57 protein-coding genes and 1 tRNA gene (2 of these 58 running past the window's edge) are annotated in these 57,192 nt (G+C 56.4%); 36 read left to right on the forward strand and 22 right to left on the reverse strand.

Annotated features, from left to right (window positions below; genetic code table 11):
* The 5 genes in view from BM320_RS02115 to BM320_RS02135 are tightly spaced (at most 60 nt apart) and all read right to left on the reverse strand, a layout consistent with a single transcriptional unit that may run on beyond the window.
* Nucleotides 1-276, reverse strand: the start of a protein-coding gene (locus tag BM320_RS02115; protein ID WP_090195853.1) for an N-acyl homoserine lactonase family protein. The gene continues 522 nt to the left of window position 1, outside the view; 276 of the gene's 798 nt are visible here — the first part of the coding sequence; it begins with the start codon at nt 274-276; its stop codon lies off the left edge, out of view.
* Nucleotides 273-563, reverse strand: coding sequence for a putative quinol monooxygenase (locus tag BM320_RS02120; protein ID WP_090195855.1), 291 nt, complete (start codon nt 561-563; stop codon nt 273-275). Before BM320_RS02120 ends, BM320_RS02115 begins: the two co-directional genes overlap by 4 nt.
* Before the next feature lie 10 nt (nt 564-573).
* Entirely contained in the window at nt 574-1,857 is a 1,284-nt protein-coding gene (locus BM320_RS02125) for a TRAP transporter large permease (protein ID WP_090195858.1), read from the reverse strand.
* On the reverse strand, nt 1,854-2,363 hold the full coding sequence (locus BM320_RS02130; RefSeq protein WP_090195860.1) for a TRAP transporter small permease: 510 nt from the start codon (nt 2,361-2,363) through the stop codon (nt 1,854-1,856). The genes BM320_RS02125 and BM320_RS02130 overlap by 4 nt, the downstream gene beginning before the upstream one ends.
* A gap of 60 nt (nt 2,364-2,423) precedes the next feature.
* On the reverse strand, nt 2,424-3,434 hold the full coding sequence (locus BM320_RS02135) for a TRAP transporter substrate-binding protein (protein WP_242650934.1): 1,011 nt from the start codon (nt 3,432-3,434) through the stop codon (nt 2,424-2,426).
* A 127-nt stretch (nt 3,435-3,561) separates the two neighbouring features.
* Here BM320_RS02135 and BM320_RS02140 point away from each other — a divergent pair, with 127 nt between their 5' ends.
* Genes BM320_RS02140 through BM320_RS02150 form a run of 3 tightly spaced genes read left to right on the forward strand, consistent with a single transcriptional unit; the run spans nt 3,562 to nt 6,355 of the window.
* Nucleotides 3,562-4,653, forward strand: coding sequence for an isocitrate/isopropylmalate dehydrogenase family protein (locus tag BM320_RS02140; RefSeq protein WP_090195863.1), 1,092 nt, complete (start codon nt 3,562-3,564; stop codon nt 4,651-4,653).
* Complete coding sequence (locus tag BM320_RS02145) at nt 4,650-5,681, forward strand: Gfo/Idh/MocA family protein (protein ID WP_090195866.1); 1,032 nt, start codon at nt 4,650-4,652, stop codon at nt 5,679-5,681. Before BM320_RS02140 ends, BM320_RS02145 begins: the two co-directional genes overlap by 4 nt.
* Nucleotides 5,678-6,355, forward strand: a complete 678-nt coding sequence (locus BM320_RS02150) for a GntR family transcriptional regulator (protein WP_090195868.1) — start codon at nt 5,678-5,680, stop codon at nt 6,353-6,355. The genes BM320_RS02145 and BM320_RS02150 overlap by 4 nt, the downstream gene beginning before the upstream one ends.
* An 18-nt stretch (nt 6,356-6,373) precedes the next feature.
* Here the strand turns inward: BM320_RS02150 and BM320_RS02155 are convergent, their stop codons facing one another.
* On the reverse strand, nt 6,374-7,615 hold the full coding sequence (locus tag BM320_RS02155; RefSeq protein WP_090195871.1) for an L-rhamnose isomerase: 1,242 nt from the start codon (nt 7,613-7,615) through the stop codon (nt 6,374-6,376).
* A 26-nt stretch (nt 7,616-7,641) separates the two neighbouring features.
* Nucleotides 7,642-9,744: a bifunctional rhamnulose-1-phosphate aldolase/short-chain dehydrogenase gene (locus BM320_RS02160; protein WP_090195874.1), complete on the reverse strand. Its 2,103-nt coding sequence runs from the start codon at nt 9,742-9,744 to the stop codon at nt 7,642-7,644.
* Nucleotides 9,745-9,931: 187 nt separating this feature from the next.
* On the opposite strand from BM320_RS02160, the gene BM320_RS02165 reads away from it, so the two are divergent.
* From BM320_RS02165 to BM320_RS02195, 7 genes are all read left to right on the forward strand, one after another.
* Nucleotides 9,932-10,744 carry a DeoR/GlpR family DNA-binding transcription regulator gene (locus BM320_RS02165; RefSeq protein ID WP_090200261.1) on the forward strand — a complete coding sequence of 271 codons (813 nt, stop codon included), beginning with the start codon at nt 9,932-9,934 and terminating at the stop codon, nt 10,742-10,744.
* A gap of 25 nt (nt 10,745-10,769) precedes the next feature.
* Nucleotides 10,770-11,765 (forward strand): rhamnose ABC transporter substrate-binding protein, encoded by a 996-nt coding sequence (gene rhaS, locus BM320_RS02170; protein WP_090195876.1) that lies wholly within the window; start codon nt 10,770-10,772, stop codon nt 11,763-11,765.
* Nucleotides 11,766-11,843: 78 nt separating this feature from the next.
* Nucleotides 11,844-13,391 (forward strand): sugar ABC transporter ATP-binding protein, encoded by a 1,548-nt coding sequence (locus BM320_RS02175; RefSeq protein WP_090195880.1) that lies wholly within the window; start codon nt 11,844-11,846, stop codon nt 13,389-13,391.
* Entirely contained in the window at nt 13,388-14,368 is a 981-nt protein-coding gene (locus BM320_RS02180; protein ID WP_090195883.1) for an ABC transporter permease, read from the forward strand. The genes BM320_RS02175 and BM320_RS02180 overlap by 4 nt, the downstream gene beginning before the upstream one ends.
* On the forward strand, nt 14,365-15,366 hold the full coding sequence (locus BM320_RS02185) for an ABC transporter permease (RefSeq protein ID WP_090195886.1): 1,002 nt from the start codon (nt 14,365-14,367) through the stop codon (nt 15,364-15,366). The genes BM320_RS02180 and BM320_RS02185 overlap by 4 nt, the downstream gene beginning before the upstream one ends.
* Nucleotides 15,363-15,680: an L-rhamnose mutarotase gene (locus BM320_RS02190; protein ID WP_090195889.1), complete on the forward strand. Its 318-nt coding sequence runs from the start codon at nt 15,363-15,365 to the stop codon at nt 15,678-15,680. The genes BM320_RS02185 and BM320_RS02190 overlap by 4 nt, the downstream gene beginning before the upstream one ends.
* Complete coding sequence (locus BM320_RS02195) at nt 15,677-17,068, forward strand: FGGY-family carbohydrate kinase (protein ID WP_090195892.1); 1,392 nt, start codon at nt 15,677-15,679, stop codon at nt 17,066-17,068. Before BM320_RS02190 ends, BM320_RS02195 begins: the two co-directional genes overlap by 4 nt.
* A gap of 106 nt (nt 17,069-17,174) precedes the next feature.
* On the opposite strand, the gene BM320_RS02200 is transcribed toward BM320_RS02195, so the two are convergent.
* The 8 genes from BM320_RS02200 to BM320_RS02235 all read right to left on the reverse strand — a co-directional run bounded on the left by BM320_RS02200 (nt 17,175) and on the right by BM320_RS02235 (nt 25,770).
* On the reverse strand, nt 17,175-19,205 hold the full coding sequence (locus BM320_RS02200) for an OmpA family protein (RefSeq protein ID WP_090195895.1): 2,031 nt from the start codon (nt 19,203-19,205) through the stop codon (nt 17,175-17,177).
* A gap of 205 nt (nt 19,206-19,410) precedes the next feature.
* Nucleotides 19,411-19,836 (reverse strand): hypothetical protein, encoded by a 426-nt coding sequence (locus tag BM320_RS02205; protein WP_090195896.1) that lies wholly within the window; start codon nt 19,834-19,836, stop codon nt 19,411-19,413.
* A 172-nt stretch (nt 19,837-20,008) separates the two neighbouring features.
* Nucleotides 20,009-20,875, reverse strand: a complete 867-nt coding sequence (locus tag BM320_RS02210) for an alpha/beta fold hydrolase (protein ID WP_090195899.1) — start codon at nt 20,873-20,875, stop codon at nt 20,009-20,011.
* The gene (locus tag BM320_RS02215) at nt 20,862-22,034 is read right to left on the reverse strand and encodes a glycosyltransferase (protein WP_090195902.1); all 1,173 of its coding nucleotides are present in this window, start codon (nt 22,032-22,034) and stop codon (nt 20,862-20,864) included. The genes BM320_RS02210 and BM320_RS02215 overlap by 14 nt, the downstream gene beginning before the upstream one ends.
* 19 nt (nt 22,035-22,053) lie before the next feature.
* Entirely contained in the window at nt 22,054-23,355 is a 1,302-nt protein-coding gene (locus tag BM320_RS02220) for a cytochrome P450 (RefSeq protein ID WP_090195905.1), read from the reverse strand.
* Between the two features lie 77 nt (nt 23,356-23,432).
* Nucleotides 23,433-24,368 (reverse strand): Lpg1974 family pore-forming outer membrane protein, encoded by a 936-nt coding sequence (locus BM320_RS02225; protein WP_131802243.1) that lies wholly within the window; start codon nt 24,366-24,368, stop codon nt 23,433-23,435.
* Between the two features lie 88 nt (nt 24,369-24,456).
* A complete protein-coding gene (locus BM320_RS02230; protein ID WP_131802245.1) occupies nt 24,457-25,290 on the reverse strand; it encodes a sulfotransferase domain-containing protein in 834 nt (277 codons plus the stop codon).
* Nucleotides 25,291-25,311: 21 nt separating this feature from the next.
* The gene (locus tag BM320_RS02235; RefSeq protein ID WP_090195912.1) at nt 25,312-25,770 is read right to left on the reverse strand and encodes a hypothetical protein; all 459 of its coding nucleotides are present in this window, start codon (nt 25,768-25,770) and stop codon (nt 25,312-25,314) included.
* A 481-nt stretch (nt 25,771-26,251) separates the two neighbouring features.
* Between BM320_RS02235 and BM320_RS02240 the strand changes: the two genes are divergently transcribed.
* The 8 genes from BM320_RS02240 (at nt 26,252) to gvpU (ending at nt 32,792) form a co-directional block, all read left to right on the forward strand.
* Nucleotides 26,252-27,643: a tyrosine-type recombinase/integrase gene (locus tag BM320_RS02240; protein ID WP_090195915.1), complete on the forward strand. Its 1,392-nt coding sequence runs from the start codon at nt 26,252-26,254 to the stop codon at nt 27,641-27,643.
* A gap of 406 nt (nt 27,644-28,049) precedes the next feature.
* Nucleotides 28,050-28,475: a DUF3102 domain-containing protein gene (locus tag BM320_RS02250; RefSeq protein ID WP_090195920.1), complete on the forward strand. Its 426-nt coding sequence runs from the start codon at nt 28,050-28,052 to the stop codon at nt 28,473-28,475.
* A 565-nt stretch (nt 28,476-29,040) separates the two neighbouring features.
* A complete protein-coding gene (locus BM320_RS02255; RefSeq protein ID WP_090195923.1) occupies nt 29,041-29,334 on the forward strand; it encodes a hypothetical protein in 294 nt (97 codons plus the stop codon).
* Between the two features lie 2 nt (nt 29,335-29,336).
* Complete coding sequence (locus BM320_RS02260; RefSeq protein WP_090195925.1) at nt 29,337-29,756, forward strand: hypothetical protein; 420 nt, start codon at nt 29,337-29,339, stop codon at nt 29,754-29,756.
* Nucleotides 29,757-29,963: 207 nt separating this feature from the next.
* Nucleotides 29,964-30,884, forward strand: a complete 921-nt coding sequence (locus tag BM320_RS02265; RefSeq protein WP_090195928.1) for a hypothetical protein — start codon at nt 29,964-29,966, stop codon at nt 30,882-30,884.
* Nucleotides 30,881-31,075 carry a hypothetical protein gene (locus BM320_RS02270; protein WP_131802247.1) on the forward strand — a complete coding sequence of 65 codons (195 nt, stop codon included), beginning with the start codon at nt 30,881-30,883 and terminating at the stop codon, nt 31,073-31,075. Before BM320_RS02265 ends, BM320_RS02270 begins: the two co-directional genes overlap by 4 nt.
* 325 nt (nt 31,076-31,400) lie before the next feature.
* Nucleotides 31,401-32,060, forward strand: coding sequence for a recombinase family protein (locus BM320_RS02275; protein WP_090195933.1), 660 nt, complete (start codon nt 31,401-31,403; stop codon nt 32,058-32,060).
* Between the two features lie 273 nt (nt 32,061-32,333).
* Complete coding sequence (gene gvpU / locus BM320_RS02280) at nt 32,334-32,792, forward strand: gas vesicle accessory protein GvpU (protein WP_131802249.1); 459 nt, start codon at nt 32,334-32,336, stop codon at nt 32,790-32,792.
* Nucleotides 32,793-32,972: 180 nt separating this feature from the next.
* On the opposite strand, the gene BM320_RS02285 is transcribed toward gvpU, so the two are convergent.
* Nucleotides 32,973-33,062: transfer RNA gene (locus tag BM320_RS02285), tRNA-Ser, on the reverse strand.
* A 132-nt stretch (nt 33,063-33,194) separates the two neighbouring features.
* Between BM320_RS02285 and BM320_RS02290 the strand changes: the two genes are divergently transcribed.
* The 8 genes from BM320_RS02290 (at nt 33,195) to BM320_RS02325 (ending at nt 42,034) form a co-directional block, all read left to right on the forward strand.
* Entirely contained in the window at nt 33,195-33,755 is a 561-nt protein-coding gene (locus BM320_RS02290) for a GbsR/MarR family transcriptional regulator (RefSeq protein ID WP_090195938.1), read from the forward strand.
* A 38-nt stretch (nt 33,756-33,793) separates the two neighbouring features.
* On the forward strand, nt 33,794-34,462 hold the full coding sequence (locus tag BM320_RS02295; RefSeq protein ID WP_207496838.1) for a DUF4166 domain-containing protein: 669 nt from the start codon (nt 33,794-33,796) through the stop codon (nt 34,460-34,462).
* An 18-nt stretch (nt 34,463-34,480) separates the two neighbouring features.
* Nucleotides 34,481-35,377: a LysR family transcriptional regulator gene (locus tag BM320_RS02300; RefSeq protein ID WP_090195940.1), complete on the forward strand. Its 897-nt coding sequence runs from the start codon at nt 34,481-34,483 to the stop codon at nt 35,375-35,377.
* A gap of 82 nt (nt 35,378-35,459) precedes the next feature.
* Nucleotides 35,460-37,535, forward strand: coding sequence for a hydantoinase/oxoprolinase family protein (locus tag BM320_RS02305; protein WP_090200265.1), 2,076 nt, complete (start codon nt 35,460-35,462; stop codon nt 37,533-37,535).
* Nucleotides 37,532-39,217 (forward strand): hydantoinase B/oxoprolinase family protein, encoded by a 1,686-nt coding sequence (locus tag BM320_RS02310; RefSeq protein WP_090195943.1) that lies wholly within the window; start codon nt 37,532-37,534, stop codon nt 39,215-39,217. The genes BM320_RS02305 and BM320_RS02310 overlap by 4 nt, the downstream gene beginning before the upstream one ends.
* The gene (locus tag BM320_RS02315; RefSeq protein WP_090195946.1) at nt 39,214-40,416 is read left to right on the forward strand and encodes an NAD(P)/FAD-dependent oxidoreductase; all 1,203 of its coding nucleotides are present in this window, start codon (nt 39,214-39,216) and stop codon (nt 40,414-40,416) included. Before BM320_RS02310 ends, BM320_RS02315 begins: the two co-directional genes overlap by 4 nt.
* A complete protein-coding gene (locus BM320_RS02320) occupies nt 40,413-41,195 on the forward strand; it encodes an HpcH/HpaI aldolase family protein (RefSeq protein WP_090195948.1) in 783 nt (260 codons plus the stop codon). The genes BM320_RS02315 and BM320_RS02320 overlap by 4 nt, the downstream gene beginning before the upstream one ends.
* A 2-nt stretch (nt 41,196-41,197) precedes the next feature.
* Nucleotides 41,198-42,034 (forward strand): NAD-dependent epimerase/dehydratase family protein, encoded by an 837-nt coding sequence (locus BM320_RS02325; RefSeq protein ID WP_090195950.1) that lies wholly within the window; start codon nt 41,198-41,200, stop codon nt 42,032-42,034.
* A 42-nt stretch (nt 42,035-42,076) separates the two neighbouring features.
* Here BM320_RS02325 and BM320_RS16450 read toward each other — a convergent pair whose 3' ends face one another.
* The 3 genes from BM320_RS16450 to BM320_RS02340 form a co-directional block, all read right to left on the reverse strand.
* Entirely contained in the window at nt 42,077-42,241 is a 165-nt protein-coding gene (locus BM320_RS16450; protein WP_207496839.1) for a hypothetical protein, read from the reverse strand.
* 217 nt (nt 42,242-42,458) lie between these two features.
* On the reverse strand, nt 42,459-42,926 hold the full coding sequence (locus BM320_RS02335) for a DMT family transporter (RefSeq protein ID WP_090195955.1): 468 nt from the start codon (nt 42,924-42,926) through the stop codon (nt 42,459-42,461).
* Complete coding sequence (locus BM320_RS02340; protein WP_090200267.1) at nt 42,923-43,390, reverse strand: DMT family transporter; 468 nt, start codon at nt 43,388-43,390, stop codon at nt 42,923-42,925. The genes BM320_RS02335 and BM320_RS02340 overlap by 4 nt, the downstream gene beginning before the upstream one ends.
* Before the next feature lie 395 nt (nt 43,391-43,785).
* On the opposite strand from BM320_RS02340, the gene rpsD reads away from it, so the two are divergent.
* On the forward strand, nt 43,786-44,406 hold the full coding sequence (gene rpsD, locus BM320_RS02345; RefSeq protein ID WP_090195957.1) for a 30S ribosomal protein S4: 621 nt from the start codon (nt 43,786-43,788) through the stop codon (nt 44,404-44,406).
* A gap of 123 nt (nt 44,407-44,529) precedes the next feature.
* A complete protein-coding gene (locus tag BM320_RS02350) occupies nt 44,530-45,042 on the forward strand; it encodes a cell wall hydrolase (RefSeq protein ID WP_090200268.1) in 513 nt (170 codons plus the stop codon).
* Nucleotides 45,043-45,064: 22 nt separating this feature from the next.
* Here the strand turns inward: BM320_RS02350 and BM320_RS02355 are convergent, their stop codons facing one another.
* Complete coding sequence (locus BM320_RS02355; RefSeq protein WP_090195959.1) at nt 45,065-45,541, reverse strand: SRPBCC family protein; 477 nt, start codon at nt 45,539-45,541, stop codon at nt 45,065-45,067.
* Entirely contained in the window at nt 45,538-45,870 is a 333-nt protein-coding gene (locus BM320_RS02360; RefSeq protein WP_090195962.1) for an ArsR/SmtB family transcription factor, read from the reverse strand. The genes BM320_RS02355 and BM320_RS02360 overlap by 4 nt, the downstream gene beginning before the upstream one ends.
* Nucleotides 45,871-46,010: 140 nt before the next feature.
* Between BM320_RS02360 and BM320_RS02365 the strand changes: the two genes are divergently transcribed.
* The 4 genes from BM320_RS02365 (at nt 46,011) to BM320_RS02380 (ending at nt 50,289) form a co-directional block, all read left to right on the forward strand.
* Entirely contained in the window at nt 46,011-47,429 is a 1,419-nt protein-coding gene (locus BM320_RS02365) for a homospermidine synthase (RefSeq protein ID WP_090195965.1), read from the forward strand.
* Nucleotides 47,430-47,537: 108 nt separating this feature from the next.
* Complete coding sequence (gene hisC, locus BM320_RS02370; protein ID WP_090195968.1) at nt 47,538-48,626, forward strand: histidinol-phosphate transaminase; 1,089 nt, start codon at nt 47,538-47,540, stop codon at nt 48,624-48,626.
* Complete coding sequence (locus BM320_RS02375) at nt 48,623-49,546, forward strand: prephenate/arogenate dehydrogenase family protein (RefSeq protein ID WP_090195971.1); 924 nt, start codon at nt 48,623-48,625, stop codon at nt 49,544-49,546. The genes hisC and BM320_RS02375 overlap by 4 nt, the downstream gene beginning before the upstream one ends.
* Nucleotides 49,543-50,289, forward strand: a complete 747-nt coding sequence (locus BM320_RS02380) for an extensin-like domain-containing protein (protein ID WP_242650935.1) — start codon at nt 49,543-49,545, stop codon at nt 50,287-50,289. The genes BM320_RS02375 and BM320_RS02380 overlap by 4 nt, the downstream gene beginning before the upstream one ends.
* Here BM320_RS02380 and BM320_RS02385 read toward each other — a convergent pair.
* A complete protein-coding gene (locus tag BM320_RS02385) occupies nt 50,286-51,329 on the reverse strand; it encodes an aspartate-semialdehyde dehydrogenase (protein ID WP_090195973.1) in 1,044 nt (347 codons plus the stop codon). The genes BM320_RS02380 and BM320_RS02385 overlap by 4 nt on opposite strands.
* 498 nt (nt 51,330-51,827) lie before the next feature.
* Here BM320_RS02385 and BM320_RS02390 point away from each other — a divergent pair, with 498 nt between their 5' ends.
* From BM320_RS02390 to BM320_RS02405, 4 genes are all read left to right on the forward strand, one after another.
* Nucleotides 51,828-53,372, forward strand: coding sequence for a phosphate ABC transporter substrate-binding/OmpA family protein (locus tag BM320_RS02390; protein ID WP_165614973.1), 1,545 nt, complete (start codon nt 51,828-51,830; stop codon nt 53,370-53,372).
* Between the two features lie 264 nt (nt 53,373-53,636).
* Nucleotides 53,637-56,558 (forward strand): isoleucine--tRNA ligase, encoded by a 2,922-nt coding sequence (ileS, locus tag BM320_RS02395; protein ID WP_090195977.1) that lies wholly within the window; start codon nt 53,637-53,639, stop codon nt 56,556-56,558.
* Nucleotides 56,559-56,642: 84 nt separating this feature from the next.
* The gene (locus BM320_RS02400; protein WP_090195980.1) at nt 56,643-57,161 is read left to right on the forward strand and encodes a PadR family transcriptional regulator; all 519 of its coding nucleotides are present in this window, start codon (nt 56,643-56,645) and stop codon (nt 57,159-57,161) included.
* Nucleotides 57,158-57,192 carry the start of a CPBP family intramembrane glutamic endopeptidase gene (locus BM320_RS02405; RefSeq protein ID WP_090195984.1) on the forward strand. It continues 742 nt past the right edge of the window, so the window shows 35 of its 777 coding nt (coding positions 1-35); it begins with the start codon at nt 57,158-57,160; its stop codon lies off the right edge, out of view. The genes BM320_RS02400 and BM320_RS02405 overlap by 4 nt, the downstream gene beginning before the upstream one ends.

Below are 57,192 nucleotides of genomic sequence, written 5' to 3' on the forward strand. Positions count from 1 at the left end.
ATGCGTGACGATCACCCGCGTGATATCGTCAGGCGTGACACCCAGCGGGGCAAGTGCGGCACGCGGGTCCATACGGATCGGGCGGCCGCGCGCTGTGGCCTCGGCATCGTCATAACCAGTATCGACAAGGATCAGCTCTGATCCTTTGCGCAGCAGCCAGACAAAGTAATCCATCGCGTGCGGTGCATCGTGGTTATCGGCAAGGATAAAACTATCGGCCCGCGTGCGCGCATTGCGGTCGGCATATTTGACCGCGTGGACTTCCCAATTGCTCATTGCCAGACCTCTGCAAACGTGGCGACCTGTTTCGAGAGGACCATATCCGCAACCACGGCGTCAAAGGCTTTGAAATGCGCGCTGTGCAGATGGTCCTGAAACGCCTGCGCATCTTCGTAGACTTCATACAGGAACACTTCGCAAGGGCGGGCCGGATCAGTGCAGACATCAAACTGATGACAGCCGGGTTCAGCGCCAAGCGATTGCGCAGCGTTCTGGCGCATATGCGCCAGAAATTCGATTTCATGTGTAGGGGCGATTTGGAACTGAACGGTAACAACAAACATCTCCGGCTCCTTATCTGAAAGCATGCACAAGCGTCATGGAGATCGCGGGCACATAGGTGATCAAGGCCAAGGCGATGATCGCAGCAATATAAAGCGGCGCCATTGCACGCGCGATGCTCAGCACGCCAACCCCTGAAATCCGCGAAGCGACATAAAGGGTGGCGCCCACAGGCGGGGTGAACAGCCCGATGGCCACGTTACACACCATGATGACACCCAGATGCACCGGATCAACCCCAAAGCTAACCGCCGTTGGCAGAAACAGCGGCGCGGTCAGCAAGATCGCAGGCACCGGATCAAGCACAAGCCCAAGCACCAGCATCACGATGTTGACCAACAACAAGAACACCCAAGGCGAGCTGGACACAGATTGCACGAAGCCCACAAGGATTGTTGGCATTTGCTCAAGCGTGATCAGCCAGCCCAGCACAGATGTCGCCCCGATCACAACCATCACGATTGCGGATGTGACAAACGCATCTGTCATCAGTTTAGGCAGGTCGCGCAGATGGAAATCACGGTAAATCAACATGGTCACAACCAGCCCGTAAATCACGGCCAATGCAGCGGCCTCGGTCGGTGTGACAAATCCCGAGAAGATTCCGCCCAGGATCAGCACAGGCATCATCAACGCGGGCAGGGTGCTGAGGAACGATTTTGAAAGCGCTGCGGTGCTGGTGCGGTGCCCGCCTGCGTCGCAACCGGTTGATTTGCCAACACGGTAGCAGACGATCATGAACAGCAGGCCAAACAGCAGACCGGGCACGGTGCCTGCAAGGAACAGGTCCTTGACGGAAACACCGCCGACAAACCCGTAGATCAGCATCGGGATGGATGGCGGAATGATGATCCCGATGGTCCCAGCAGCCGCAACGAGACCGGCAGCAAAGGCGGGGGTATAGCCCCGTTTGGCCATGTTTTTGATCATCACCGACCCGATAGCGGCGCTATCGGCAATAGCAGAGCCTGAAATCCCGCCAAAAATCATCGACGCGCCCACAACCACCATGCCAAGCCCGCCGGGCATAAAGCCGAACAGTTCCTTGGAAAACGTGATGATACGCTGGCCAACGCCGCCGCGGCTCATCAATTCGCCAGCGACGATGAACAGCGGGATCGCGATAAAGTGGTTGGGTTCAACCCCGCCGATAAAGTTCAGGTAAAGTGCCTGCAACGGATAGCCCAGATCAAATACCATGATCGGCAGAACCGCCGATATCAGGATCGCCCAGACAAGCGGAAACCCAAGGAAAACGGTCGTCAGAAAGACGGCGACAACAAAGAGCAGGATCATTCGGATGCCTCTTGCGGTTTGGTGGTGCCACGCAGGACAAGCCATGAATTATAGATGTGGAAGCAAAGCGTCAGGATCATGCCCGCAGGCATCGACGCGTAAAGCAGCCCGACAGGCCAATAAAGTACCGTGGTTTTTTGCCGCCAAGTGTGTTCGGAAATGCCGATGCCTTTGATGATCAGGCTGACAAGCAGGATAATCACCACCGCGTTAATCACATGTTCAAGATAGGTCTTGATGCGCGGTGAAAACAGCGAATCCACAATCTCGGTCACGCGCATATGCGCGCCGCGCGCCATTGCGGCAGCACAGCCCAGAAATGTGCTCCAAAGCAGCAAGAATGCCGTGACTTCTAGCGACCATGCCAGATCAAATCCGGCAAAGCCGCGCAGGGTTGCATTGGCAAAGACAAGGATCAGGATGGATAGTCCGCCAAGCACAAGCAGACCGTCGATAAAATGGCTAAGGCCGCGCAAGAGCGGCGGATAGGAGGGGCGGAAATCCATGGTGTCCGGACCTTATAGAAAAGAAAAAAGGTGCCCGCTGTCGGGCACCTTGGGTGTTGTTTAGTTTGCAGGCATCGCGTCGCGGATCGCGGCGGCTTCGGCCAGAACCTTGTCGACTTCTTCGCCGTAAACGCCGCGCGCCTGGTCGTAAACCGATGCAACCGCATCGCGGAACGGGCCGATTTCTGGCGTGATAATGGTTGCGCCATCAGCGGCAAGCTGTTCAAGCTGCGCAGCCTCGGAGTTTTTCACCAATTCACGGCTAAAGGCTGATGAATCCGCCGCAGCACGCAACACCGCGTCTTTGTCTTCGTCCGAAAACGATTGCCATGTTTCTTCGGCAATGGTCAGCGGCAGCGGCGAATAGACGTGGCGGGTCAATGTCAGGTTCGGTGCGACTTCGGTGAATTTGAGTGAAACAATTGTATCAACAGGGTTTTCCTGTCCGTCAACGGTGCCCTGCTGGATCGCCAGATATACATCGGTCACTGGCATGACGACAGTCTGGAACCCGATGGCCTCCATGGTCCAGCGGATCATGTCGTTGGGGAATACGCGCATCTTTTTGCCAACAGCGTCAGCGGGCGAATGCAGTTCAAAGTTGGTGGTATAGCTGCGGAAACCTGCTTCCCATGTGGATAGAACGCGGAAACCTACCTCTGGCAACTTGTCGAATTCGCCCTGAAGCCATGCAGAGTTGTCGTAGAATTCCCAGCCCTGTTCATAGCTGTCGACCAAAAACGGCATCGCTGTCAGGTTCAATGACGGCAGGTGCGTCGCATATGAACCGGTTGCGGATACGGTGAAGTCAACGCCGCCCAGTTGCAATTGCTCAATTGCCTTGGGGTCGTTGCCCAGCTGACCAGCCGGATAAATGCGGACCTCATAGCGGCCTTCGGTATATTCGGCGACCTTATCAGCAAACACCTGTGCCGCCTGATCACGTGATCCGCCGGGGTTATCTGTATGGCTGAATTGCAGGATTTCTTGCGCCTGTGCGGCCCCTGCAACAACCAGCAATGCAGCAACCGCCGCCGACATCTTCATTGTTGTTTTGATCTTCATGTTCATAATTTCCTCCCAAAGAACTGAACGTTGATATTGCATTTGTTTACGTATGCATTAAATTATGCGTTGTCAACTTTCGAAAACTGACGCCCGAAATAAATTTCACTTAGAACGACAGGAACGCCGGCTCATGAAGACAAATTTTGAAATCGCAGTGTTTGAAGGCGATGGCATTGGGCCAGAAATTACAGCGCCAACCGTTGCAATCTTGCGGCAATTGGCTGCGCAATCTGATGGCTATGATCTGTCATTTACAGATGCGCCTGCAGGCGCCGCGCATTACGCGCAAACAGGCGAATCGCTGCCTGCGGCATCAATGGAAATCGCCCGCCGGTCAGATGCGATTCTGCTTTCGGCGATGGGTCTGCCTTCGGTGCGCTATGCGGATGGCACCGAAATTTCACCCCAGATTGATCTGCGCAAAGCGCTGACATTATTCGCGGGCGTGCGGCCCGTCACGGTGCGCGCCAACCAGCGCACCCCGCTTAAGATCCCCGAAGGCCGCGAGATTGATTTTGTCCTGATCCGCGAAAGCACCGAAGGGTTGTTCTATACCCAAGGGCGTGGCGAAGTGACCAAGGACGAGGCCCGCGAAACCCTGCTGATCACCCGCGATATTTCTGAAAAACTGTTCAAATTCGCCTTTGAACTGGCGCGCACACGCAAAGAAACCGGCCGTGGTCCGGGCAAGGTCACATGCGTGGACAAGGCCAACGTGTTCCGCGCCTTTGCATTTTTCCGCGAAATGTTTGATGCCGAGGCCGCAAAACACCCCGATCTGGCCGCGGATCACGCCTATGTCGATGCAACGGCGCTTTGGATGGTGCTCAAGCCTTGGGAATTTGACGTGATGGTCACCGAAAATATGTTTGGCGATATTCTGTCTGATCTGGGTGCAGGGCTGATGGGCGGGCTTGGGCTGGCGCCTTCGGCGGATATCGGGCTTGAACATGCCGTGTTCCAGCCGTGTCATGGGTCTGCGCCCGACATTGCGGGCCAGGGGCTTGCCAACCCGTTGGCAATGATCCTGTCTGCTGCGATGATGCTGGAATGGCTGGGGATCAAGCACGATAATGCGGCGATGCTGGCGGATGGCACCAAATTGCGCGAGGCGGTGGAAGCCGTTGTGAGCAAAGGTGAAATCCTGACCCGTGATTTGGGCGGCGATGCCGGTACAGCGCAATCAGCCGCAGCCGTGGCCGCAGCGTTGAACCTGTCATGACGGGCAAAAGCCACCTGCGCGTTGCTTGCGTCGGGGCTGGCTATTTCAGCCAGTTCCACTATGGCGGCTGGGCGCGGGACGCCCGTGTGACGCTAGTCGGATCATGCAATCGCGACATCGCAAAGGCACGCGAAACGGGCCTGCCTGCCTTTGATGATCTGGCGCGCATGCTGGATGAAACGCAGCCGGATTTGTTGGACATCATTCTGCCCCCCGTTGCCCATGCCACCGCGATCCGCACGGCGTTGGCGGCGGGGATCAAGACCATGATCTGCCAGAAACCATTCTGCCAATCGCTGGACGAGGCGCGCACGATCATTGCCGAGGCGGACGCCGCGGGCGCGCGTATAATCGTGCATGAAAACTTCCGGTTTCAACCGTGGTATCGCGCGATCAAGACCGCGCTGGATGCTGGCAGCATTGGCGCGGTGCAACAAGCAACTTTCCGGCTGCGCCCCGGTGACGGGCAGGGCCCGCGCGCCTATCTGGACCGCCAACCGTATTTTCAAGAGATGGAAAAATTCCTGATTCATGAAACGGCGGTGCATTGGGTCGACACGTTCCGCTATCTGTTTGGCAACCCCAGCGCCGTCTACGCCGATCTGCGCCGGATCAATCCGGTGATCGCGGGCGAGGATGCGGGGTTTGTCCTGTTTGACCACGCAGACGGGGTGCGGGCACTGTTTGACGGCAATCGCAACCTTGACCACGCGGCTGACAACCTGCGGCGCACCATGGGCGAGGCGCTGATCGAAGGGACCAAAGGCACGCTGACATTGCTTGGTGACGGATCGGTGCAGTTGCGGGCATTCGGCACGACCACACCCCGGCAAATCAGCCCGCCCGATACTTGGGACGGGTTTGGCGGTGATTGCGTTTTTGCGTTGCAAAGCCATGTGGTTGCGGGGGTCTTGGACGGTGCGCCGCTTGAAAACCTTGCGGCGGATTACATTGCTGTTATCCAGATCGAGGAGATGATATATCGTTCCGCCCGTGAAGGCCGCAAAATAAATCTGGAGATTCCGTGACCGAAACTACCGCGAAAACACTGTCGTCAACGCAGCGCGCCGTGCATGAATTGCGCGGGCTGATTTTTCGCGGAGAGCTTCCCGCAGGGTCCGATCACCTCGAGGCCGAGCTTGCCCAGCGGTTTGGCATGTCGCGCACACCCGTGCGCGAGGCCGCGCTGATTTTGGAAAGCCAAGGGCTGGTCGAGTTGCGCCCGCGCAAAGGTGTGCGTGTGCTGCCGGTTTCTTCGGATGATATGCGCGAAATCTACGATGTGCTGACAGAGCTGGAAAGCCTCGCGGCAGGGCAGGCGGCGCAGCAATCCTATGCCGCCAAAGACCTGCAACAGCTTGAGGCGGCGATCAATGACATGGACCGCGCAATTGCGTCAGACGACCTAGAGGCATGGGCCGATGCCGATGACCGGTTCCACACGGAACTGGTGCGGCTTGGCAATAATTCGCGGATTGAAACAATCGTCGCGATGATGCGCGATCAGGTGCGCCGCGCGCGTGCGCTCACGCTGTTCATGCGGCCGCTGCCAACGCAATCGAACGAAGACCACCGGCTGGTGTTTGAAGCGATCAAGAACGGCGATCCCGCCGCCGCCCATGATATCCACAAGATCCATCGCCAGAAAGCCAAGACAATGCTGCTCGCGTTGCTTGAAAAACACCGGCTCACCCTGATTTAGGCAGCCGGTGCTGCGGTACTACGACGTGCGGCCGGATACTTTGGCTTGGTAGCGATCAAGCTCTGACAAAAGAACCGGCCCCGTTGCCACATCCATCCGGTTGCAGAACTCGGCCCAGACCGCGCCAAATGGCAGGTCTTTGATTTCTTCGGTGACCATCAGGCGGGTTGTGTAGTCAAGCCGGTCCTCTGCCGATTTCAACCGGTCCCAAGGCGCCAATAGCGCGCGCAAAAGCGCCTTTTGCATGTTGCGCGTACCGATCACCCAAGCAGCGGTCCGGCTGATTGTCGCGTCAAAGAAATCAAGCCCGATATGCGTGCGATCCAATAGGTCCGCGCTGACCAGTTCCTGCGCCATTTGCAGGATTGAATCATCCAGAAGGATCACGTGGTCACTGTCCCAGCGCATCGGGCGGCTGACGTGGAGCAGGATTTCATCAACTGAAAGGGCGACAGAACTAAGTTTGTCTGCGACGTTTTCTGTCGGGTGGAAATGCCCCATATCAAGGCACAAAAGTGTGCCTTTGCGGATCGCGTAGCCCATATAGAATTCATGGCTGCCAACGGTGCAGGCTTCTACGCCAATGCCAAACAGCTTGCTTTCCACAGCGTCCAGCAACTGCGCCTTATCATGGGGCGTTTGCATGATCGCATTCAATGACTGCTCAAGCCGTTGGCGCGGTGCAAAGCGGTCGACGGGCGTGTCTTTATACCCGTCCGGAACCCAGATGTTATTCACACAAGCCGTCCCAAGCGCCGCCCCCATTTGCGCGGCAATATCGCGTGACCGTTTCCCGTGTTCGATCCAGAAATCGCGGATCGCCTGATCGGGGTGGCTTAGCGTCAGATTGTCGTCGGCCTTTGCGTGGGCAAAGAATGTCGGATTGAAATCCAGCCCCAGACCCTGATCGCGCGCCCAATCCACCCAAGGCGCAAAATGGCTGAATTCAATTTCGTCGCGGTCCGGATTCTGATCGGTGTCCAGATAGCAGGCATGCAGGTTCAGGCGGTGTTTGCCCGGAATCATCGCATAGGCAAATTCCAGATCGGCGCGCAGTTCGTCGGGCGTGCGCGCCCGTCCGGGATGGTTGCCCGTCGCCTGAATGCCGCCGCCGGAACTGCCTGTTTTGGATTCAAAACCGACCACATCATCACCTTGCCAGCAATGCATGGAAATCGGAATTTCCGCCAGCCTGCGCAGGGCGGTTTCCGTATCGACGCCCCAATCGGCAAAGGCGGCTTTTGCGCTTTCATAGCTCATGTTCGTTCCTCCCTTGGCATCCCCGCTTAACGCGTGAACGCCTCTTTGTTGCCTGCATCGACGTTGATGATGTTGCCAGTCGACTTTGCCGACAGATCGGAGGCAAGGAAATAGGCAGCTTCGGCGATATCCTCGGGCAGGACCGAACGTTTGAGCATCGAGCGTTCACGGTACATTTCTTCGAGCCCGTCTTTGTCGGTGCCATAGGTGCCAGCCCGCTGGTCAAGCCATTCGCCCTGCCAGATCTTTGACCCCTTCAGGACCGCATCCGGATTAACCACATTTACGCGCACGCCAATCGGCGCACCTTCAAGCGCCAGACACCGTGCGAGGTGGATTTCAGAGGCTTTGGCCGTGCAGTAGGCGGAAGCATTGGGTGACGCGGCAAGGCCATTCTTGGAAGCCACAAACACAACAGCCCCGCCCATGTCCTGTACCTTGAACAGCTTGAACGCTTCGCGGCTTACAAGGAAATAGCCGGTTGAAAGGATGGCCATATTTTTGTTCCACAGATCAAGCGTTGTTTCCGCGATCGGGGCGGAACTGGCGATGCCTGCATTGCTGACCAGAATATCGATGCCGCCAAATTCGGCCGCGATGGCGCTATAGGCTTCGGCTACGGCGACCTCGTCGGTGACGTTCATGTTGATCGTGCGCACGACATCGGCCGAGTATTTGCCGCTTAGCCCTTCAAATGTCTCGGCCAATGCCGCGTCGTCAATATCAGCCAACATCACGCAGGCACCTTCGCGCAGGTACCGGTCCGCAGTCGCTGCGCCGATCCCGCCAGCGCCACCCGTGACCAATGCCACGCGACCCGCCAAAGATTTCGGCGCAGGCATGCGTTGCAGCTTTGCCTCCTCGAGCAACCAATATTCGATATCAAATGCTTCTTGTTCGGGCAGGCCCTGATATTCGGACACCGCATCCGCACCGCGCATCACGTTGATTGCGTTGACATAGAATTCGCCGGAAATCCGCGCGGTTGCCTTGTCTTTGGCAAATGTGATCATACCGACACCAGGGACAAGGTAGACCACCGCATTGGGGTCGCGGATGGCGGGGCTGTCGTCACGCTTGCAGCGGTCATAATAGGCCTGATATCCGACACGGTAATCGGCAATTGCAGTGTCCAGTCCGGCAATAGTTGCATCGACATCAGGCTTGGCAGGGTCGAAATCGACGACCAGCGGACAGATTTTTGTGCGCAAGAAATGGTCGGGGCATGAGGTGCCAAGCGCCGCCAAACGTTCCATGTCTTTGGCATTCACAAATTCGAGCACCGCATCGCTGTCGGTGAAATGGCCAACCATATGCTGTTGACCCGAGACATAACCGCGGATTGCAGGCATCAAACGGGCGGCTGTGGCGCGGCGCTCCTGCGCCGAGAGGCTCTTGTGGATCGCGCCGCCGAAAGCAGCTTTGCCATCGGTTTCGGCTTTGAACCAATCCATCGCTTTCTGGATGATCTCAAGCGTCAGCTCATAGCAGTCCTTTGCGTCGTCTGCCCATGTGAACAAGCCGTGGCTTTCAAGCACAACGCCCTTGGCATCCGGGTTTTTGGCGCAGAAATCCGACAGCCAGAGCCCCAGTTCATATCCCGGCTTTTTCCACGGCAACCAGCCGATGCTGTCGCCGAAAATCTGCTGTGTCAGTGCTTTGCTGTCTTTGGCCGCCGCAATCGCAATAATCGCATCCGGGTGCATGTGGTCGACATGCTTTTTCGGCACATAGGCATGCAACGGCGTATCAATAGACGCCGCGCGCGGGTTCAGGTTGAATGTGCAATGGGGCAGGTGGCCTACCATTTCATCTTCAAATTCGACGCCTCTGTAGATGCCGCGCAGTGCATTCAGCTTGTCCATATAAAGCGTCGAAAACCCGTCCATCTTGATCGAACCGACATCGCCGCCAGAGCCCTTGACCCAAAGCACTTCAACCATGTCACCGGTCAGCGGGTCTTTTTCCATCACCTTGGCCGAAGTGTTGCCACCACCGTAGTTGGTGATTCGCTTGTCCGAACCCAGAAGATTCGAACGATACAGCAGCTTTTCAGGCTCGCTCATCTTAGCGGCTTTGGATTCATTCCATTTGTTTTCAAGGCTTTGGCTGTTTTGAGAAGCTGTCATGTGTGTCTCCGTGGACGGCGGGTTATGTCTAACTATTCGAAATCAAGGTGACGGGAATGCGCGTTCAAGTCAATCAATATCAATCACAAACGATCATGCTGCGGTGCAGAATGATCGTTTATGACAATTAATGATTGACAAACTGTCGCGATTCGCGCCACCTTCTGTCCAATCAAAGGGGTTTCCCATGCACGAAAACGACCGCCACCGCGTCATTCTTTCAGCCGTACAAGACCGGTCACTTGTGACTGTGATCGACCTATGTGCGCTGACCGGCGCATCAGAGGCGACTGTGCGACGCGACATCAGCACGCTTGATAAACAAAAACGCCTGCGCCGTGTGCGTGGCGGCGCCGAAGCCATCACATCAAAGCCGTTTGTCGGTCTTGCCGGACGTCCGTTTTCGGTCAATGAAACGATGCATATTGCGGAAAAGCAGGCGATTGCCGCAGCCGCAGTGGAACTGTGCGATGAGGGCGAACCCATCATTATCAATGGTGGCACAACGACATTTCAGATGGTGCACCCGCTGGCGTCACGCCGGATGCAGGTTTTCACAAACTCGTTCCCGATTGCGGAGCATTTGCTGAAAAACACCCAAAACACCGTGATGCTGTCGGGTGGCATAATCTACCGCGAACAAAATATCATTCTGTCGCCGTTTGAAAACGACGTGACCCGCAATTTCTATGCCAAACGCATGTTCATGGGCGCCCAAGGCATCGGGCCTTTGGGGTTGATGGAAGGCGACCCGTTGCTGATCCAGGCCGAACAAAAGCTGATCGGGCAAGCCGAAGAACTGATCGTACTTGTCGACAGCAGCAAATTCGAAAACCGTTCGAGCCTTGTGCTGTGTCCGCTTGAACGGATTGACACAATCATCACCGATGACCGCATCGATGACCGCACGGCGGCCATGCTGGAATCGGCAGATGTGACACTGATCGTGGTGCCTGCGGGTGCCGCGCAGAAAGAGGGGGTGGCGAAACCGCCAGCCTGATTGAAACCACTCCAGGGAGGAAACCATGAGTGTATTGAAGAAACTAGCGGCAACAGCTGCAATGGCCACCGCAATGATGGCAACACCGGCATTCGCACAAGACGACGTGCGTATCGCGCTTGTCGTCAAAGCGCTTGGCATCGGCTTTTTTGAAGCTGCCGCTGAAGGTGCCCAAGAAGCCGCTGCCGAGCTGGGCAATGTCGAGATCATCTATACCGGTCCAACCGATACTACAGCCGAAGGCCAGATCGAAGTTATCAACGCCTTGATCGCGCAAAATGTTGATGCGATTGCGATTTCTTCCAATGACACTGATGCATTGGTGCCTGCCCTGCAACGCGCCATGCAGCGCGGTATCACGGTAATCAGCTGGGATTCCGGCGTTGCCCCCGAAGGCCGCCAATTGCACCTGAACCCGTCATCCAACCCGCTGATCGGTAATATGATCATCAAACTGGCGGCTGATCACCTGCCAGACGGCGGCGAAGTGGCCCTGCTTTCCGCGACAACCACATCGACCAACCAGAATATCTGGATCGATGAAATGATGGCCGTGATGGGCGACTATCCAGGCATCGAAGTGGTTGCGACCGTCTACGGTGACGATCTTGCCGACAAATCCTACCGCGAGGCCACCGGCCTGATGCAGTCCTACCCTGATCTGGATGCGATCATTGCCCCGACATCTGTCGGGATTGTGGCCGCCGCTCAGGCAGTTGTGGACGCAGGTAAAGTAGGTCAGGTAAACGTTACCGGCCTTGGTCTTCCGTCTGAAATGGCTGGCGCGATTGAATCCGGCGCATCGCAGTCATTCGCGATCTGGAACCCGATCGATCTGGGTTATTCCGCGACAATGCTGGCCTATGAATTGAGCCAGAACGGCGCTGTGGCTGAAGCCGGTGCCGAAATCCCGATGGGCCGCATGGGCAGCCTGACACTGGACGAAAACAACGAAGGCGCGATGGCTGATCCGTTTGTTTACGACGCCAGCAACATCGACCAGTTCAAGTCGATCTTCTAAGACGTCTCCCCCCCGTCTGGCCCGCCCGTCTTCGACGTCGGGCCAGACACCCCCAGCTTATCCAAAGTGAGAAACCGGATGACGACGCGAACCGCAGCTTCCACTTCGCCAAACGATACCCCCATTGTGTCCATGGACATGATCACCAAGACCTTTCCCGGCGTGAAGGCGCTTGATCAGGTCAAGCTTGATCTTTACCCCGGCCAGGTGACGGCGCTTGTTGGTGAAAACGGTGCGGGCAAGTCTACGACCGTCAAGATCCTGACAGGTATTTATGTGCCTGACGGCGGCACGATCCGCATCAATGGCGACGCGATTGCCTTTGCAAGCCCCAACGAGGCGGCCGCCGCCGGTATCACCGCGATCCATCAGGAAACTGTGCTATTCGACGAACTATCCGTTGCCGAAAACATCTATATCGGTCACGCCCCGCGCACGCGGTTCGGCCTGATCGACAAGGCCGCTATGCACCGCGCCGCAACAAAGTTGCTGGACGATATCGGCGCGCCGTTCAGTGCGCATACCCCGTTGCGCGACCTTGGTATTGCCAACAAACACCTTGTTGCGATTGCGCGCGCCCTTTCGGTTGATGCGCGCGTTGTGATCATGGACGAACCCACCGCAGCGCTGTCCCACAAAGAAATCGAAGAGCTTTATGCGCTTGTCGAGACGCTCAAATCCCAAGGCAAGGCGATTTTGTTTATCAGTCATAAGTTCGATGAAATTTTCCGCATTGCCGACCGCTATACCGTGTTCCGCGATGGTGCATTTGTCGGCGATGGCAAGATTGCCGATATTTCCGAAGGTGACCTTGTCAAGATGATGGTCGGGCGATCTGTCGACCAGATTTTCCCGACGCGCAGCCATGATGTTGGCGAAGAAGTTCTCAAGATTGTTGGATATGACCACCCGACCGAATTTGCCGATATCAATTTTACGCTGAACCGCGGTGAAATTCTCGGGTTTTACGGGCTTGTCGGCGCGGGCCGGTCCGAATTCATGCAAGCCCTGTTCGGGATCACAAAACCCGCTAAGGGGGTGTGCCGGATCAACGGGGATATCAAGGTGATCCGCTCGCCCGCTGATGCGGTGGGCAACGGGATTGTCTATGTGCCCGAAGATAGGGGCAAACAGGGCGCGATTATCGGTTTGCCGATCTTCCAGAATATCACCCTGCCTTCGCTTGGAAAAACCTCGCGCAACGGGTTTTTGAAGCTTGCCGAGGAATTCAAACTGGCGCGCGAATATTCGCAGCGGCTTGATCTGCGCGCAGCCTCGCTTGATCAGGATGTTGGCAACCTGTCGGGCGGCAATCAGCAAAAGGTCGTGATTGCAAAATGGCTGGCGACCCTGCCGCAGGTGATCATCCTAGATGAACCCACCAAAGGCATTGATATCGGGTCCAAAGCCGCGGTGCATGAATTTATGGCGGAACTGGCGGCGCAGGGTCTGTCTGTGATCATGGTCAGTTCCGAAATTCCCGAAGTCATCGGCATGTCCGACCGCGTAATTGTCATGCGCGACGGGCGCATTGCCGCGGAACTTGCGGGGGATGATCTGACGCCCGAAACGCTGGTGCGCCATGCCGCCGGAATCTCTACACCAACCAAAGGGGCCGCAGCATGACCCGATTTATCCCACTACGCGAAGCGATTTTGGCGGGGGCTATTTTCGCGCTTTTGATGATGATTGCCACGCGGTTTGCGGGCTTTGTTGCGCCGTCAAATCTTGCCAATGTGTTCAATGACACGGCCCCGCTGATCATTCTGGCGCTTGGCCAGATGGTCGTAATCCTGACCCGCTGCATTGATTTGTCGGTGGCTGCGAACCTTGCGCTTACCGGCATGGCTGTTGCGATGATCAATGTTGCGATGCCGGGTCTGCCAATCCCTGTCATTCTTGCCATTGCGATCACGCTTGGCGCGATCATGGGTGCGATCAACGGCATTCTGGTGTGGAAGCTCGCCATTCCGCCGATTGTGGTGACGCTTGGCACAATGACCATCTTTCGCGGTATCATCTTTCTGATTTCGGACGGGAAATGGGTCAACGCGCATGAAATGTCGCCTGCATTTACTGGCTTCGCGCGTACCGTGTTGCTGGGTCTGCCGGTTCTGTCGTGGATCGCCATTTTGACGGTGGTCATCTTTGGGATCATGATGGCACGCACCCCGTTCGGGCGGTCCATCTTTGCTGTGGGCGGCAATCCGCATGCGGCGGTCTATACCGGCATCAATGTCGGCAAGACGCAGTTCTGGGCTTTTGTGGTCTCGGGCGCGCTGGCGGGCCTTACCGGTTATTTGTGGGTTGCGCGCTATGCCGTAGCCTATGTCGATATTGCGGGCGGATTCGAGCTTGAAGTCGTTGCGGCCTGTGTCATTGGCGGGATTTCGATTGCAGGCGGGATCGGGTCGGTTGGCGGCGCGGTACTTGGCGCGCTATTTCTTGGCGTCGTCAAGAATGCGCTTCCGGTGGTGAATATCTCGCCGTTCTGGCAGCTTGCGATTTCCGGCAGCGCGATCTTGATTGCGGTTGCGTTTAACGCCCGCTCGGGCCGCACAAAGGGCCGTATCATTCTTAAATCAGCGGAGACCGCGCAATGACGGATACAGTCCAAACCCGCCACGTCCCTGACCGTTTGCAAGGCCGCGCGGCGCGTCTTCTCAAAAGCTGGGAAGCATTGCTGCTTGGCGTTGCTATCGCGATCTTTGTGATCAACAGCTTTGCCTCGCCCTACTTCCTGAGCGCATGGAACCTGAGCGACGCGACCTTCAACTTTACCGAAAAAGCGATGATCGCCTTTGCAATGGCACTGCTGATCATATCGGGCGAAATCGATCTTTCGGTTGCCTCGATAATCGCGCTTGCCAGTACTGCGATGGGGCTTGCGGTGCAACACGGGGCAGGGACGCCGGAACTGGTGGTAATCGGCCTGACGGTTGGCCTGCTTTGCGGCGCGTTCAACGGGTTTTTCGTGACAGTTCTTGGGCTGCCATCCATCGTTGTCACCATCGGCACCATGAGCCTGTTTCGCGGGATCAGCTATATCATTCTCGGGGATGATGCGTTTCGGGGCTATCCAGCCAGCTTTGCGTGGTTCGGGCAGGGGTATATTTACTGGGTCTTTACGGTTGAAATGCTGTTCTTTGTGGTCATCGCACTGGTCTATGGCGTGTTGCTGCACAAAACCAACTTCGGGCGCGCCGTTTACGCGATTGGCAACAACCCGACCGGCGCGTTGTTCAGCGGTATCCGCGTGGCGCGGGTCAAGTTCATCTTGTTCCTGCTCACGGGGGTGATGTCCGGAATTGCGGCGATTTGCCTGACCTCGCGGCTTGGATCGACGCGCCCCAGCATCGCAACCGGAATGGAGCTTGAGGTTGTGACGATGGTTGTTCTTGGCGGGGTGAATATACTTGGTGGGTCTGGAACAATCCCGGGAGTGGTGATTGCGGCCTTTGTGATGGGGCTTGTGACCTTTGGCTTTGGCCTGCTTAACGTGCCGGGGATTGTGATGTCGATCTTTATCGGTTTGCTGCTGATCGGGGTGATCGCACTGCCGCGCCTTTGGGCAATGGTCGCTGCAAGGCGCAAATCATGACCGGCCGCTACGTTTTCCGCATGACCCTTAACGACGGCATGGTGGATGAATACAAGCGCCGCCACGATGCGATCTGGCCCGAACTTGTGGACCTTTTGCACGCTGCCGGCATCAGCGACTATTCGATCCATCTTGACGCAGAAACCGGACATCTGATCGGGGTGCTTTGCCGGACGGATGGGCATCAGATGGATGATCTGCCAAACCATCCGGTCATGCAAAAATGGTGGGCATACATGGCCGATATCATGGAAACCATGCCCAATAACGAACCGGTTGCAGTGGCGCTCAGCCCGCTGTTCCACATGCCATGAACGCGCCAAAACATATCGCCGTGATCGACATCGGCAAGACCAACGCCAAGCTGGCACTGGTTGATCTAGGCACGCTGTCCGAGATTGCTGTCGTCACGCGGCCCAATGTTGTGCTGCAGGGGCCGCCTTGGCCGCACTATGATGTCGAAGGGCATTGGGTGTTCTTGCTGGACGCGTTGGGACAGTTCCACCGCGACCATGGCGTTGATGCGATTTCGATAACGACCCACGGCGCCTGTGCCGCATTGCTTGATTACACGGGCGCGCTGGCCGCACCGGTTCTGGATTACGAACACCGCTATCCCGCCGATGTTGTTGCCCGCTATGACGCGATAAGGCCGGATTTTTCGCAAACCGGCTCTCCGAGGCTTAGTGGAGGTTTGAACATCGGCGCGCAGCTGCACTGGCAGTTTGAACAGGTTCCGTCGCTGAAGGACCGTACCGCGCAAATCGTCACCTATCCGCAATATTGGGGACACCGTTTGACAGGAATTGCCGCAAGCGATGTGACCTCGCTCGGCTGCCACAGCGACCTTTGGAACCCGCATAAGGGAACATTTTCCGATCTTCCCGCAACGCTGGGCATAAGCGACAAAATTGCACCGGTGCGTCGCCCCAGCGACATCTTGGGGCCGATTTTGCCAGAGATAGCCGACGCCACAGGCCTTCCTCCCACAACGCCCGTTTGCGTCGGCATCCATGATTCCAACGCATCGCTTTATCCGCATGTGATTTCGCGGGACGCACCTGCCTGTGTGGTTTCGACGGGGACATGGGTGATCGCGATGTCGTTGACGGGCGATGGCAGCGCAGCAATTCCGCCGCTTGATCCCAAGCGCGACACGCTGATCAACGTGAACGCACGCGGGCGGGCTGTTCCCAGCGCGCGGTTTATGGGCGGGCGCACGTATGAAATCATACAGGCAGGTCACCCCTATGCACCGGACAAGCACGACGTTGCCGCCGTTCTGGATCAACGCGTGATGCTTCTGCCGTCTGTCGAAACTGGGTCTGGCCCCTTTCAGGGACGCAAAATGCAATGGCGCGGCCCAGAGCCGCAATTGGGGTCACCGGCGCGTTCGGTTGCGCTGTCGTTCTATCTTGGTTTGATGACAGGAACCTGTCTGGAACTGATCAACGGGGCAGGCCCCACGATTGTCGAAGGGCCGTTTGCGCGAAATGCAGAATTTACCGCGATGCTGCAAGCCGTCACCGGCCGGCCCGTTGTCACAAGCGCAGCCGTCACGGGAACCAGTATCGGTGCGGCCTTGCTGTTTGATCACGATCAGGCGCCGCCGAACGCAAGCACGGCAGCGCCGGTTGCGCCCGACAAATCACTGCTGGCCTACGCGGAACTTTGGAAATCATCGGTCCAAACCAAAGCCTGAACCTGCAGTACGGCCAGCGACAGAATCTGTCACCCCGTATTCGGGGCCGCCATGCGCAAGGTCCGCTTTGCGAGTATCCGGGGTCAGGCCGCGCTGACCCCGGTTATCAATTCGCAGCGAGCTGGCGCAAAAGCGGCGTGATCCGGCGCACCGTTGCACGGCGGTTGGCGGCCTCTGCGCTTTGGGTTTGCACCTTGAGAAATCCTTCGCCGTAGCCCTGCACAATCAGGTTTTCAGGTGGAATGTCGAAAGATTCTGTCAACGCAAGCGCGACCGATTCCGCCCGCCGATCTGAAAGGGTCAGGTTAAAGCTTTCGCTGCCTGTCGCATCGGTATGGCCTTCGATCAAAAAGACTTCGCGCGGGTTTTCAAACAACATTTCTTCGATCAGAATGCCAACCCGCACAAGGCTAAGCGCTTGTTCGGCTGATATCGCCGCGGACCCGCTTGCGAATGTCACGGTATCAAGGTCGATAGCCGGCACAAGGCGGCGCACCTGTTCGATCTCGCGGATCTGGCGCAAGCTGAAACTGCGCCCTGCATCATATGCCAGCGTTTCGCGCAAGGCGGCACGAAGGGCGATCAGATCACTGTCGGCTGCGGATAGGTTGCGCGTTGTCGGGCGCTGGTCCTCGAGCCGCTGCACATCGACGGCGGCAACCGGTTGGACATCGTCAAACAGTTCGATCTGGGTGCCGTCCGGATAGACAACAGCGCGCCGCAAAACGCGGCCACGCGTGTCGCGGATAGTGACAACTTGCGTTCCGTCAGCACGATCAAGCACGGTGCGTGTGGACCCGTCCGAGAAAGTCTCGGTGCGGACCGACGCGCCGGTCTGACGCAAAATTGCATCATCATCCTTGTAAATCGTCAGCCCGCGCGTGCCTTCTACAACCACGCGGTCGCCGGTGTTTTCGACCACGCGATCGCCATTGCGCAACACAGACCCGACAACAACCGCGCCCAGACCAACAAGAAGCGCCTTCTCGATGTTGCTTAGCCCTTGGGAATTATTGCGCGTTGTAGCTTCGGTCGGCGCGGCAGAGATTGGCGTTTCGAAATCCTCTTCGCTGGTCCGCACCGTGTCTGCATCAAGCGTTTCTTCGACAATTTCTGCGGCATCTGCGCCGGTATCTGCAGCCGCTGCTGCAGGCGCATCCGTGTCATCGCCGATGGTCGGATCGACAAGTTCCGCATCCGGTTGCGCCTCGGTAGCAGCGGCTTCTTCAACGGTTTGCGCTTCGGCAGCTGCGGCTTCTTCAGCCGCGCGTGCTTCTGCCTCTGCGGCTGCGGCTTCTTCAGCTGCACGCGCTTCTGCCTCTGCGGCTGCGGCTTCCTCTGCTGCACGCGCTTCTGCCTCTGCGGCGGCGGCTTCCTCTGCTGCGCGTGCTTCTGCTTCAGCGGCTGCAGCTTCCTCAGCGGCGCGTGCTTCTGCCTCAGCGGCTGCGGCTTCTTCAGCCGCGCGTGCTTCTGCCTCTGCGGCTGCGGCTTCTTCAGCTGCACGCGCTTCTGCCTCTGCGGCAGCGGCTTCCTCTGCTGCGCGTGCTTCTGCCTCGGCGGCTGCGGCTTCATCAGCTGCACGCGCTTCTGCCTCGGCAGCTGCGGCTTCTTCAGCTGCGCGTGCTTCTGCCTCGGCGGCGGCGGCTTCTTCAGCGGCGCGTGCCTCTGCCTCTGCGGCAGCGGCTTCCTCAGCTGCGCGTGCTTCTGCCTCGGCGGCTGCGGCTTCATCAGCTGCACGCGCTTCTGCCTCGGCGGCTGCAGCTTCCTCAGCTGCGCGTGCCTCTGCCTCGGCAGCGGTGGCTTCCTCTGCCGCGCGGGCTTCTGCCTCTGCGGCTGCGGCTTCCTCTGCTGCGCGTGCTTCTGCCTCGGCGGCGGCTTCTTCAGCTGCGCGTGCTTCTGCTTCAGCGGCGGCTTCCTCTGCTGCAAGCGCCTGCGCTGCGAGTGCCGCAAACTCGGCGAGTTCAGCGGGCGTATAGCCTTCGGGCCGTTCACCTTCGGGGCAGGGTGGCAGGCTTTGGTCAAGGCATCTTAAATCTGCATCTTGCGCCCAGGCGGCAGAAATAAGGGACGGGTGGGGCATGATCAGCGACAGGCTGGCGACAAGTGCGGTTGACGCTTTGAGCGGAGCAAGAGGCATGGGTTTTCCTTTTTCGGGCAAACGGAAGGGTCGGTTTTCAACTTTGGGTCATGCAACCAACCACGCGGCAGGGTGGCTGCAATAATTGGTCACTTAACGCGCCATTTACACGTGCCTGACTAACGCAAAGCAGCGCGCTATCCTATATCAACGCTTGGTGACGCAGTTTTCGCGGGGTGCCGCCGCTGGGCAGCACGGGCGTTTTTCAATGGAAACGCTGGCAATCCTCGTCAAGAAGATAGATGCGACCCAGCAGGTTGCCGTCAGTATCTACAAAACTGTTCCGCAAGGTGACGCCAGTGCCGAACATGCTGCGCGCTTCAAGGCAAAGCGTTTCAGAGCGACCTTCGATAAAGGCATTCAAATTATCGGTATCAGGCGTGTTCGCAACATAGGCATATTGCATGATCCGCATGCGCGCCTGAAAGTTGATGTCGATCAATGTGATCGCGGATGTCAGCTGCGCAGGCAGTTCTGCGCGCTTGGCGGTTAGCGTGTCGGTAATGGATTGATCCGTGCGGGTCACCGCGACTGCGTCACTTTGTACAGCGGGTTCGGGCGCCGGAGCCGCAAACATGAAATACCCGACAACAGCCACCACGACGGCACCAAGGCCAATGAAATACTTCAAGACGCACCACTTTGATGAATTGAATTTACGCAACTGTGATCGGTTTCATGCCAAGGGGCAAGTGGCCAATTGCACGGCCCCCAATAATCCGGTGCGCAGTGATGACCAGACAAAACGGCCGGTTTATGCCGCTTTGTGGTTGCTCATTGCGGCTGGCGGGCACGCCGATAAATCAATTGCTGTTATGCGCCAATGCAGCACCCAACACGGGCATCAAGATGTCGTCACTTTTCCAAGAAATATTTGTGGCACGTAGCACCCTTATGCGTCTTAACCGGCCCGCGACCGTGACAGAGGGCCTGAACGACCGGTACGGGGCAAGCGAGCGGAGCCCTTGAAACATCAGAATTTCGGTACGCACCTTTGACAGCAGCGCTTCAAGATCGAACGCCACATCAGGATTCTGGCGCATCGCCGAAAAAACCTTTGGATCTGCAGAAAGCCCAAATTTCCCGTTGAAATCGCGCGCGCGCTCGCCCGCCAATGCCATGAAATCGCGCCGCCCGGTTAATCCACGGGGTACAATTTCCTCGACGCTTTTCCAGAATGTCGTTTCGTCTTCGGCACGCAGGACGATGATCTGTTCCCATAGCGCTGCGGTCTGATCCGCCGTGATTGACCATTTTTGCGGCAGGTCCAGTAACAGCAGTTTCGAAAATCTGAGCCTTGCGACAGTTTCAAGCAGCAGCGCGATCATTGCGCCCCATCCTTGACCAAGAATACTTGCGTCAGGCAGCCAATGTGCCCGCATCGCGCTCAAAAGCACTTCGACATAAGCCTTGCCGGTATACTGGTCCTGCTCGAGCCATGCGCTCTTGCCGCGGCCCGGCAAGTCGACAGCGACAACGCGATAACCCAGCGCGGCAAGCCGCGGGGCCAGAGGCGCAAAATCGTCGCTGCGTCCGACAAGGTCATGGATCAGGAATATGACCTTCTTTGGCTCTTTTGGTTCCCAGATATCGACATGCACATAACTGAAAGTGCCGTCAATTTCGACCATGATGGGTTCGGCAAAGTGGTCGATATCACTGTCGGGCATCTACTAAATCTTCTAGCCGTTGCTCAATTAACGCAAGCCGCGCATCGGGGGCATGTTTCTGCCATTGCATTTCTGCTGCCAGACTGCGTTCGTGCCAAAATTCAGGGTCCTCCCAAAGCTTTGATATCGCTGTGACCCAAGGAATGGCAACCGATGGCGGCGGGATCAGCTGATGCTTTTCGCGCAGCGGGTCGGGAATATCAAAACGCATGGCGCCATCACCCAGATGTTCCGGTAGCCCACCGTGGTTCGCGCTCAATACCGGTATGCCCAATGACAATGCCTCGATGGCTGTCCGGCCACCGCTTTCATGCCAGAACGATGGCATCAACAGCACATGCGTGCGTGAAAAAACATCATTCATCGAAGGCTGTAAGCCGATCCGGCGGATGTTGCGCATTTCGGAAAACGGGATCCCGCTTACGGTTTCGATCTTGCCCAGATTTGATCTGCTTTCGACGACCAGAAAGCGCAGCGAAGGCTTTAGCTCACGCAGCATTTCCGCAATGCGGTAAAATAGCGTGACGCCTTTTGCGTAAGAAGGGTTAATGAAAGTGACATGCCGCGCCGCGCCGGCCGGACGGGTTGCATCCGGTTTCATCACAAACTTTCCGATCACGGTTGTCGCAAGCGCAAGCCGGTCCAGATAAAGGTCGTGGGTTGCGGTTGAATCCGTAAACACAAGGTCAACGTCTTGAAAAACATCAATGTTTTTATATCCCGGATGCGCAAGATAAAAGGCGGAAATGATGCCCGAATCTTTTGCCAGTTTACGGGCGCTGCATTCGAAATCAGTGCCGCCATAGGTCAAAATGGCGTCGGGTTGGAAATCCTTGACGACTTGGCGGAAATGGCCGGACACCTCGCGCACGGCATCCTGGCCCATTGCTGAAATCTTATGGGCGCCGACTGCATGCGCGACATGCCTGACCGGACCGTCGTTAAACACCCACAATCCGTCAGCGCTTTCCTTCTTGAACCCGCTCCAGCGTAGCATTTCATCGGCTGTCGGTTTCTGCCCGTTGTCAAATCCCGCGCCCGAATACGCCATGACCTCGTGGCCTCTTTCAGCAAGAAGCCGCAGGATCGTCCGGACAGAAATCGCTGCGCCGCTTGCCGGATCAATGAGACATGACAAAGACGTAAAAAGGATGCGCATAGGGGTCTCCTGCCTTGGTTCAAGAAAGCGGTTTTAGGATCAGTTGGGTTCCGTTTTCTTGACGCATGCTCGCGTCCCAGCGCAATCCGACGTGTTTTGATACCGGCGTATGGATGGAAACAGCGTCGAGAATAAGCGCAAGTGCCGCGAGTGCTTCGAGATTTGCAAAACGCGCGCCGGGGCAGATGCGTTTGCCATCGCCAAAAGGAATAAAATTGGACATGTGTTCCTTGCGCAAGGACCCGTTGTGGTGCCGGCTTATTTGAACCTGCATCGGATTATCAAAGACCTTCGGGTCCTGTTGGACGCCAATCACAGAAACAAGTATTCTTGCACCTTCCTTGATGTCCAAATCACCAATTTGGTCATCGCTTCGCGCAATGCGGCTTACAAAGGGGATGGGTGGGAAAATGCGCAATGCCTCGAGAAAGAAGGCATTCAAATCATGCATTTGCATCAGATCATCGGCCCCAAGCGGCGCCTGCGCCGTGCGGCTGCGTACCGATTGGCGCAAACGTGCCTGAAGCGCCTGATCCTGCCCGAGCAGAAACATTGCCCAAGTGACCGCGCTGGCCGTCGTATCAAATCCGGCAAACAGCATGGTCGAGAGTTCACCAAACAGGTCGACCTTGTCAGGGCCTGCCGCAGCGAGCGTAGAAAAAAGGCTGTTCGGCCCGCCGGCTTTTTTGGTGTCCAGCATTTCGTTGAAACGGTTCTGCAGACGGAGCTTGGCATCTTCCGCATCGATTTGAAGCATCGCATGGTCGACGCCGCCGCCATTTGGCCGCGGGAAATTTTCCCATGAAGCAAGCCTTAGAATAAGGCGAATGTCGTCGATTGTCTGGTTGCCCCAGTCTTCGATCTGAAAACCCAGCACGACTTTGCATAGGGTTGCAGCGGCGGCAAAATCTATTGCTGTATCAACAGGTTGCGCTGTCCCGTCCGACACGGAAACCAGATTTTCAAGCGCGGCTCGAAAGAAGATCTGCGTATATTGCACAATGTCGTCTGGTTCGACACCGGTAATGTGCGGCTGCGAAAAATCGCGCAATGTGCGCCAGCCTTCGCCGTCTGTCGTAAGCCGGCTATCGCCAAAAAGGCGCTTATAGCTGCCATAGTATTTTTGGTAACGACCCTGCGCATTGCGCAAGATTTCGCGCGCAGTGTTTCCGTCCTGAACAAGCGTGAACGGCGCGCCGCCCAGTTCAAGGATGATATTCTGGCCTGGTCGATGTCTTGCCAATTCATAAAGAACGCTACACGGGCTCTGCAACCATGCGCTTGCTAAGGGTGTGCCAGAAGTAATTATACGTTCAGTCAAGTCGGTGGCCTGTCAAAAAATGCGCCCCAAAATTGGGGCGCAATTGCAGAGCGTTCAAACTCTTGAATGGGTACCCATCAAAACTGTGTCGTGAAACCGACAAAGACACCGTGAACAAGTCGGGGGCCTGAACCGTCGAAACTGGCGTCTTCATCCGATACAGAATCGATATTCCAGAACTGCTGCAATTGATATCCAGCAGAGATTGTCGCGTTGTCCGACAAATAGTAGTCCACGCCGACTTGCGCATCCAGACTTGTCACATTTTTGCGCTCTGAATAGCTGCTGCTATAGCTGGAGCTGGAGCCACCCGAAGAGTAACTGGAGGTAAATGTTTCTGTGCGCGTACCGAACAGATATGCTGCGCCCACTTCGCCGGAAAAGCCGAATTGGGAACCCGGGGCAGGTTGCGTCGAAAATCCGACACCCACCCGCGGCCCAACGCCAAGAAACACGGATTCAAATTCGAAACTTGCTGATCCGCTACCGCTGCTGCCGACCTTGTCGAATTCTTCGGAAAGCGTAGACTTGCTAGCGAGCGCACGGGCACCATAGAACCAGCGCAAGTCAGCCATGCCAGTCGGAACCGTTGTGCCCATTTCGAAATCAAGCGCAGCAAATGACAGGCCTTCACCGCCCGCAAATGTCAAAGTGCCAGACCCTGAGGAGCCAGAGCCGGAGAACGAGCTTGAAAAACTAAAGCCGTCACCATCGGATACCCCGAACGACAATCCGAACGCCATGTCTTTGTTGGGTGAGGTCTGACGCGAAAGCGCCACTGAGCCCATATATGCGGGTATTCCTTCTTCGGCACCGATTTTGTCGAACGGGCCGCTTGACCCGCTGCTGGCTTCAAACTTGTCATTCCAGACGCCATCGGAAACGCCGACGCCGCCCTGTACATTCAATTTATATCCTGAAAGCATCGATTGTGTTTCAGCGGAAGCTTGCTGCGCTCCTGCTACGACAACCGCCACCGATGAGACCGAGCCCATCAACTTACCCAAACGCATGGAAAATCCCCTAACTCATAATCTATTGCTAAGTAATTAACACTAAGTTTACCTAAGGGAAACACTTTTTTACAGGGCTTCTATCTGGCTAGATTGAATCCAGGCTATAGCCACAGGCTTGCATCTGCGAACCGCAGGCATCGATGACACGCTCTTGCTGGGATTTTGACAGCTCTTTGTAACCGTCACCTGTCCGGCCTGACCGAAAGAACGCTTTTGCGCTTGCCGGACGCTCGCGAAAACCGTGCTCTGCTTCGGCCGCCTTGAGGGCGCCAATGGATGTGGCCGCGATTGCAGCGTCAAATCGGTCACTGTCGATTTTTAGACGCCATGCGCCAAATAGCTGGCGAAATTGGCTTGCCGGATCAGTTACTAGATCTTCGTATCGCAATATGGTGCAGGGCAATTGCTTCTGTGCACGCCAAGTCGACACATTTTGTGACCAGGAACCCGAAATAAAATAGCTGCCGCCAGGGATGCGCGGCAGAATTCGGTCTTTGGTTGTCACCCAGTCAATCGCCTGATCGTATGATACATTCCGAAAGGCAGCATAGGAAACAACCACATCAAGGGGGTTGCGCACAAGATAGACAGACGCGGCGCTATCACCAAGGCTGACTGTAGGTGTGCCATGGTGGGTGCCAAACAGATGGTGCGTTTTGACGAAAATATAGCTTTGTGCTGCCTGTGCAATTGCGCGATGCGCAAGTGGTCTTACCGATGCAAACGCTGCATCTGGCAATTTTCCGGCGCTTACGGGTAAGAACGGTTGATAGAAATTGCCGCTATTCTCGTTCGGGGCAAATGCTTGGGCCGTATCCGGCGTTAGCGCCCTGTTTGCGACGAAGTAATGCATCAGGAACATGCGCATCCATGTATTCCCCGACTTTGGATAGGATGCGATCCAAACTATTTTTCCCAACAGATCCTCCCGCCGTCGCTATCAGTCACCCGCATTTATGTTCAGCACGTTGTTTTTGCGGCCTTGCTTGACGACACCATCATAGCCGCGTTTGAAAAACACGCGCTTTCCCTTGTTCAGTTCGCGCGCGCCGCGCATCAAGCGCGGTGTGGCTTTGGGGTCAGACACGGCAACAACGGTCAATGCGGCCGCGTCCGCCTCGGCCGCGGGCAGGGGCCGCAAGATCGCACGATTTTCCATCCACTCTTCGCCCGTGTTTTCGTTGGTGTGCAGCCAACCGGCATAGCCGACAATTTGGTTGTCGCAGATTGCGGCCAGATTATTGCCGTCTTTCAACTGCCTGCGAATGACGCCTGACAAGGTGCCAATCTCGAAGTTCGAGAACACATCCGACTCGGCCAGAAAATCGATAACCATGCCAAAGGCCTCATAAGAGGCGGCCAAACAAACGATCGTCGTTTCACTAACTTCTTGGTTCATTGTGTATTGCTATCCCGTCCCTGCGTGTTTCATTCGTTGATACCCAGCCTGCCCAAATTTCCCGGATCAAGCAATCCGTCGATTTGGCGCTTTAACGGCACAAGTTTCCGCAAAGGCGGATTTCGGGCCATGCGATCGGCCGGCGCCTCTATGCTTTCAGCATCATTTGGCCACAAAAGGTCTCGCGGTAACATGTTGTCGCAGGCATTGGGGATTGCGCAAGGCTACGGATCGGTCACGCGCCGACACACAGCGACGCGTGTATTTCAATCATCGTCGTTCAGCAGGACAAACATGCCGCGTCAAGGCGAAGTTAAGGTTGCGAGTTTGCACTTAATGCAACACAATCAACTGCATAAGGGTGTGGGTGGCGGAGACTAAGGGACTCTAAACCAAACGCATTCAATCTCCTTTTTCTATTGATTATCAAACCTTTCTGAGTATGAAATTGGTCAGTAACGTTGGTCAGTGAGGAAGAGGGATGTCCGTCAAGTCGAACCGTTCAGAGCGCTTATTGGTCCTCAAGGGGAACACCTTTTGGTTCCGTCAAAGTGTCCCGAAAGGGGTCCATCAAGTCATCGGCGGGGCCAAGTTCATCATGCTCAATTTGCAGACTTCGAACATCACCGAAGCCAAGCACCTCAGGGACGACTTGGAAGCCACGACACGGGTCCAATTCAGGGACATTCTGAGGGGTCGCAGAGTCGCGTTTGAGTTTTCCGGCGTAAGTATTGCCAGCACCTCCACATCGCATTCACAGGCCCTCCCAGCGGCTCTCAGGGGCGAACTAACACGCAATGCTATGGCTGATGCTGAGGACAATGATGAACTGTTCCAAATTGTAGAGGCAGCAGAGGCTGAGGCAGATGCCATGCGCCCAGCGCAGCGGGAAGCCTTTGAACGGGCAATGATGGGGAAGGTCGAGATCGAGGAACACCTTGAAGACTACCTCAGCAAAGCAGAGCTTGCACCGAAGACCACCAATGAGAGACGCGGGCACGTCATGAAGCTGGCCCGATGGTGCAGTGAGAGGGGCAAGACACTGGACCAGATCGACAGGCGCGAGGCTGGGCGGTACGTGTCGGAGGAACTGGACCAGATGCACCCTGTCACTCAGGGCAAGCACATCACAGCGTTGCGGCAGTATTGGATTTATTTGGCACGTAGGGGGCACGTTCAGTTGCCCGTGGGGGAAACCGTAAAGACTGGCTGGCCTTGGAATGATCAACAGGTTGAGAAGAAGGGTAAGAGGGTCGAGAGAGGCGCTACAAAGGCCGTAGAGCGCCCTTTCACAGACACCGAGGCATCAACCCTCCTAAACTCCCCATTCCCCCTCAGGGAAGCCTACAAAGCCCCTATGCAGGACATCCTTCGCACCTCTTTATTCTCAGGGATGAGACAAGCTGAGATCATCACCTTGTGGGTCGAAGAGGTTGTGACTGATGATGATGGTCTCTGGTTCAACATCCAACAAGGCAAGACCGATGCAGCGGCCCGTATGGTGCCCGTTCACAGTTCCTTAGAGGGGATGATACGCGCCCGTATGGCAAACAAGTCAGGGCATGACATGCTCTTTCATGAGCTATCAGATGCAAGCAACCCCTCAGACACCTTCGGGAAGCGTTTCAAGCGCTATAGGGAAGCCTTAGGCGTTGATGACAAGCAACCCGGTGTACGTCGATCACTGGTCAACTTCCACAGTGCAAGGCGATGGTTTGCCACCAAGGCCAGACACGCGGGCATTGATAAGGACACCATAGCAGACGTGATAGGGCATCGACCAGACAAGCAGGACGTGACCTTTGGCAGATATGCGAGAGGGGCCAGTAGGGTGCAGCTTAGGGGGTGTGTTGAGGCCGTGAAGGTGGTGTGAAAAGCGTCGGTGGCGACGTATTTGAAAAGCTCAGCACGCTGCGCATTTGACCTGAGATTGAAACTGGCCACGCTTGGCCATTTTGACCAGTTCGCCTCACATACCAAACCCAGCCTGCACCCTTCGGTGGTTCACCAGATGCAAAGCCCAGCGGCCAACATAGCATACAACTTCACCAGCAACAGGGCGGGTCACCTCACAGACCCTTTCAACATGCACCTCAAAGCGCCTAGCGCGGATGTATGCGTAGTTCCATGTGATTGCGGCAGAGATATTCATGATCTTTCCTTTCATTTGAAGTGATGATGAAGGAGATAGATTTTCTATAAGTCATTGTAAAGTAACAATTTAATTCCACTGGGGGAACTGTTACGGGGGTGGAAAGGTGTTGTGGAAGTGATAACGCGTGCACTTTTCAACCAATGCAAAAAAGGAGCGCCTCGGTCGAACCGCTAAGGAGATCGCCGCCGAGATCGGTGAGGAACTGATCAAGGTGAAGGCAAGCCTGAAGCACGGCGAGTTTATCCCTTGGGTAAAGGAGCAATGCTCGTTCGCGCAGGCTATGGCTTACAATTATATGAAGATAGCTAACCTGAAACTTACAACGCGTTGTAAATTTGACCAGTGCAACAGCATCCGCGAAGTCCTCGCCCTCGGGAAACCTAAACCAACCCCTAAACAAGAACGCCGCGCGGCAACCCTTGATGATCTCCGTAAGGTGGAACGTCTACGGGCACTGAGGGATGACCCTGAAATTATCTCGCGGGAGAAATTTGTGGGGTGGGGGAGTGTCAATCGGCGGAAATGGCAAAGGATTGTTGTATATCAATAACTTAGGTATTTAACCCACCCGTGCTGGGGGGTTTAACCCACACAGTAGGATAGGTGGAAAGAAAGGTTACATATAAAGGTGTATGTTAAGGTTCATGTTAAGGTGAACCTTAGGGTTCATCTCTATCATCATCTATCACATACAACCTCACATAAGTTGTTATAGAGGGTTTGATTGAAGGTGATGATTGAAGGTGTTCACCTCTCATCATCTATCACACAGACCCCATGCTAAGATTGATCAGAGGTGACTGATGATGACTGACAACCTCAGTGGTCTTTCAGAGCGCGTTAGCGCGTCTGTGGTCTTCACCTTCAGGTTCCCTTTTAGTGTCTGCCTAATTATTCCCCATCATCATCAATTAACCCACACAGTAGGATAGAGAGACACCTCTCATCCCGACAACAACAGTTCACCTTAAGGTTCACCGATGCATGACCCGCGACGGTGCCCGATATGCAGCACCCAATTCATTCCCAGAACAATCAACAGCACAGCCTGCTCACACAAATGTCAGCGCCGTGTCGAACACCTCCGAGCCAGAGGCCGTGAGTATGACCAAGACTTGCGTAACATCACCTTAGAGACTCTGGAAGGGGTGCTAGAGGTCCGTGAGGCTGATGCTAGGGTTCAGGCCCAGATTGATGCTGAAGAGGCCCTGAGGGCCGCTGAGGAGTTCGCACGGCAGCGCCAAGATGAAGACCTCCTCTATCAGCAGGAACGCGAATGGATGGACCGCTTCAGAGAGCTTGATGCCCAGCGCATCGCCCGTGGCTGGAAACCCATCACCATCGGCGCAGCACCACCAGACCAGCGCAGACGCTTCCTTGTACCAATACCCCCTAGAAAGAGAAACTGACCATGACCCGCAGTGCCAACGACGATGCAGCAGAGGCTTTGATCATCCCGACAATCAAGACCAACGGCCCCAAGATCACAGACTTCCTCCCCAAGTATCCCGAAGCCCCCGCAGGCCCCGACACATCCCTTTCCATGACCGATCTATTCACCTTCGCATCCCGATCAATGCACCTTCGCAATTCAATCGTTTGTTGGAAACGTGATGGCGGTTACGATGCTGTCACGCCTCGATATGGCAACGACCTCGAACTGTATCTCACCTTCAAGCGCGATGGTCAGACCCAGATCGTGCGCCATGCCGATGTGGCGTGGATGCTTTGTCATGATCAACCAATCCCCGAGGGTCATAAGGTCGAATACAGCAACGGCAATGTGCGCGACACCCACAGGTTCAACCTCTGGCTTGTGAACAACACCTGAACAAGAACCGAGAGGGCCATGCTTTGGCGCATCAAGACCCCCCTGACAATTGCCTTCAGGCGGACACCTTTGAACATCGGATGATGTCTTCCTTTCCATCATTAAGAAACTCAGAAAAAACGGGTTGTTCTGTTTCTCGAACCGATGGACCGAGGGTGCCCACCTGAGCGCAATTGCTCATCAACCTCCATTTGAAAGGAAAACCCAATGGAATATCGACACGGCGTAGAAGACGCCAATCAATCAACATCAAATCTCATGACACGCACCAGCGGGTTCACTGCCGTTGTTGGCGGTGGTTCACTTGAAGTGACCGCAGGCCACGGCATGACAGTGCAGCGCGGCATAGAACACTCGACCGTTCCTCAGGCTAATGCTCAAGGCTTGGTCTTCAGCACCGAAGCAGGCACCCCGGTTCCCGGTGGCAAGCCCCGTCCCAATGACCTTGTCGAGATCGGCGGAATGAAGGTGAAAGTGGCGCAAGCTGTTCGCGATGGTTTGATCGCAGACCCCGCTACAGCAGCCATGCAAGCCCCTTACAGTGCCCCGAACGTGAACCCTCAGGTGCAACAGCAAGTCCCTCAAGGTGAGCCTCAGCAAGCCCCTCAGAGCGCCGCAGATGACTTCACAAGTCACGTTCTGCCCAACGTCTCACCAGCCACAGTCAACAGCATTGAGGCTGACCTGATGGAAGGCGTGTTCTCCGAAAAGACCACAGATTATCTGATGCTTGAAGGTGGCCTGAACCACAGCGCACTTGCAGGCGTTCGCGATGCATATGCAGCCAAGATCACGGCAGCGACCGGGTTGAACGAAGGTGAATTGGAACAGGCATATAACAGTGACCGCGAAGGGTTTGCGAAGGCTGTCTCTGAATTGATGAAGACTGGTTCAACCTCCGCATTCCAATCCATCGCACAGCAAGCCGAAGCAGCCGCGTGGACCCCACTGGACACCGATGCAGCAATGACCGCATGGCAATCGCCAGACTTCCCGCAGGCATTGATTGATGCTGGCCTAGAGCCTGTCTTTGATGGCGGTGAAGTGTCGATCAACATCCCCAATCGGGGCGTTGTGAAGTGGACCGATGCGGTGGCTCAAGGTTTGGTGAAGGTGAGCCGCACATGAGCAACATGTTCAAACCCAAAGTTCCCGACACACAGGCCGCAGCACCACCTCCGCTCGACACCACGCCCAATCGCTTGGTGATCGCGAAAGATGATGTGCGCAAGGCTTCAGCGCGTGGCAAGGGCAAACTCCGCATTGACCTGAACAAGCCCAAGACAAGCAGCGCAACGGGCTTGCAGGTGCCGCGCTAATACAGATCAAGGAGCGGTTGACGGGATTGGCGTCCCTCAACCCAATAAGCAGAGGGCATCCGGTTTAGATCGGGTGTCTTCACCCTCAAAATATTTCACCACAAAAATCTGAGTACCAGAGATAGATATAGCAGCCCGCGCAATCCCCCCATGGGGTGGGTCGCATTACCTCACACGCACCTTCACACACACTTTCTCTCCACCGTTGGTCATCATCCAATCTTTTCCAGCGATGGGGAACTGTAAAAGTTTTCGTAACACTCACAACGAACGTTGACATTTGCAACAGGCATGGCTATCTCACCCGCAATCGAAAGGGGTGACCATGAAACAGTATGTGATCTATCGTCGTGTATCGACAACTGAGCAGGGCAAGTCAGGCTTAGGCTTGGAGGCCCAAGACAGAGACATTCGGCTTTATCTGGATGGATACAGCGAACAGCCATACGAGATCATCGGTGAGTTCTTGGAGATTGCCACTGCGACAGATGACCAGCGACCAGAGTTGACCAAGGCCCTCAACATGGCCCGTTCGCATGGCGCTGAGTTGCTTGTTGCCAAGCTAGACAGGCTATCCCGCAAGGTGTCCTTTATCGCGACCCTTATGGATGACCGTAAGGTTAACCTTCGGGTGGCCTCAATGCCCCATGCCGACAAGTTCCAATTGCACATCTATGCAGCCCTTGCTGAGCAAGAGAGAGAATTTATCTCGATTAGAACCAAGGCCGCGTTGAAAGAGGCGAAGGCCCGTGGGGTGAAGCTGGGCGGTGCCCGTGACAAGACCATGAAGCGCAATGCAGCGGTGCAGGCGAACGCCAAGGCACGGGCAGAGAAGGTGCAGGGCATCATTGAGCCGTTAAGGGAAGCCGGAAAGAGCCTGCGAGAGATTGCTGCGGAGTTGAATAAAGCTGGTGTGAAAACTGCGAGAGGTGGCGAATGGCAGGCATCACAGGTCAAGCGGACAATTGAGAGGCTTGCTGCATAGTGTTTTTCAAATAGGTCAGCAATGCTGCCTTATATTTTGGCGAAACATAAGCGGTGCGGTGTATCAGTTTTTTCTTGTGCATTGCCAAGCAACTTTGGGCCAGCATTGTCTCCATTGCTTGAAGGTGCATCAGGCATTTGACTGCCCGCCCCAAACCCCATATCAACCCTAAGTGGTTTTGCAGTGTTCACTATCACCTTTGATGTGATGGCGTTGGTCGTGTTCTTTCCGCGAAGTGTGAAGCTAATTTTACATTATGAAATGAGGCTTAAAATGACAAATGAAACATCTTCTACGCTCGACACAAAAGCCATGGCGCAAGAAGTGAAGTTAGAGAACTCTCAGGATTGGTTCTTGGAGCATATCATTGGTGACTTCGTTAACAAAGGGTTAGACATTGGTGTGACCCTTAATGTCGGCGGTGTCGTCGTTTCGGGAATGTTGATTAACGGTAAGAAGTATTTTGAAGCGTTAGCTGAGAATATGGATATTCAAGAGGGCGAGATATCAAAACTACTTGGTGGCCATTGGAAGGGCTATGCTGCGGTATATGAGAAGCCAGACGATGCACCCGAAGATTGGGTGCCAAATCCAATAGGATATATTCACTTAGCTAACGCAAAAATACATGCACCGGGGCAATCGCCAATTCCGAGCAACGATGGTGTCCTTTGGCGTGGCAAGCTTTCATCTGTGGATGGTTTCTTTATTGGGAACATCTCACAGGGCTAAGGTGACCGAGTGAGCGGGTAAGCTGTTTATAGAGCAGCTTGCCTGATTTGCGGTTTTGCCAATTATCGAAGGCTCTAAGGCTACTTCACCTGCGTCCTAGAAAATGATTGGTCAGTGATGGTGGTCAGTCTTGGTCAGTAAGCCCCTCTAAGTGCCTGTTAACAAACACTTTTAGGTCTCTGGCGGAGACGAAGGGATTCGAACCCTCGAGACGGTTTCCCGCCTACTCCCTTAGCAGGGGAGCGCCTTCGTCCACTCGGCCACGTCTCCGCTGGCGGGTCTATCAGCAAAAAAGATTGGTTCACAAGCAGAAATTGACAGCGCAGCCGGTGTTTTTTGCGCGAATGCGTGACGGTTATCGCAGGACTTGCATGTTGCAATCATATTTCGTATATTTCTGTTATGACAGAAATTACTGATATTACGCGCCCGCAAGGCATTGACCGGTTTATCTTGTATTGGGGCGATATGGGGAGCCAATGGGGCGTTAACCGTTCGGTGGCACAGGTGCATGCGCTTTTGTACCTCGCGCCTGAACCGATGCATGCCGAACAAATTGCCCATGCGTTGGGCATCGCGCGTTCAAACGTTTCCAATTCGCTCAAGGAGCTGGTGGCGTGGCGGTTGATCCGGCGGGTGCCGATCGCAGGTGATCGCCGCGAACATTTTGCCGCCGAGGTTGATCTGTGGGAAATGGCGCTGCGCATCGCGCAAGGCCGGCGTGAACGCGAGATTGATCCGGCCAAACTGGCAATTGCAGAATGCGTCGCCCTTGCGCAGGGGGATGCATCCGTTGATCCGGTCGCCATGCAACGCCTGACCGAAATGCAGCGTTTTCTGGACGAAACGACCCATTGGTACGATCAAATGCGCGATGTTCCCACCTCCCAGCTTAAGCGGCTGCTCGGGCTGGGTGACAAAGTGATCAGATTGCTGAAATTCGCTGGGGCGAACAAGAAATAGCGCGCCCCAAATGATCCGCGGATATGGAAGGAAAAACGATGTTACGTCGCCACCCCCGCGCTGAGCCAGAGCAAATTCCGGTGCCTGCCCGCGCGCAGCCTACCGATATGCGGTTTCGTAAACTTATCGGCCCAAGCGCATGGGCGCGGTTGCCTGCGGCGATCCGTGCGCGGTTCGGCAAACGTCTGGATGCAGGGCAAAGTGTTGCATATCAAGGTGTTGTGACTGCAATGCAGATGAATCCGGCGGGTTGGGTTATGGCGCAAGCGGCGCGGCTTGTCGGGGCGCCATTCCCCTTTGACCGCAAATGCCTGCACCAGCCTGCGGTTGTTGTGGTCACCGAAGATCGGACCAGCGAGGGGCAGTTCTGGATCCGCCAATACGGGCGGGCGCGCGGATTTCCGCAGGTGGTGCATAGTTCAAAACGCTTTGCCGGTCCGACAGGCCTAGAGGAATATATCGGGTACGGGATCGGCATGGCGCTGCAGGTTGTGGCAACGGATGATGCACTTTATTTCGAGAGCGATCATTTCTTTGTCCAGATCATGGGGCGCCGGCTGCGCCTGCCGCGCGCGCTTGGGCCTGGAAATGTACGTGTTGGTCACCATGATCTGGGTGACGGGTGTTTTCGCTTTTCTCTGACCGTGACCCATCCCATATTAGGCAGGATGCTGTGCCAGGATGCGGTGTTTCGCGACGCTAGCTAAATTATTGATCGGATAGGTATGCGCCTTAACCTCAAACAACTCGAAGCCTTTGTCTGGGTCGCCGATATGCAAAGTTTCCGGCGCGCGGCCGCCCGTTTGAATACCACGCAGCCGAATATTTCGGCGCGGATTGCGCGGCTTGAAAGCGCACTCAATACCCAGCTGATGACCCGCGATGCGGGGTCGGTGCAACTGACGCATAAGGGCCGCGAATTGTTGGGCCATGCGCGCCGTGTGCTTGATGCGACTGACGCGCTGGTGCTGGCGGCTGATCAAAAGCAGCTTGTGTCGGGCACGTTGCGGCTGGGTGTGACAGAAATGATCGTGCACACGTGGCTGCGCGATTATCTGCGTGCAATCAAAGAAAGCTGCCCAAGCCTGACGGTTGAATTGACGGTCGATCTTTCGGTGCAGCTCGAGGCGGGTCTTGCAGAGCGCAGGCTGGATCTGGCGCTGCAAAACGGCCCGTTTCAACGGCTGATCAGCGGCGAAACCGGACTGGGATCTTATGAATTGATCTGGGTTGCTGCACCGCAACTGGGTCTGGACGGGATGGTGCCCATTGATCAATTGGCGGGCCATCCGATCTTGACCCATGCGCGCAACACCCGCCTGTTTGACGAAGTCGCGGCGCATTTTGCGCAGCGTCGCTGGCTGGACGTGCATCTGGTACCGTCAAGCAATCTGGCGGCATGTATGCATATGTGCCTGGATGGTATGGGCATTGCGACCTTACCTGCGGCGATGGTCGCTGATGAAATCGCAAAGGGCGGATTGCGCGCTCTACGCTATGACTGGGTGCCCGCACCGCTGGATTTCTATGCGCGCTACGATGCCGAAAAAGCACCGCAGGTGGTCAGCCGTTGTGCGCAAATTGCCGCCCGTGTGGCGCAGTCGCATGATAAAGAAAAGTGATCCTATAAATATAATTAAACAATTTGAATTGATCCAATCGCGCCGCTAGCATTCCATTATTCAGCAGATGGGAACAGCAGCTATGCATATGAATACGCGACTGGGTGTTGATATCGGCGGCACGTTTACCGATGTCGTGCTTGAAATTGGCGCAAGCCAGTTTTCAACCAAGGTGCTGACAACCTATGCCGCCCCCGAAAACGCGATTATCGACGGGATGCATCAGGTTTGTGCCAAGGCAGGGATCACACCGGATGCAATTGCACAGATCATCCACGGCACCACATTGGCCACCAATGCGCTGATTGAACGGCGCGGCGCCAAGACTGCGTTGATCACCACCCAAGGTTTTCGCGATGTGATCGAAATGCGCACCGAAAGCCGCTTTGAACAATACGATCTGAACCTGCAATTGCCTGAACCGCTATTGCCGCGCCAGCACCGGTTCACCCTGTCCGAACGCATGGATGCCAAGGGCAACGTGCTGATCCCGCTTGACCGTGCGGACGTCGAAGCCCTGGCCGATCAGATCGCACCGATGGGGTTCGAAAGCATCGCCGTGGGGCTGATCCACGCATATCTGAACGATGCCCATGAACGGATGATCCGCGATGTGTTGGCACAAAAACTGCCCGATGTGATGGTGTCGATCTCTGCCGAAGTGTCCCCGCAGATGCGTGAATATGAACGGTTCAATACGACCGTGGCCAACGCTTATATCAAGCCGCTGATGAAATCCTATCTTGGTCGGCTCAAGGGGCGGCTCGCGGATGAAGGGGCAGGGTGCCCGATTTTTCTGATGCATTCGGGTGGCGGCATTATCAGTCTGGAAAGCGCGGCAGAGTTCCCCGTGCGTCTGGTTGAATCAGGCCCCGCAGGCGGCGCTGTGTTCGCTGCGAACATTGCGGCGCGGTATAAACTGAATAAAGTGTTGTCATTTGATATGGGTGGCACCACCGCCAAGATCTGCCTGATCAAGGACCAAACCCCCAAAACCGCCCGCGTGTTCGAAGTCGCGCGCACCTACCGTTTCAAAAAAGGGTCCGGCATGCCGATTTCGATCCCCGTGATCGACATGGTTGAAATCGGGGCAGGGGGTGGCAGTCTGGCCCATGTGGACGCGATGCGCCAGATCCGCGTGGGTCCCGAAAGCGCCGGATCAGAACCCGGACCGGCTTGCTACGGGCGCGGCGGATTGCGCCCTGCGGTCACCGATGCCGATCTGACATTGGGCAAGCTTGACCCTGACAATTTTGCAGGCGGGTCTATTCAGTTGCACGCGGATGCATCGGCCAAGGCGCTGCAAGAACTGGGCGCGCCGCTGGATATGGACGCGCAAACAGCCGCCTACGGCTTGGCCGAAGTCGTTGACGAAAACATGGCCAATGCCGCGCGGGTGCATGCTGTTGAAAATGGCGAAGACCTTGCCGAATACACGATGATCGCCTTTGGCGGGGCGGCCCCATTGCATGCGGGGCGGCTGTGCGAAAAGCTGGGTGTGAAACGGCTATTGGTGCCAACGGGCGCAGGCGTGGGGTCGGCAATCGGGTTCCTGCGCGCGCCGTTCAGCTTTGAGGCGACACGCAGCGTCTATATGAAACTGTCGGACTTTGCGCCTGAAACCGTAAAAACACTGCTGTCGGACATGGAAACCGAAGCCACAGGTTTCGTGCGGACCTGCGATGCAAAGGCCCCGATCCGCGCGGAATATAAGGTCTATATGCGCTACACCGGTCAGGGCTGGGAAATTCCGGTCAACCTGACCCGCGCGCAGGCATTAGCGCCCGATGCGACCACGTTCCAAGCCTTGTTCGAGGCGGATTACGCGGCGCTTTTCGGACGCACGGTTGCGGGCATGGATATCGAAATCACCGTCTGGGCGGTGAATGCGACGACCGATGCGACCAAAGCGATGCCATTGGTTGAAACCGCACATGAAACACCCGCGCAAGTGAACGCAACGCGCGATCTGTTCGATCCTGCCTTGGGAAAACGCGTTTCTGCGTCCGTGATTGCGCGCGCCGATCTTGTGGCAGGGGCCATCATTGCGGGGCCTGCGCTGATTACCGAAGACGAAACCACAATTGTTGTCCCGTCCAGCCGCAAGGCAACAGCGCGCCCTGACGGCACCATCGACATCGAGGAGCAAACCGCATGAGCAACGTCGCTAACCAAGTCATGTGGAACCGTTTGATTTCCATCGTCGAAGAACAGGCACAAGCGCTGGTGCGCACGGCATTTTCAACATCGGTGCGCGAGGCGGGTGATCTGTCGGCGGGTGTCTATAACGCCGCCGGATTGATGCTGGCCCAAGCTGTGACGGGCACGCCGGGACATGTTAACGCGATGGCCGATGCGGTGGCCCATTTCATCCGCAGAATCGGGCGCGACAATATCCATGAAGGCGATGTCTATCTGACCAACGATCCATGGGAAGGCACCGGCCATCTGCATGATATTACTGTGGTCACACCGTCATTTCACAATGGCAATCACGTCGGGTTCTTTGCATGCACGGCCCATGTTGTCGATATCGGTGGGCGCGGCTTTGGAGCGGATGCGGCCAGCGTCTATGAAGAAGGCATCTATATCCCGATCATGAAATTCGCGGACCGGGGTGCGGTGGATCAGACCCTGATCCATATGCTGCGCGGCAATGTGCGCGAACCCGATCAGTTGATTGGCGATCTGTTCGCTTTGGCCACCTGTAATGAAATCGGGCAACGCCGGCTTGCGGAAATGATGGATGAATTTGCGTTGGGCGATCTGGACGGTATCGGCAGCTTCATTCTGGACAATTCACGCCGCGCGACATTGGAAAAAATTGCGGCTCTCCCGCAGGCGAGCGCCGATGGCGGTATGACCATTGACGGGTTTGACACGCCGATTGATTTGCGCGTGAAACTGACCATCGAAAAGGACCGGATGATCTGCGATTTCGCAGGCACATCGGGCTTGGACAAAAAAGGCATCAACGTGCCGCTGGTCTATACAAAGGCCTATGCCTGCTATGCGCTTAAATGTGCTGTGGCGCCTGAAATCCCCAATAATGCCGCGTCATTGGCCCCGTTCGAGGTCACGGCCCCCGTCAATAGTATCGTGAACGCTGTGCATCCCGCCCCCGTGGCGTTGCGCCATATCATCGGGCATATGATCCCCGATACGGTTTATGACGCGCTGGACAAAATCCTGCCCGCCACAGTCCCCGCCGAAGGGGCTGGTTGCCTGTGCAATTTTCAGGTCAGCCTGCGCCCCGCAGCGGGCCAGCTTGGCAAACGGGCCGAAGTGCTGGCGTTTAATTCCGGCGGCGCAGGCGCGCGCCCAACGGTGGATGGGTTGAATGCGACGGCCTTTCCTTCGGGCGTGATGACCATGCCGATCGAGGCCACCGAGCACACCGGCCCCGTGATTATCTGGCGCAAGGAACTGCGCCCTGATAGCGGCGGCGCTGGGCAGTTTCGCGGGGGCTTGGGTCAATATATGGAAGTCGGCGCAACCAAAGGCCACGAATTTGACTTCTCAGCGATGTTTGACCGTGTCGATCACCCCGCGCGCGGGCGACAGGGTGGCCACGCGGGCGCGCCCACCACAATTGCGCGCGATGATGGCACCGCGATGCGTGGCAAGGGTAAACAATTTGTGCCTGATGGCGCGCGGGTGATCCTTGGCTTGCCAGGCGGTGCCGGTTACGGCGATGCAGCCAAACGTGACCCCGAACTTGTGAAACGTGATCTGGTGCGCGGCTATATTTCGGCGCAATCTGCGATAGATGATTACGGGTTGCCTGCGCAAACCGTGGCGGAAATTCTTGATTCTGTTGCCAAAGGGGCATCGACATGACGCAAACACCCAAGAAAAACAGCTATGACGTGGTTATCGTTGGCGGTGCGATGCTTGGCTCATCGTGCGCGTGGTTTCTGACGGATAATCCGGGGTTTGACGGGTCCATTCTGGTGGTCGAGCGCGACCCGACCTACGAATTCACATCGACTTCGCACACCAATTCATGCATGCGCCAGCAGTTCAGCCGCGAGATCAACGTGCGTATCTCGCAATTTGCCGCTGATTTTGTGAAAAACTTCCGCGCTTACATGGGCGATGACCCGCGGGTGCCGAATATCCCGATCCAAAGCTACGGCTATATGTATCTGGCGGATAATGCCGAATTTGCAGCCACCCTGCGCGAAAGCCAGAAACTACAGGCCGCATGTGGCGCGGGCACCAAACATATGACCCGCGAAGAAATCGCTGCCGCCTATCCGTTCTACAATCTTGATGACATCATTGCAGGCAATCACAACCTGATCGACGAAGGCTATTTCGACGGAAATACCCTGTTTGACTGGTGGAAACGGTCTGCACGCGAACGCGGCGTCGAATATGTCACCAACGAAGTCGTCGCGATGACCAAGGATGCTGGCGGGCGGATTGCCTCTGTCACATTGAAATCGGGCGATGAAATCGCCTGTGGCACGGTCGTGAACGCCAGCGGCCCGCGTGCCGCGCGCACTGCCAAGATGGCCGGCATTGATATCCCCGTTGAGCCGCGCAAGCGCTATACATTTATCTTCGAGGCCGAAAAGCCGCTTGACCGTGATCTGCCGCTGACGATTGATCCGTCAGGTGTGCATATGCGTTCTGACGGAACCTATTATCTTGCCGGTTGCCCGCCCGATGATGACCCCGCGGTCGATTATGACGATTTTGTCCAAGATCACAGCCTGTGGGAAGATAAGGTCTGGCCTATCCTTGCCACGCGTATTCCCCAGTTTGAAGCGATCAAGCTGCGCAATTCATGGGCGGGGCATTACGCCTATAACACCTTTGATCAAAACGCGATTGTTGGGCCGCATCCTGAAATCGCGAACTTTATCTTTGTGAACGGGTTTTCGGGGCACGGGTTCCAGCAAAGTCCGGCGATGGGGCGCGGCGTTGCAGAGTGGATTACAGCGGGCGCATATAGTAGTCTTGACCTGACCCCGTTTCATTTTGACCGCATCGCGCGCGGGGCGCGTTTTGAAGAAAAGGCCGTCATATGAAAATGCAAACCAACAAATTCCTTGCTGCGCTAAAAGCGCATGAAAACCAGATCGGTTGCTGGATCAGCCTTGCCAGCCCCTATGCTGCCGAAGTGGTCGCAGGGGCGGGGTTCGACTGGCTGGTGGTTGATCTTGAACATACGCCTGGTGACATGCAGTCCGTGCTAGGCCAGTTGCAGGCGATTGCGCCCTATACGGCATCAACGGCGATTGTGCGCACCCCTTGGAACGATCCGGTTATGGTGAAACGGTTGTTGGATATGGGGCCGCAAGGCATCCTGTTCCCGATGATCGAAAACGCCGAAGAGGCCCGCGCCGCAATCCGCGCCACACGCTATCCGCCGCATGGCGTGCGCGGGGTTGCCGGTGCGGCACGTGGCAACCGTTTTGGCCGCGTCACCGACTATTACCAGAATGTCGAAAAGCAGACATGCGTCCTGCTGCAAATCGAAACCTGCGCCGCATTGGACAAAGCCGCCGAAATCGGCGGTGTCGAAGGCGTTGACGGTGTGTTCTTCGGGCCTGCGGATATTTCCGCGGATATGGGGCTTTTGGGGCAACCGCTGCACCGCGATGTCTGGGACCGGATCATGCCTGCCGCGCGCAAGTTGATGGATATGGGCGTGCCTGTGGGCACGTTGGTCACCGATCCGGGCATGGCGGCCGATTTGCTGAATGACGGATTTACCTTTGTGGCTTGCGGCACCGATGTGGGCATGCTGGTCAAGGCAACCGATAGTTTGCTGGCGCAGGTGCGTCAGGCGACCAATAAGGAATAGACATGAAGAAACTCGTTTTGACCGGGGCCGCGGGCCGACTGGGATCATATTTGCGCGAACCGCTGACAAAGATGTGCGATGAATTGGTATCAACCGATATGGTCGCGGATATTGGCAAAACATTGCCCGGTGAAACCTATGTGCAGGCCGATCTTGGCGATCTTTCCGCGCTTGAAGCGATCCTCGCGGGGGCGGATATGGTCGTGCATTTTGGCGCCATCGGTGACGAGGCCGAATGGGACGCGATCCTGCATTCCAATATCATCGGCGCCTATAACGTCTGGGAGGCCGCCTACCGCCAAGGTGTGCGCCGCGTGGTCTACGCCAGCTCTGTCCATGCGGTCGGAATGCATCTGAAAACCGACGTGATAGGGCTGGACGCGCCGCACAAGCCGGACACCTATTACGGTTTGGCGAAATGTTTTTGCGAAGATCTTGCCAGCCTATATTGGGATAAACGCGGTGTGGAATCGGTGTGTATGCGCATTTTCTCTTGTGCGCAGGCCAATAACGCGCGCGCGCTGGGCACATGGCTGTCTTATGGTGACCTGATCCATCTGGTGGAACGGTCCATCGATACGCCGGTTGTCGGCTTTACCAAGGTTTATGGTATTTCCAACAATGACCGCGTTGTTGTCGACAATTCAAAGGCTGCGCATCTGGGATATCGACCCAAAGACAACGCTGAAGTCTTTGCCAAGGAAATTCTGGCCAAAACACCGCCGCTTGATAACAAGGACCTTGCCAACCTGTGTATTGGCGGGCCATTTGCGACGGTCGAATTGGGCAATTCTGGGGTCGCGGGGCTGGGCGTCGTGGATGATCGCAAGAAAATCTAGGATTTGGTGTGCCCCGGTTGAAACCGGGGCACTTGGGGCTGATTAGCCCGCCATTTTCGCAGAGATTTCGTCAAGCGATGTGCAGACGGCTTCGATATCTTCAGCTTCTGCCGCAGCTGTCATAGATTCTTGCAGTTCAGTTGTAATTTCCATCATCAACTCTGGATTTGTCGCAGCCAGAGATTGCAATCCGGTTGAAATTTCCATTGTCTTTGCTTGAATGGATTCTTCTGTGCACTCGGCATATGCGCCTGTTGCAAACGTTGCAAATGCGACTGCGACAGAGATCTTCAACACGTTGTTCATTTTAGGTTTTTCCTATTATTGGTTTCGAACACCGGCTATTTCGTGGATAATTCGAGCAGAGTCTATGAGCGATTTTTCGTCGGCGATTTATCGCCTGAAATACACTTATTGCGGGAAATTACGGATCTAGATTCGTCGTCTTTTTTGTGCGTGAAACGCCTTGTTTTGGCTTGCTTTGCGCGATCCAGACCCCTGCCAGAATAAGCAAAACACCGATGACACGCGCAGCTGTGTCGCCCGACGCGCCCCGCAAAATATCAAGCACGACACCCGAAGTCATTTGCCCCGCGATAATCATGATCGCCGTGCGCGCGGCTCCAATCCGTGGAATCAACCAACTGCCTGCGGCAATAAATATGACGCCAATCGGCCCGCCCAAATAGGCCCACCATGGCGATTGTCCGGGGTTGCTGGCGAATAGCCCGCCGGCAAGCAGCGCGATAAGGCTGATAAAGAGAAACCCAACAAGATGGTTCCAGAATGATGACTCCATTGCCGAGGTCGACAAGGCCAACCGCCCATTGATTTGACGGCTCAGCCCGACCAGTAGCCCGGCGCATAGCGCAAGCAGTGCATAAATAATCATGCGCTACCCCCAAAGAAAATCAGGATCAGGCTACCCGCAAGGATCAGTGCCAATGATATATATTCACGTAGGGCGGGCATCTGGCGCGGTAGCCCGAACAGGCCGCGGATATCGGCAAATAGGCTGAATATGACTTGCCCCGCCAAGCCAAGCGCAATGGTCCCTGAAAGCGCCAATGCCGTGTTCATCGTGGCCGAAGTCAGCATAACAGTGACACCCCCCGATACCCCGCCCAAATACGCCCAGATCGGCGGGCGTTTTTGTTGCGTGCGTTTGGGCCGCAAGAGAAAAAGCAGTGCCAGCGCAACCGCACTCCCAGTAAGATGGGGCACCCACGACGCGAACAGCAACGAGCCGTGCGCAGCTAATGTGCCGTTACAAAGCACCATGAGCGTCAACAGTGCACCCGTGCCAAAGGCAGCAAGAAGATGGGGTAAATTCGGAGGTGTGGAGCGATCTGTCATGCCGCATGCATTGCGGGTTTCAGCGTTCGTGACAAGCAAAGATATGCACGCATGTGAGGTCTTCGACTTCCGTCACATGCGCGCGCGACTCGTAAAATAAGGCACAATATTAAGAAACTAGGCTACTCGTTACGCATGGCCACCGACCTACATCGGTGATCATGAGCGGTTTTTAGCCCATGGATATGTTGAGAATTAGACGTAAATTGTGCATTCCTAAGACTCTGATGCGCCAGATTTGGACACAATTGGATTTGCCGTTGACAGCGGCGGGGCCGTCATTATAAGCGCGCTTTCATTGGTGTTGGTGGACCTCGTAAGAGGAACCCTGTCGTTCCGGCAAAATCCGGAAAAAAGGACAACGCCCTTCGCAATATAAAGAAGGAGATCAGCGTATGACTAAACGTACCGCTGCCAAATACAAAATTGACCGCCGGATGGGCGAAAACATCTGGGGCCGTCCAAAATCCCCAGTAAACCGTCGTGAATATGGCCCCGGCCAGCACGGTCAGCGCCGCAAGGGCAAACTGTCCGACTTCGGTACACAGCTGCGCGCCAAGCAAAAGCTGAAAGGTTACTACGGCGACCTGACCGAGAAACAGTTCCGCCGCATCTACGGCGAAGCCGAGCGTGTCAAAGGCGATACAGGTGAAAACCTCATCGGTCTGCTCGAGCGCCGCTTGGACGCTGTTGTTTACCGCGCGAAATTCGTGCCGACAATTTTTGCGGCCCGTCAGTTCGTAAACCACGGCCACGTCACCGTGAACGGTCAGCGCGTGAACATTCCTTCATACCGCGTCAAAGAAGGCGATGTGATCGAAGTGCGCCAGAAGTCCAAGCAATTGGAACTGGTTTTGGTTGCTGCACAACTGCCAGAGCGTGACGTTCCTGATTATATGGAAGTCGACCACTCTAAAATGGTTGCGACATTCGTGCGTACACCCGGCCTGAGCGATGTGCCTTATCCGGTGACAATGGAACCAAGCCTCGTCGTCGAATTTTACGCCAAGAACTAATTGTTCTTGCCCAATACCTTACAAAGGCCGCACCAGATGGTGCGGCCTTTTGCGTTTGCGCATGCACCGCGGCTTGAGATCAAGAAACCGGACCGCTATGAAACCCCGAAAAAGGAGCGCCCCATGCAAAAACATAAGTCTCGGCTGGTGATGATCGCGGCATGTCTGGCAATTTTCAGCTTTGCCGGCTGCGCACGTCAGTCGCAGCAGGATGGCACTTCGGCTGAAATCAATTGCATGGCGCGGGCCATGTATTTTGAATCGAACCGGTCCAGCCGTGACGGGATGATCGCGGTCGGCAGCGTCGTGATGAACCGCGTGGAATCCGATGCATTTCCCGATGATGTCTGCGCGGTGGTCGGCCAGCCGAACCAGTTTGCGCCGGGCGTGATGTCGAAATCCATGCGCGGGCAGGCGCGGACCTTGGCACTGTCTTTGGCGGCTTCGGTTTTGTCGGGTGAACGCCACCCTGATATTGGCGTCGCAAAGTATTTCCACGCCGCTTGGTATGAAGCCAATTACAACAATATGCATTATGTGCTGACCGCCGGCGGGAACGCGTTCTATGAAAGAAGGCGCCCCGAAGATGTGACCGCGCCAAGCCCGCTGCCCCAGACCAATGGTGTCACGGGTTAGCACCGCACGGCGCGCCGAAATGCTAGGCGAACAGCGCCGCCAATTTGTCAAAGGCCTGATTCCAGCCGCCTTCACCCGGTGATCCGGCGGGGACGCCTTTCTGGGTCATGGTCATGTGGGTTTTTCCGTCGATCTCTTGCAGTTCGACAATCACTTCGGTGACGTCGGGGGTGCCTGCGGGCATGCCCATGCTTGCAGGAGACATAATGTTCCCGTCCGCGTCACACATGCTTTCGGTATAGACCAGCCTATTGGGGGCTTCGATTTGCGTATAGGCACCGGTGAACCACATGGTCATTGTGCGTTCGGGCATCTTCATTTCCATGCAGATCTTGCGGGTGCCGCCAACAGTGACATCCATTTCGGCGACGGGGATAGTCATGCCTTTTGGCCCGTACCATTGCGCAAATTTGGCCGGATCGGCCCACATGTCCCATACGGTATGAATATCTGCGGCAAAGCTGCGCGCGATCACCACCCAATTTGAAGTGTCGGTCATTTTGTATCCTCGTTATTTGCCAATAGTTGGGTCATTTTATCAAACCGGTCGCCCCAGATATGCCGGTACTGGTCGGCCCATGTCGCAATCGCGGCGATCGGGGCTGCGTCGATGGCGCAGGGACGAAACTGTGCATTGCGCCCGCGCGCGATAAATCCGGCGTTTTCCAAGACCCGAATATGCTTTGAAACAGCAGGCAGGCTCATTGCAAAGGGGGCTGCCAGTTCGTTTACCGTGGCTTCACCTTGCGACAGCCGTGCCAGAATTGCGCGACGCGTCGGATTGGCAAGCGCGGCAAAGGCCGCATCAAGATGGGCTTGATCTGTCATGCGACGATATTATCGCGATCAGTTAATTAAGCAATAGGTTAATTAATGGGTGAATTTTTCCGCGCCTCCCATTTTCTTTTTGGGCGCCCGAAGGTATCACCGTGGCCTCGAACCACGGCGGCAAGAAAGGACCCAGCCCGATGACAGACTACCCGCAATATGGCCGGATCGACGGCCACATCGTGATGATCGGTTTCGGGTCCATTGGTAAGGGGACATTGCCGCTTATCCAGCGGCATTTCGATTATGATCCGGCCAAGCTAAGCGTGATCGACCCGAACCCCGCCAGTGCCGCATTTCTGGAAAGCCAGGGGATTACCCATCACCAGCTGGCATTGACCCCCGAAAACTATCGCGCCGTGCTAAAAGACCTGTTCCCCGAAGGGCGCGGGTTTTGTGTGAACCTGTCGGTTGATACGTCGTCGCTTGACCTGATGAAATGCTGCCGCGCGTTGGGTGTGCTTTATATCGACACGGTGGTTGAACCTTGGGCAGGTTTTTATTTTGAAACCGAAGACAACGCCGCGCGCACCAACTATGCGCTACGCCAGACCGTGCGCGATGAAAAAGCGGCCAATCCTGGTGGGCCAACCGCCGTGAGCTGCTGCGGCGCAAATCCGGGCATGGTCAGCTGGTTCGTCAAAGAGGCTTTGATGACGCTGGTCACCGATCTGGGGCGCGATGATCCGATGCCTTCGGACCGTGCGGGTTGGGGGACATTGATGCAATCGCTTGGCGTCAAGGGCGTGCATATCGCAGAGCGCGACACCCAAGCACGCGCCACACCGCGCCCGCGCGATGTTTTTGTCAACACTTGGTCCGTCGAAGGCTTTATCGCCGAGGGTTTCCAACCCGCCGAGCTTGGCTGGGGCACCCATGAAAAATGGATGCCCGAGACGGCCCACCAATACGACACCGGCTGTCAGGCGGGTATCTGGTTCGAACGGCCCGGCGCGATCACCCGCGTGCATACATGGTGCCCGACACCGGGACCGCAATTTGGCTACCTTGTTACCCATAACGAAGCGATCAGCATTTCCGACTATTTCACGGTCGGGGACCCTGCCACGCCAGATTACCGCCCGACCTGCCATTACGCCTATCATCCTTGCGATGATGCGGTTTTGTCGCTGCATGAAATGTTCGGGGCAGGGCGCCAGCAAGCCGCGCATGAAATTCTGGATGTCGACGAAATTGTCACGGGCATCGACGAATTGGGTGTGCTTCTTTATGGCCACGAAAAGAATGCGCTCTGGTTCGGGTCGCGCCTGTCCAACGCCGAGACCAAGACATTGGCCCCCTACCAGAACGCGACAGGCATGCAGGTCACATCGGCGGTTCTGGCGGGCATGGTTTGGGCGCTGGAAAACCCAGAGGCCGGCATCGTCGAAACCGACGAAATCGACCATGTGCGTTGTCTGGCCGTGCAACGCCCCTATCTGGGGCCGGTCGAGGCGCATTATACCGACTGGACCCCGCTTCAGGACCGCTGGGAACATTTCCCCGAGGACATAGACGACAGCGATCCGTGGCAGTTTCGCAATGTGCTTGCGACCTGAACGGCAGGGTTGCGACTTTTTTGCCGACCTTTTATCACGCCGCCTCTTGCGTCTGGTCAGTCCGCAATCTGGGCGCTAGAAACGGGCGAACGAACAAGGGTGGGCAAAATGGCTGACGATATTCAACCACAACCGGGTATCATGGATATTGCGCTTTACGAGGGTGGCGTGTCGTCACTTGCGGGCGTCAGCAATGTGCTGAAACTGTCGTCCAACGAAAACCCCGCAGGGCCAAGCGACGCTGCAAAAGAAGCATTCTCGCGGGCCGTACACCAGCTGCACCGCTACCCGTCCGCCGATCATACCAGCCTGCGCGCGGCAATTGGCGAGGTCTGGAACGTCGATCCCGACCGCGTGATTTGCGGTGTCGGATCGGACGAGATCCTGCATTTTATGTGCCAGTGCTATGTCGGCGTCGGCGATGAGGTGATTCACACCGAACACGGGTTTGCGATCTACCGGATCGCCACGCTTGCGGCGGGTGGCACCCCTGTCGAAGTCCCCGAGCGCGAGCGCACAACCGACGTTGACGCGATTCTTGCGGCCTGTACGCCGCGCACCAAACTTGTCTTTATCGCCAACCCCAACAACCCGACCGGCACGATGATCGGCCAAAGCGAAATTGCGCGGCTTGCCGAAGGTATACCGCCACAGGCGATCTTGGTGCTTGACGGGGCCTATGCCGAATATGTCGAAGGTTATGATGCAGGGCTGGCCCTGATCGAAGAACGCGACAATGTCATGATGACCCGCACATTTTCCAAGATTTACGGACTGGGCGGCTTGCGCATCGGCTGGGGCTACGGGCCGCGCGCGATCATCGACGTGATGAACCGCATTCGCGGACCGTTCAACATGTCATCGGCCGCACTTGCCACCGCCGAAGCGGCCGTCCGCGACACCGATTACACCGAAAAATGCCGTCTTGAAAACGCGCGTCTGCGTGAATGGATGGCAACCGCGCTGGCTGAACTTGGTGTACCATCCGACACATCGACCGCCAATTTTGTGCTCGCGCGGTTTGCGGATACTGCCGAAGCCCAAGCTTGCGATCAGGCTTTGCGCGATGTTGGAATTATTGTGCGTCAGGTCGCAGGCTATAAGCTGCCGCATTGTCTGCGGATTACCGTGGGCGACGAAAGCGCGTGCCGCCGCGTTGTCCACACAATTGCCCAGTTCAAAGGGGCCAAAGCGTGACCCAGATTTACAACCGTGTTGCCCTGATCGGCTTGGGGTTGATTGCATCGTCCATGTGCCATGCCATGCGCCGCGCGGGTCTGGCGGGCGAAATCGTGGGCTATGCGCGGTCTGCCGAAACCCGCGCGATTGCCCGCGAGATTAACCTTTGTGATCATGTCTATGACAGCGCAGTCGATGCCGTGAAAGACGCCGATCTGGTTGTGCTTTGCGTGCCCGTGGGCGCGATGGGCGCTGTGGCCGCAGAAATCGGCCCCGCGCTTAAACCGGGTGCGACCGTCAGCGACGTGGGGTCTGTCAAACGCACCGTGATCGACGCCGTAGCACCACATATTCCGCAGGGCGTGCATTTTGTTCCCGCGCACCCGCTGGCCGGCACCGAACATTCAGGTCCGCGTTCCGGCTTTGCCGAGCTTTTTGACAACCGGTTCTGCATAATCGTTCCGGCCGAAGGGTCGGACCGCGCCGCCGTTGGCCGTGTATCGGATCTGTGGCGCGGGATGGGCAGCAATGTCGATGAAATGGACCCAGATCATCATGATCTTGTGCTTGCGGTTACCAGCCACACGCCGCACTTGATCGCTTACACGATGGTCGGCGTCGCCGATGACCTGAGCCGTGTGACCGACAGCGAAGTGATCAAATATTCGGCAGCGGGTTTTCGGGATTTTACCCGCATTGCCGCGTCGGATCCGACGATGTGGCGCGATGTGTTCTTGAACAACAAGGATGCCACGCTCGAAATTTTGGGCCGTTTCACCGAAGAGCTATTCGCGCTGCAACGCGCCATCCGTCAGGGTGACGGGGATCATCTGTTTGATTATTTCACCCATACCCGCGCGATCCGGCGGTCGATTGTCGAAGCGGGGCAGGATACCGATGCGCCCAACTTCGGGCGCGGTCCGGCCAAGCCAAAGTGATCCGTTTGGCGGCAATTTTGCTGGCCCTTTGGGGCGGCATGGCAGCGGCGCAAGGGTTTCCGCGCGTGGCCCCGCCGGTGGTTGTGTCCACAGATGCGCCGACAATCCGTCCGGTCACGCGCCCGCCACCAAGCCCCCATGCTGTGCTGGTATCATTGCGCCCCGCAGCGCGCCCGCAAAGCGTTGAAGCGGCCGCGCATGAACGCCATTTGGCGCGGCTGCGCGGGCAGGTTTGCGGCGATATCGCGATTCAGGGCGGCACATTGGGCGAGGTCGAAGGCCCTGGTGCCTGCGGCGTGTCCGATGCGGTGCGCGTGCGATCTGTGGCAGGTGTGGCGCTGCGCCCCGCCGCGACAATGGATTGCCGCACGGCGACTGCGCTCAAGAATTGGGTGAACCGCGGCGCGATCCCTGCTGTCGGCACCGAGGGCGGCGGCATTGCCAGCCTGCGCGTTGTATCGCATTACGCGTGCCGCAACCGCAATAACGCATCCAATGGCCGCCTGTCGGAACATGCGCATGGGCGCGCAATTGATATTGCGGGCATCGGCCTGCAGGACGGCTCTGAAATCACGGTGCTGTCGGGCTGGGGCACATCCGAGGATGGCGCGCAGTTGCGGCAGATGTGGCGCGCGGCCTGCGGCCCCTTCGGGACCGTACTTGGCCCCGAAGCAAACCGGTTTCACGCGGATCATTTCCACTTTGACACCGCGCGCTATCGCAGCGGATCCTATTGCCGCTAGGCCGCGGCGCGTGCGCGCAGGTATTCGGCGATTTGTACTGCGTTTTGCGCAGCACCCTTGAGCAATTGATCGCCAACAATAAACATGGTGACACTGCGCCCTGACGGATCGCCCAGATCGTCGCGGATGCGCCCGACCAAGACATCCTGTTCGCCTGATGCTTCGGATGGCATCGGGAAATGGTTCGCCGTGCGGTCATCCACCAACCGGACGCCGGGCGCGCCGCGCAGCGCGTGGCGGATGCTGTCGGTATTGACGTGTTCATCAAAGCGGATCGACAACGAAATGCCGTGCGCGCGCAAGATAGGCACGCGGATGCAGGTCACGCTGATCGGCAGTTGCGGTTGCGCCAGAATGCGGCGTGTTTCGGCAATGACTTTGAGCTCTTCGCCGTTATAGCCTGTGTCGGGGTCAATATCGGAATTATGGCTGAACACGTTGAACGCATAAGAATGCGGCAGGACCTTGGGTTCAAATTCTTCGCCATCAAGATGCGCTCGGGTGCTTGCGCGCAGCTCTTCCATCATTTCGGCACCGCCACCGGATGCCGCCTGATAGGTGGACATAGACAGGCGGGTGATTGACCAGCGCTGGTGCAGCGGCGCAAGCGCAGTTGTCAGAATGGCCGCGATGCAATTGGGGTTGGCGATGATACGCGGAGCCGCGTCCAGCGCTGCGCCGTTGGCCTCGGGGACGATCAGCGGCACGTCGTCTTGCATCCGGAACGCCGATGAATTGTCGATCACCTGCGCGCCAGCGGCAACGGCGATCGGGGCAAACCTGCGCGAAATTGTGGCCCCTGCAGAGAAAAACGCGATATCGACCCCTGCAAAGCTGTCTTCGGTCAATTCTTCGATTGCGACGGGCTGGCCGCGAAAGGCCATGCTGCGCCCCGCCGAGCGCGCAGAGGCGAGCAGCCGCAATTGCGCCACCGGAAAATTGCGCTGTGTGAGACTGTGGATCAACGCAGCGCCAACAGCGCCGGTCGCACCGACAATGGCAACAACAGGTGCGGCGGCGGGGGGGGTATGGGCGTTCATGATAGGGTCTTCCTTTTTGCTTTGGGAAGACGGGGCTGGCGAAACAAAACCCCGTCCGATCCGGCGGGGTTTTTGTGAGGCTTCAGGTTAGCTGTGATGCACCCATGCCAAACAATCCCCCGCATACGCGGTGGTCATCTTGGTCATGGTTTTGGTCATCAGGTTAAACATGGCGCGGTGGGTAGCAGCCTGATCGCGATCTGGCAAGTATTTTCAAAAAAGCACAGCCGAACCTGAGCTCACCCAAAGGAAGTACCCATTCGTGCGCATATTGAATTTCATCAAGGTGCTGTGGCTGTCCAATAGTGCAGGTTTACGCAAAGGAAGGAGAGACTATTGGGCATGCGGGCGGCACGAGGCACACATCGCATTTTTGTGATGTAAGGCTTAGAAACAACAAGTGGTATAGATATGAGTAATTTAACAAGTCCCTTTACCGGGTTTTCGGCATCAATCGTGTGTTCAGCTGGCGTGCTCTTGCTAGGTCTGGGGTCAGCGATGGCGCAGCAGTCAGCGCCGGTCGTATTAGAAGCTAAAGACGGTAGCACATCGGTAGCGGGCCAACTGGTAGGGTTTGAAAACAATATCTATGTGCTTGAAACCGAAGACATGGGCCGTATCCAAATTAGTGGCGATAACGTAATCTGCACGGGTGCGATATGTCCTGTCATTCCTGATGCCGTGGTTGCGGTTGAACCGCAGTTTGGCATTTACGGATCGCGGACCGTCGGGACAACATTGATCCCTAATCTGTTGCGTGGCTACGCAGAATCTGTTGGCGCAACATATGAAATTGCAGCAACTGAAGACCCCGCCGAGCGGATCGTCCGTTTGATCAATGCGGATGGCAGCCTTCGCGCTGAAATTGATCTGCAAACGCGCGGTTCAGGCAGTGCATTCCCGGCACTTGCTGACGGGTATGCTGATATCGGCGTTGCTGATCGGCGTATGAAAGATAGTGATGTGGCCAAGATTGCGGCGGCCGGTATTCCTGATCTGCGGGACTCGGCTGAAGAGACGGTCTTGGGCGTAGATGGCATCGTGATGATCACACACCCAGACAATCCAGTGCGCAATCTTACGTCACTTGAAATCGCGAAAATATGGTCCGGCGAGATCACCAACTGGCTTGAGCTTGGTGGCGGCGACGTGCCAATTTCCGTGAACTCATTCGGCGAAGGTTCTGGTGACCGCGCAGTGATGATGGACGCTTTAGTGCGCCCGAACGGCCGCGATGAAACGGTCGCGGTTACACGCTGGAGCGCATATCAAGATATGGTAAACGCTGTCATGGGCGATAAAGGCGGCATTGGGTTTGTCGGTCGCTGGCTTGCGCGCACCAATGACGTTAATCTGTTGGCAATCCGAGAAGACTGCGGATTGCTTTCTCCGCCAACAGATTTTCGCATGAAAATAGAAGGTTATGCGTTGTCGCGTCGGCTTTATGCTTACTCCCGTCCAGGTGATATTCACCCCGAAGCGCAGGCATTTTTGGATTGGACATTAACGACCCCAGCGCAAGCGTTTATCAAAGAAAGTAACTTCGTTGACCGTGATCTAGAGCGGATGCGTCTTGAAGACATGGGGATGATGCTTGTGCATACCGCAGCGGTTGAGCCTGATTTTGATGGTGCGCAGTATTCAGACATGATGCGGCAATTGCGCGGCGCTGACCGGCTGAGCGTTTCATTCCGATTTAACACGGGGTCAAGTAACTTGGACGTTGAATCAATTCGCAACGTGCAAGAACTAGCCGTGCGTATGAAAGCCGGAGAATTCGATGGCTTTGAAGTGCTGTTGGTTGGTTTTGCCGATTCAGTCGGTGATCGCGTGCGCAATACACGCTTGGCGCAAAACCGTGCTGAAGCCGTTCGGAGCATTCTGGCGCAATCGCTGTCAGCAGCGGATAACGCACGTTTGCTGCCGATCAGTTATGGTGAACTGCTGCCGCTATCTTGCAATGACAGCGAAGTAGGACGCGAACGTAACCGCCGGGTCGAAGTTTGGCTGCGTTTGCCAAACAGCCGCACAGTATCGCGCTAATTAATTCCACCCACAAATAAACGAAGAAGGCGCTGGCAAGATGTCAGCGCCTTTTTTCATGCGCGCGTTGGCTTTCCAACCTCAGTGCGCCCTTTACCCCCCATGCGACCGCGCCTATAAGCGGCGCTATGAAGTTGAGCATGATGATCATACGCATTACCTGCCCGGCGGTTTGATTGACGCGAGCCAGCCGGGACAATGGTGTCTGCCGATGCGCACCGCTCCTTACCTATATGTATTCCTGATATGCAAAGGACGCCTCTGATGTGCGCCGAGACCACAGACTATAAAGACACGTTAAACCTGCCCCGCACCGATTTCCCGATGCGCGCCGGATTGCCGCAACGCGAACCCGATTGGCTGGCCCGTTGGGCGCAGATCGGTGTTTACGACAAACTGCGCGCCAAGGCCGCAGGCCGCAAACCCTTCACCCTGCACGATGGTCCGCCCTATGCAAACGGGCATTTGCACATTGGTCACGCGCTGAACAAGATCCTGAAAGACATGGTCGTGCGGTCGCACCAGATGATGGGCCGCGATGCGCGCTATATTCCCGGCTGGGACTGCCACGGTCTGCCGATCGAATGGAAGATCGAAGAGCAGTACCGCAACAAGGGTCAAAACAAGGACGATGTTGATGTCGTCGATTTCCGTCAGGAATGCCGCAAGTTTGCCCAAGGATGGGTTGATGTGCAGCGCGAGGAATTCAAACGTCTGGGCGTGCAAGGCAACTGGGACGAGCCGTATCTGACGATGAATTTCCACGCCGAGCGCGTGATCGCGGAGGAATTCCAGAAGTTCCTGATGAACGGCACGCTGTATCAAGGGTCCAAACCCGTGATGTGGTCACCGGTCGAGCAAACCGCGCTGGCCGAGGCCGAAGTCGAATATGCCGACAAGGAAAGCTTTGCGATCTGGGTGAAGTTTCCCGTGCGCGAAACGGACAATGCGGCCCTGAAGGGGGCAAGCGTTGTGATTTGGACAACGACCCCTTGGACAATCCCGTCGAACAAGGCTGTCGTCTATTCGGATACCATTTCTTATGGCGTCTACGAAGTTGCGGATGCGCCCGAAGATAATTGGGTGTGCAAAGGCGAACGCTATATCCTTGCGGACAAGCAGGCCGAGGCGGTCTTTGCCAAAGCGCGGATTACTGAATTTACACGGCTAAGCGATGTAGGCGATATGTCTGGCACCACGTTGTCACACCCGCTGCATGGCGCCGAAGGCAGCAATGGCGAATGGGACGAACCCCGCGATTTCCGCGCGGCTCCGTTTGTGACCGAAGACGAAGGAACCGGCTTTGTCCATTGCGCCCCATCACACGGCATGGATGAATTCGAGCTTTACCGTGATCTGGGCATGTTGGAACAGGTCATCACCTATAACGTGATGGAAGACGGATCGCTGCGTGCTGATCTGCCGTTCTTTGGCGGGGCGAAAATCCTGCGTGACAAGCCCAACAAAAAGAACAAGAACAACCCGTGGGAAGGCGACGCGAATACCGTCATCATGTCCAAACTGGCCGAGGTCGGCGGGCTGTTTGCGCGCGGCGTGATCAAGCACAGCTATCCGCATTCATGGCGGTCCAAGGCCCCTGTGATCTATCGCAACACGCCGCAATGGTTTGCCGCTGTGGACCGCGCTGTGGGGGATGGCAAGGACCAATACGGCACGACGATCCGCGAACGTGCGCTGCGCTCAATCGATGAACTGGTCACTTGGACCCCGCAAACAGGGCGCAACCGCCTTTATTCCATGATCGAGGCGCGCCCAGACTGGGTGCTGTCGCGTCAACGGGCTTGGGGCGTGCCGCTGACATGCTTTACCAAGAATGGCGCGCTGCCAACGGACCCTGATTTCTTGCTGCGCAATGAGGCCGTGAATGCCCGCATTTTGGCTGCGTTTGAGGCTGACGGCGCGGATGCATGGTATGCCGAAGGGGCCAAGGCGCGGTTCCTGGGCGATGACGTGGATCATGACGCCTATACCCAAGTCTTTGATATTTTGGACGTTTGGTTCGATTCCGGGTCAACCCATGCCTTTGTTCTGCGTGATCGCGCGGATGGGTCAGATGATGGTACCGCCGATGTCTACCTTGAAGGCACCGACCAACACCGCGGGTGGTTCCATTCGTCGATGCTGCAGGCCTGTGGGACAATCGGGCACGCGCCTTACCGCGCGGTTGTGACCCATGCGTTTACCTTGGACGCCAAGGGCGAAAAAATGTCCAAATCCTTGGGCAACACAATCGTGCCGGAACAGGTGGTCAAACAATATGGCGCGGATATTCTGCGGCTTTGGGTGGCGACAACTGACTATAAACACGATCACCGGATCGGGGATGAAATCCTCAAAGGGGTTGCCGATAGCTATCGCCGTTTGCGCAATACGCTGCGGTTTATGCTGGGGTCTTTGGCTGATTTTTCTGAGGCCGACCGCGTCGACCCCGCCGATATGCCCGAACTGGAACGTTGGATTCTGCACCGTATGGCAGAGTTGGACGAACAGGTGCGCGCAGGCTACGCAAAGTTCGATTTCCAAGGCGTGTTCCAAGCGGTATTTACCTTTGCCACGCTTGAATTGTCGGCGTTTTACTTCGATGTCCGCAAGGATGCGCTTTATTGCGACGGCGACACCGCGCGCCGCCGCGCATCGCGCACCGTGCTGGATATCTTGTTCCACCGGTTGACCAAATGGCTGGCACCGATGCTGACCTTCACAATGGAAGAAGTCTGGCTCGAGCGGTTCGCAGGCGAAGAAAGCTCTATCCATCTCGAAGATTTTGCCGAGACACCAGTGGCATGGCGCGACGATGCGCTGGCAGCCAAATGGGCGGTCGTGCGGCAGGTGCGGCGCGCGGTGACTGGCGCGCTCGAAGTCGAACGCACCAACAAGGTGATCGGTGCCTCACTTGAGGCCGCGCCAACGGTTTATGTCACGCCGGAAGTGGCCAAAGTGCTGGAAACCGTCAGCTTTGACGATCTGTGCATCACATCGGGCATCCATGTCAGCACGGATGCGGTACCAGAGAGCGCGTTCAGCTTGGACGATGTCGCGGATGTGGCCGTTGTCTTTGCCCGCGCGACAGGCGAAAAATGCCAGCGGTGCTGGAAAATCCTGCCCGATGTAGGTAGCCACAGCCACGCAGGTGTCTGCGGGCGCTGCAACGACGCGCTGAGTTAAACAGAAAAACCCGGCCAATGTGCCGGGTTTTTAAATATTTAATATAGGACTTGTCATATATGATTAGTCCTATATTAATCCCCTATGTCACTCCGCTTTGCCATTCTTGGATTCTTATCGGTCAAACCCTTTAGCGGGTATGATCTGCGCAAGGCGATGGATGCCTCTGTGCAGCACTTCTGGCCTGCGGATCAGGCGCAGGTTTACCGGACATTGACACGTTTGATCGCGGACGGGCTGGTCGCAGTGCAGGCAGTTGAGGGCGATAGCCGCCAACGCAAGCTGCATTTTGCGACGCAGGCGGGGCTGGCCGAACTTGATGCATGGCTGCGCGCGATCGCGCCTGTTGAAGAGACGCGCGAACCTTTTTTACTAAAAATGTTCTTTGGCGGGCGGATCGGCGCAGCAGATGTGCGCGCGCAGCTTCAGGCGCGGCGGGCAGAGGCCCATGCGCTCCGCGATACCTTTCAGGCCATCGCGGCAAGCCTGCCCAAAGGCGGCGACATCAGCGCCGTGCTGCGGCGCGCCACGCTTATCAACGGGCTGCGCCATGTCGAGGCGGAAATCATTTGGATCGATGAAACACTGGAGGCATTGCCATGACGCCACATTGGCGCGGTATCGCGATTTTTGT

This window comes from Yoonia tamlensis (assembly GCF_900115105.1).
GTDB classification, from domain to species: domain Bacteria; phylum Pseudomonadota; class Alphaproteobacteria; order Rhodobacterales; family Rhodobacteraceae; genus Yoonia; species Yoonia tamlensis.

Excerpts from the sequence above, each read along its gene's own strand:
- BM320_RS02120 (WP_090195855.1), bottom strand. The coding sequence starts at position 563 with ATGTTTGTTGTTACCGTTCAGTTCCAAATCGCCCCTACACATGAAATC.
- BM320_RS02125 (WP_090195858.1), bottom strand. The coding sequence starts at position 1,857 with ATGATCCTGCTCTTTGTTGTCGCCGTCTTTCTGACGACCGTTTTCCTT.
- BM320_RS02130 (WP_090195860.1), bottom strand. The coding sequence starts at position 2,363 with ATGGATTTCCGCCCCTCCTATCCGCCGCTCTTGCGCGGCCTTAGCCAT.
- BM320_RS02135 (WP_242650934.1), bottom strand. The coding sequence starts at position 3,434 with ATGAACATGAAGATCAAAACAACAATGAAGATGTCGGCGGCGGTTGCT.
- BM320_RS02140 (WP_090195863.1), top strand. The coding sequence starts at position 3,562 with ATGAAGACAAATTTTGAAATCGCAGTGTTTGAAGGCGATGGCATTGGG.
- BM320_RS02145 (WP_090195866.1), top strand. The coding sequence starts at position 4,650 with ATGACGGGCAAAAGCCACCTGCGCGTTGCTTGCGTCGGGGCTGGCTAT.
- BM320_RS02155 (WP_090195871.1), bottom strand. The coding sequence starts at position 7,615 with ATGAGCTATGAAAGCGCAAAAGCCGCCTTTGCCGATTGGGGCGTCGAT.
- BM320_RS02160 (WP_090195874.1), bottom strand. The coding sequence starts at position 9,744 with ATGACAGCTTCTCAAAACAGCCAAAGCCTTGAAAACAAATGGAATGAA.
- BM320_RS02165 (WP_090200261.1), top strand. The coding sequence starts at position 9,932 with ATGCACGAAAACGACCGCCACCGCGTCATTCTTTCAGCCGTACAAGAC.
- rhaS (WP_090195876.1), top strand. The coding sequence starts at position 10,770 with ATGAGTGTATTGAAGAAACTAGCGGCAACAGCTGCAATGGCCACCGCA.
- BM320_RS02175 (WP_090195880.1), top strand. The coding sequence starts at position 11,844 with ATGACGACGCGAACCGCAGCTTCCACTTCGCCAAACGATACCCCCATT.
- BM320_RS02180 (WP_090195883.1), top strand. The coding sequence starts at position 13,388 with ATGACCCGATTTATCCCACTACGCGAAGCGATTTTGGCGGGGGCTATT.
- BM320_RS02185 (WP_090195886.1), top strand. The coding sequence starts at position 14,365 with ATGACGGATACAGTCCAAACCCGCCACGTCCCTGACCGTTTGCAAGGC.
- BM320_RS02190 (WP_090195889.1), top strand. The coding sequence starts at position 15,363 with ATGACCGGCCGCTACGTTTTCCGCATGACCCTTAACGACGGCATGGTG.
- BM320_RS02195 (WP_090195892.1), top strand. The coding sequence starts at position 15,677 with ATGAACGCGCCAAAACATATCGCCGTGATCGACATCGGCAAGACCAAC.
- BM320_RS02200 (WP_090195895.1), bottom strand. The coding sequence starts at position 19,205 with ATGCCTCTTGCTCCGCTCAAAGCGTCAACCGCACTTGTCGCCAGCCTG.
- BM320_RS02210 (WP_090195899.1), bottom strand. The coding sequence starts at position 20,875 with ATGCCCGACAGTGATATCGACCACTTTGCCGAACCCATCATGGTCGAA.
- BM320_RS02215 (WP_090195902.1), bottom strand. The coding sequence starts at position 22,034 with ATGCGCATCCTTTTTACGTCTTTGTCATGTCTCATTGATCCGGCAAGC.
- BM320_RS02225 (WP_131802243.1), bottom strand. The coding sequence starts at position 24,368 with ATGCGTTTGGGTAAGTTGATGGGCTCGGTCTCATCGGTGGCGGTTGTC.
- BM320_RS02235 (WP_090195912.1), bottom strand. The coding sequence starts at position 25,770 with ATGAACCAAGAAGTTAGTGAAACGACGATCGTTTGTTTGGCCGCCTCT.
- BM320_RS02240 (WP_090195915.1), top strand. The coding sequence starts at position 26,252 with ATGTCCGTCAAGTCGAACCGTTCAGAGCGCTTATTGGTCCTCAAGGGG.
- BM320_RS02260 (WP_090195925.1), top strand. The coding sequence starts at position 29,337 with ATGACCCGCAGTGCCAACGACGATGCAGCAGAGGCTTTGATCATCCCG.
- BM320_RS02265 (WP_090195928.1), top strand. The coding sequence starts at position 29,964 with ATGGAATATCGACACGGCGTAGAAGACGCCAATCAATCAACATCAAAT.
- BM320_RS02270 (WP_131802247.1), top strand. The coding sequence starts at position 30,881 with ATGAGCAACATGTTCAAACCCAAAGTTCCCGACACACAGGCCGCAGCA.
- BM320_RS02275 (WP_090195933.1), top strand. The coding sequence starts at position 31,401 with ATGAAACAGTATGTGATCTATCGTCGTGTATCGACAACTGAGCAGGGC.
- gvpU (WP_131802249.1), top strand. The coding sequence starts at position 32,334 with ATGACAAATGAAACATCTTCTACGCTCGACACAAAAGCCATGGCGCAA.
- BM320_RS02290 (WP_090195938.1), top strand. The coding sequence starts at position 33,195 with ATGACAGAAATTACTGATATTACGCGCCCGCAAGGCATTGACCGGTTT.
- BM320_RS02295 (WP_207496838.1), top strand. The coding sequence starts at position 33,794 with ATGTTACGTCGCCACCCCCGCGCTGAGCCAGAGCAAATTCCGGTGCCT.
- BM320_RS02300 (WP_090195940.1), top strand. The coding sequence starts at position 34,481 with ATGCGCCTTAACCTCAAACAACTCGAAGCCTTTGTCTGGGTCGCCGAT.
- BM320_RS02305 (WP_090200265.1), top strand. The coding sequence starts at position 35,460 with ATGCATATGAATACGCGACTGGGTGTTGATATCGGCGGCACGTTTACC.
- BM320_RS02310 (WP_090195943.1), top strand. The coding sequence starts at position 37,532 with ATGAGCAACGTCGCTAACCAAGTCATGTGGAACCGTTTGATTTCCATC.
- BM320_RS02315 (WP_090195946.1), top strand. The coding sequence starts at position 39,214 with ATGACGCAAACACCCAAGAAAAACAGCTATGACGTGGTTATCGTTGGC.
- BM320_RS02320 (WP_090195948.1), top strand. The coding sequence starts at position 40,413 with ATGAAAATGCAAACCAACAAATTCCTTGCTGCGCTAAAAGCGCATGAA.
- BM320_RS02325 (WP_090195950.1), top strand. The coding sequence starts at position 41,198 with ATGAAGAAACTCGTTTTGACCGGGGCCGCGGGCCGACTGGGATCATAT.
- BM320_RS16450 (WP_207496839.1), bottom strand. The coding sequence starts at position 42,241 with ATGGAAATTTCAACCGGATTGCAATCTCTGGCTGCGACAAATCCAGAG.
- BM320_RS02335 (WP_090195955.1), bottom strand. The coding sequence starts at position 42,926 with ATGATTATTTATGCACTGCTTGCGCTATGCGCCGGGCTACTGGTCGGG.
- BM320_RS02340 (WP_090200267.1), bottom strand. The coding sequence starts at position 43,390 with ATGACAGATCGCTCCACACCTCCGAATTTACCCCATCTTCTTGCTGCC.
- rpsD (WP_090195957.1), top strand. The coding sequence starts at position 43,786 with ATGACTAAACGTACCGCTGCCAAATACAAAATTGACCGCCGGATGGGC.
- BM320_RS02350 (WP_090200268.1), top strand. The coding sequence starts at position 44,530 with ATGCAAAAACATAAGTCTCGGCTGGTGATGATCGCGGCATGTCTGGCA.
- BM320_RS02355 (WP_090195959.1), bottom strand. The coding sequence starts at position 45,541 with ATGACCGACACTTCAAATTGGGTGGTGATCGCGCGCAGCTTTGCCGCA.
- BM320_RS02360 (WP_090195962.1), bottom strand. The coding sequence starts at position 45,870 with ATGACAGATCAAGCCCATCTTGATGCGGCCTTTGCCGCGCTTGCCAAT.
- BM320_RS02365 (WP_090195965.1), top strand. The coding sequence starts at position 46,011 with ATGACAGACTACCCGCAATATGGCCGGATCGACGGCCACATCGTGATG.
- hisC (WP_090195968.1), top strand. The coding sequence starts at position 47,538 with ATGGCTGACGATATTCAACCACAACCGGGTATCATGGATATTGCGCTT.
- BM320_RS02385 (WP_090195973.1), bottom strand. The coding sequence starts at position 51,329 with ATGAACGCCCATACCCCCCCCGCCGCCGCACCTGTTGTTGCCATTGTC.
- BM320_RS02390 (WP_165614973.1), top strand. The coding sequence starts at position 51,828 with ATGGCGCAGCAGTCAGCGCCGGTCGTATTAGAAGCTAAAGACGGTAGC.
- ileS (WP_090195977.1), top strand. The coding sequence starts at position 53,637 with ATGTGCGCCGAGACCACAGACTATAAAGACACGTTAAACCTGCCCCGC.
- BM320_RS02400 (WP_090195980.1), top strand. The coding sequence starts at position 56,643 with ATGTCACTCCGCTTTGCCATTCTTGGATTCTTATCGGTCAAACCCTTT.